Origin of the sequence: Verticiella alkaliphila (genome assembly GCF_018904615.1) — a bacterium.
GTDB classification, from domain to species: domain Bacteria; phylum Pseudomonadota; class Gammaproteobacteria; order Burkholderiales; family Burkholderiaceae_B; genus Verticiella; species Verticiella alkaliphila.
In genome coordinates, this window is record NZ_JADCNH010000020.1 from 1 (window position 1) to 56,473 (window position 56,473).

The following is a 56,473-nucleotide window of genomic DNA, read 5'->3' on the forward strand; positions in this document are numbered from 1 at the left end:
CACGCCCCCGCACGCCCGCTGCGTTGAGTGCGGTGGCGCGCTGGGCCCGGGCGCTGGCCTTTGCCGGAGCCCTGGGGGCATCGGCCGCGCACGCCGCTTCCGCCCCTTCCACTGGTCGCGCTGCCCCTGCACCGGCCCAGCCTGACGCACAGAGTCTGATCCTGCAGCCAGCGCAGATCTCGCCACGCAGCGGACCGGCACCATCGCCCGCGGCTGAGCCGGCTGCACCGCCCAGCCCGGAGGCTGCCGAGAAGGGGGCGGCGAGCGAACCTGCCGCAGTTGCCGCCCCACAGCCAGCGCCCATGCCGTCGTCGCCGACGCCAGCGCCGCCGTCCGCGCCTTCTGCGCCTGCTGCGTCGTCCGGGGGAGCTCTTGCCGTCAGCATCACACCGCAGGTGCTGTCTTCCCGGGCCGACATGGTGAGCGGCGGCGACGTGCTCATCCGTGTGCCTGTGCCGTCGCCCTACGCACCGCAGGACATCACCGTCCATCTGGGCACCACTGACATCACACGTCACTTCGTCGTATCGCGCGATCGCCAGCTCATCGGCCGCCTGACCGGCCTGCAGGTCGGGTCCGCGGTACTGCAGGTGCGGGTGCGAGGGGAGGAGGCAGGCTCGCTCACCCTGGTCAACCACCCGGTGAGCGGTCCGCTCTTCGCCGGTCCCCAGGAGCAACCCTTCATCTGTCAGACGACGGAGTTCAGCCTGCCGGGCGGCACGCGCCTGGGCGCGCCGCTGGATGCGAACTGCACGATCGCCACGCGGGTGGATTATTACTACCGGCCCGAGGGCGTGACGGGCGGGGTGCTACGCCCGTTGCCCGAAGGGGAGACGCCCCCGGCGGACGTCGCCACCGTCACGCGGGAGGGCCAGGCGGTGCGCTATATCGTGCGCCTGCAGACGGGCACGGTGAACCGGGCCATCTATCAGATCGCCGTGCTCCATGATCCCTACGAGGATCCAGACGTGACGCCGTGGCGCGGCTGGACGGGCTGGAACAACCGTCTCGTCTTCGCCTTCGGGGGCGGTTGCAATGGCGGCTGGTACCGGCAGGGCGCCTCGGTGGGCGACGTGCTCAATGCGCACATGATCGAGCAGGGGTATGCGGTGGCCTCATCCTCGCTCAACGTCTTCGGCAACAACTGCAATGAACTGCTCGCGGCCGAGACGATGGCCATGGTGAAGGCGCGCTTCATCACGACCTTCGGCGTGCCACGCTTCACGATCGGCTGGGGCTGCTCGGGTGGCTCCTACCAGCAGCACTACATCGCCGACGCCTACCCCGGGTTGCTCGACGGCATCATCCCGGGCTGCAGCTTTCCCGATCTGCTCGCCACCATCACCATGCTGGCCGACGTGACGCTGATGCGGCACTACTTCCAGAGCGATGAGAGCCTGCCCTTCAGCGCAGACCAGCAACGCGTGGTGGCGGGGGTGGCAAGCCTGGCGACGCTGCAGAATCCGGACATCGAACGCGGGGTCAAGCGCATTGCCGCCACCGGCATCGTGCCCGACGGGCTGCCGCGCACCTTGCTCTTCGACCCGGCGAGCAATCCATCAGGCGTGCGCGTGGACGTGTTCTCCCACGGCATCAATGTCTTCGGCCGGGATCCGGATAGCGGCAGTGCCCTGCGCCCGCTGGACAACGTGGGCGTGCAGTACGGGCTGCAGGCCTTGAAGGGTGGGCAGATCTCCATGGCCCAGTTCCTTGATCTGAACGAGAAGATCGGCGGCTTCGATCGCTATGGGACGCACTCGACGGAACGCTCGCAGGGCGCGCCCGGCGCCCTGCAGGCGGCCTATGCGGCGGGGCTCGTCACCGGCAAGGGCGGGCTCGCGAACATCCCGATCATCGATTACCGGGCCTACACGGACGATCTGCCCGCGGGCGACATGCACCTGCGCTATCACTCGTTCTCGCTGCGCTCGCGCCTGGCGGGCACTTCCAGCGCAGCGGCCAATCACGTCATGTTCGTCGAGGACGCGCGCCATGGGCTGTACTCGACGGCAAGCCCCTTGCTGCGCCGTGCCCTGGCCGCGATGGATGCATGGCTCACCGCCATCGATCAGGATATGGCGCCCGGCTCGCCGGTAGAGAAGGTGGCGCGCAATCGGCCCGAGCACCTCGTGGACACCTGCATGACGCGCGATGCCACGCCCACGGCCGTCGAGGAGCCCATGAATGCCCTGGGTGGACGCTGCGCCACGCTGTACCCGGCGCCCGCCGGGGCCCACGTGGCAGCGGGTGCACCGATCGCGGGGGATGCACTCAAGTGCCGATTGCAGCCGCTGGATCCGGCCGCGTACCCGGTGGCGCCGACGCCGGCGCAATGGGAGCAGTTGCAGCGTATCTTTCCGCAAGGCGTGTGCGACTGGAGCCGGCCGGGCGTGGGGCAGGATCAACGCGGCACGGCCTGGGCGCGGTATCCGTCCCGGCCCGTCATTCCTGCCGCGGCGGGCAGTGCGGCCACGGGTGCCGGCTTGGCGAGTGCGCCTGCGGCCGTGCCCGCCGCAGCCGATACCGCACGCGGGGTCGAGTCCACGGCCGCCATGGCCGCAAGCGCTGCGCGCTGACGGGGTCGGCCTCAGCCCAGGGCGTCGAGGGCCTGCACGATACCCCGGGCGTTGACCACGCCCTGGTCGTCGCGATTGGTGTTCACGACGACATGCAGGCGCTTCGCTTGGGCCGCGAGCAGGCGCGCCGATTCGGCAAGCTCCGCCAGCTCCTGCGGCGTATACACGTAGTCGAAGCGGCCGCCCGAATGGCCGCCGGCGTGATCCCAGGCGCGGGTGTTGCGGCCATGCAGACGCACCATGGCGATGTCAGGGTGTGTCGCGGCCCAGATGGCCGGCACTGTGCGCTCACCTACCTGGGGCGCGTCGACCACCACGTGTACCGCCCCCACATCCCGCAGCAGGCCCAGTGTGTCGGCGGTGGCGCGCTCATCCGCGAACCAGCTGCGGTGCCGGAATTCGAAGGCCGGGATGAGGCCTTCCAGACCGCGAGCACACGACAGCACCTGCTGGCGACCGGCCACATTGGCACGGACCCAGCCCGGCAGCTGACAGAGCACTGTGCCGAGCCGGTCAGCCTGGCGCAGGGGCTCGATGCCCAGCGTGAAGCGATGCCACAACTCGCGCAACGCCGTCGCGGGCAAGGCATTCGGCAGGATCGTCGCGTCCGGCGGCCCGTCGAACGCCTCGCGGACCTCGGCGGGCAGGGCGCGCAGGGGCGTCGGGTGGCCCGTCAGCGCACGAAACGCCTTGACGTTGATCGTGAATCCCTCAGGGCTGCGCTGTGCCCAGCCGTGGGTCATGACCGGGTCCGGCATCCCGTAGTAGGTGGCGTCGATCTCCACCAGGGGGAACTGGCTGGCGTAATAAGGCAGGCGCTGCGCCGGGCGGGTGACCTCGGGCGGGTAGAAGCGCCCGGTGGCGAGCAGGCCGCGATCCGCGAACGAGGCCGTACCGACGAGGATGGTCGAAGATGGCATGATGTCTGTACGAATATCCAGTATCGTATCCATTTTGCCGTGTGCCGTGGTGCCCTGATGTCCGACCCTGTTTCTCCTGATCCGCTGGACAGCCTCAACCCCGAGCAGCGTCGTGCAGCCACCTTCGGCGCCGAAGGGCCCGGGCTGCCGCCGCCGCTCCTCGTGATCGCGGGGGCGGGCTCCGGCAAGACCACGACGCTCGCCCACCGGGTGGCGCATCTGCTGCGTCAGGGGGCGGATCCGCATCGTCTGCTGCTCCTCACCTTCTCCCGGCGCGCGGCACAGGAGATGGAGCGTCGCGTGGGCGCCGTGCTGCAGCAGTCCCTTGGGCGCGAAGGCACCCCGCCAGCCCTGCCGTGGGCCGGCACCTTCCACGCCGTGGGTGCAAGGCTGCTGCGGCAGTACGCCGGCCGCATTGGCTTGTCCGAGGATTTCAGCATCCACGACCGGGGCGACGCCGAGGACCTGATGGGTATGGTGCGTCAGGCCCGAGGCCTCGATGCGCAGGCGCAGCGCTTTCCCTTGAAGGGCACGTGTCTCGCGATCTACTCGCGGGTCGTGAACAGCCAGCAGCCGCTGGGCGACGTGCTGCATCAGGCGTTCCCCTGGTGTAGCGCCTGGGCAGGCGAGCTGCATGCGCTCTTCGGTGCCTACGTCGAGGCCAAGCAGGCCCAGCAGGTGCTCGATTACGACGACTTGTTGCTCTACTGGGCGGGCATGATGGCCGAGCCTGCCATCGCGGCCGAACTCGACGCGGCCTTCGATCACGTGCTGGTGGACGAGTATCAGGACACCAATCGCCTGCAGTCTGCGATCCTCCTGGGCATGAAGCCGCACGGGCGCGGCGTCACGGTGGTGGGCGACGATGCGCAGTCGATCTACGGCTTTCGCGCGGCGACCGTGCGCAACATCCTGGACTTCCCGGGGCACTTCACGCCGCCTGCGGACATCATCGCACTGGAGCGCAACTACCGCTCGACCCAGCCCATTCTCGCGGCGTCCAACGCCGTGATCGCGCGCGCGGCCGAGCGTCATGCCAAGACGCTCTGGACGGACCGCGAGGCGAGCCAGCGGCCGGAGCTGGTCAACGTGTCGGACGAAGCGGGCCAGGCCCGCTGGGTTGCCGATCAGGTGCTCGAGCGGCGCGAGGAGGGCGTGCGTCTGACCTCGCAAGCCGTGCTATTCCGTACGGCCACGCACAGCGCGATGCTCGAGCTGGAGCTCGTGCGGCGCAATATTCCGTTCAAGAAATTCGGCGGCCTGCGCTTTCTCGAGGCCGGCCACATCAAGGACGTCCTGTCGCTGTTGCGCTGGGCGCAGAATCCGCGTAACCGGCTGGCCGGGTTCCGGGCGGCTCAACTCGTCCCGGGCATCGGGCCCGCGCGCTCGGCCCGGCTGCTGGACGCCATGGCAGCGCACGCCGAGCCAGTCAGCGCGCTGGCCGAATTCGATCCCGGTGCCGGTGCGGCACAGCCTTGGGCCGCCTTCGCCGGCGTGATCCAAGCCTTGGCCCGCACGCCGGCCTGGCCGGCCGATCTGGAGCGGGCGGTGGCCTGGTACGACGAGCAGATCGAGCGCCTGCACGACGAGGTGCCCGTGCGGCGCAAGGATCTGGAGCAGCTCGTGCGCATCGCCGCGACGTATCCCACGCGCGAGCGCTTTCTCACGGATCTCGCCCTCGATCCGCCCGATGCCACGAGCGGGGAATCCGGCGTGCCCTCGCGCGACGAGGATTACCTCATTCTCTCCACCATCCATTCGGCCAAAGGGCAGGAGTGGCACAGCGTGTATCTGCTGAATGCGGTCGATGGCTGCATCCCGTCGGATCTGGCCACGGGCGAGACCGAGGAGATCGAGGAGGAACGCCGCCTGCTATACGTAGCTCTGACGCGAGCCAAGACCCGGTTGCAGCTGGTGGTGCCGCAACGCTTCTACATCCGCCAGCAGGGTCCGGGCGGCGACCGCCACGTGTATGCGGCCCGCACGCGTTTCATCGAAGACGGCATGCTTGCACTGTTCGAACGCAAACCCACCGCGCCCTTGCCGCCCGGCATGGCACAGGCGCCGCCGGAGCCCGGACGAGGCCCGGCGATCGATCTGGCGGCCCGCATGCGGGCTCACTGGCGCTAGGGGGTGACAGTTCGGTATCATCGGTGCAGTAATGCCGAATTGCTACTCATTTTCATTTGGAGAAGGTCATGGCTTACACGCTGCCGAAGTTGCCTTATGCCTACGATGCGCTGGAACCCAACGTCGATGCTCAGACGATGGAGATCCACTACACCAAGCATCACCAGACCTACATCAACAACCTGAACGCCGCGCTCGAGAGCGCCAAGGTCGCCGAGCAGCCCGTCGAGAAGCTCATCGCGAACATCGACGCGCTGCCCGAATCCATCCGCACGGCGGTGCGCAACAATGGGGGCGGCCATGCCAACCATTCGCTCTTCTGGACGGTGATGTCGCCCAACGGTGGCGGTGCGCCCTCGGGCGCCCTGGCCGCGGCGATCGACAAGGATCTCGGCGGTCTCGACGCGTTCAAGGAGGCCTTCACCAAGGCGGCCACGAGCCGGTTCGGCAGCGGCTGGGCCTGGCTTTCGGTCGACAAGAGCAAGAAGCTCGTCGTGGAGAGCACCGGCAACCAGGACAGCCCCCTCATGACCGGCAATACGCCGATCCTCGGCCTGGACGTGTGGGAGCATGCCTACTACCTGAAGTACCAGAACCGTCGCCCGGAATACATCGCCGCGTTCTACAACGTGGTCGATTGGGACGAGGTGGCCCGCCGCTACGAGGCCGCCATCGCCTGACAGGTGACGCATGCACCCGCTGGAATCCGCCCGTCCCTCCTCGCGCACCCACTGGGTGCGCCGCAGTCTTGGCCTGTGCATCGTCGGTGCCGGCATGCTGATCCTGATGTACCAGGTGTGGCAGGCCCTGTGGCAACCTGACAGTGTGGTGATGGACGCGTTGCTGGGTGGGTTGGTGGCTGCGGGTGCGACCGCATTGGGCGCTGTCCCGGTGCTGTTCTCGCAGCGGTTGTCCGAGCGCACGCAGGATTCGCTGTTCGGATTCGGGGCCGGCGTCATGCTGGCCGCCTGTGCGTTCTCGCTCGTCATTCCCGGTATCGCGGCTGCCCAGGCGCAGGGTGCGGGGCAATGGGGGGCGCCGGGCATCATGGCCGCTGCCGTGCTGCTCGGGGCAGCCTTGCTGCTGCTGCTCGATCGGGCGTTGCCTCACGAGCATTTCATCAAGGGCCTCGAAGGGCGCGAGGCTGCGCGCCTGCGCCGGGCGTGGCTCTTCGTCTTTGCCATCGCCTTGCACAATCTGCCGGAGGGGCTCGCCATTGGCGTCGCCTTCGCCGGCACGACGGGGCCTCAGGCCAGCGCGCTCACCACCGGTATTGCGATCCAGGACGTGCCGGAAGGACTCGTGGTCGCGCTCGCGCTGGTCTCGGCCGGCTATTCCCGTGTGTTTTCGGTCGTGCTCGCAGCCGCGACAGGGCTGGTCGAGCCCCTCGGTGCGGTGCTCGGCGCCACCATCATCGGTGTCTCCGAAGCCCTGCTTCCCTGGGGGTTGGGCATCGCCGCCGGCGCCATGCTGTTCGTCATCAGCCACGAGATCATCCCGGAGTCCCATCGCAAGGGGCACGAGGTGAGCGCCACGGTCGGGCTGATGATAGGCTTTGTCCTCATGATGATGCTGGACACCGCGCTGGGGTAGGTCATGGTGGATGCGGGCGAGCAGGGGGGCGACGCCGGGCTGGCGGCCCGGGAAGGCGAGGTGGTCGCGTGCGTCGCCTACGTGGACGGGCGGCGCGTGGCCGATGTGCCGCTCGAGGACATCGAGACGCATGTGAGCGACAAGCGCGGCCTGCTCTGGATCGGACTCTTCGAGCCGCGCCCCGAGCTCGTCGTGGACGTGGCAAGGCGCCTGGGGGCGACCGACCAGGCCATCGACGAGCTCTGTGAAGGACACCGCCGCCCGCGCCTCATCGACTTCGGCCATGAGCTCCTCGTCGTGGCCACGACCGTGGGCACGATCGAGAACCGCTTCGTCTTCGGCACCACGCTGTTCCTCATCGGCAAGGGCTTTCTGCTCACTGTGCGCCGAGGGCCGTCGAGCCCCTTCAGCGGCGTGCGCCGCAGGCTCGAGGCCGCGCCCGAGCTTCTGTCGCACGGCAGCGGCTATGTCGCGGCCGAACTGCTTGATCTGCTCGTCGATGGCTACTTCCAGACCGCCAACGATCAGGAAGCCCGCATCGAGAATCTCGAGCAGAAGCTCTTCATCCGGGGCATGACGGACGCGGACATTCGCAAGCTCTACCGCCTGCGCCGCGACCTGCTGCGGTTTCGCATCTCCATTTCGCCGCTGGCCGACGTCTGCCGCAAGCTCTCGCGCGTGGACACGCCCGAGATCGACCCCATCGGGCGGCCATACTTCACGGAAGTCGCCGAGCGCGTGCAACGCGTCACCGAGCTCGTCGATGCCTTGCGCGAAGCGCTGGCCTTCGCCTTCGAAGCGAGCCTGATGCTCGGGCAGAGCCAGCAGAACGACGTCGTGCGCCGGCTTGCCGCCTGGGCAGCCATCCTGGCGGTGCCCACGGCCATCGCGGGCATCTACGGCATGAATTTCCAGAACATGCCTGAACTCAGCTGGCGTTATGGCTATCCGCTGGTGATGAGCGGGATGGCCGCGGTGTGCGGCGCGCTGTACGTCGGGTTCAAGCGCGCCAAGTGGCTGTGACGCCAGGCAGGCCGGCGCGCCGCGCGCGGGGCCAGCGGGCGCGACGTCGGTCTATCCGACAGCCTTGACCGTCGTCACGCGGGTGTAGTGCACGCCTTCCTGCTGGCCCCGCCGCAGCGGATTGCGCGTGGCGTAAGGCGCAAAGCCCGCATCGACGAAGCGGTACGGCAAGTGCTCGTCGCGTCCCGTAGGAATGCCCAGGCGCGTCGTCTGGATCACGGCGCCAGGCTCGGCCCCGACGTCCTCCAGGAAGAAATCCTCCGTGAACCATCGACCGTTCCACTCGGGTACCCGCAAGCCGAGGGCGCGGCAGAGCAGTGTCTGCCCCGCGCACAGCGCCGAGGGCGGGCGCGGGCTGCCGTCGAACCGCGGATTGAGCGCCTGCATGCGCGCGAGCGACGCCGGGCCGCTGCGCTCGTCCTGCCAGGGATGGCCGGATTTGATGAGGACGGCGTTGCCGGCGCCATGCGCACCGATATTGAGGGAATCGCCGCCGCGGGCATAGTAGAGGTACAGCATGCCGCCCGTCTCCTCGAAGAGCGGCGCGCGCTTGGCCGTGAAGCCCAGCGAGGCATGGCTGCCCCGTTCGTCCAGGCAATAGGCCTCGGTCTCGATGATGCGCGCGGACAGCCACAGACCGTCCAGGCGTCGGCGCAATACCTTGCCGAGGAGCGCCTGGGCGAGCGCGAGCGGCGGCTGGTCGAAGAAGGCGTGGGGCAGGGCAGGCGGGCCTGGCCAGGGCGGGTGTTGTATCGCGGAAACGGTGGTGCGCGCAGTCATGGCAAACAGTGTAAGCTCGCCCAGCACCCCCTCCTGTCGAGTTCCCCCCATGCTCCGTTTTGCCCCGCTCGCCCTGGCCCTGGCCGGTGCGGCAGCCCTGCCCGTGGCTCACGCGGGCACCACGTTCCAGCTCGATCGCCCCCAGGCCGCCCCGGGCGAGACGGTCGAGATCCGTGCCGTGTTCTTCAACGACACGCCCAGCGCGGCCAACTGGACGCCGGCCCGCCAGCTCGTGCTGCAGTGGCGTGCGCCGAGCGGGCAAAGCCTGCGCACGCTCGCCTACCTGGCGGGCGAGCCCGTCACCTCCAGTGTCCCCGTGAACAACTTCGCGCGCATGAGCTGGCGCGCTGTGGTGCCGCACGGCGTGGATGGACTGCAGGCGGTCTCGATCGAGGGCGAGCCAGCACTGCTCGCGCTGGACGTGAGCACGCGCGAGCGCAGCCCCGTGGCAGGCACGCCGGCCTTGGGGCCCATCGTGGACGTTGGCCGCCCGGATGGCACGCCGGGCACCGGCGCACCGCTGCCGCCCGCGGCCACGGCAGGCCTGGGCGAGAACGCCACCGTGGGCCCGGCGCCCGTGGCGGCCGGATCGGCGGGTCAGCAGCCATATTCCACCGCCGCGTGGGAGCATTTCCGCAATGCCTTGTCGCCCTACGAGCCGGTGTACTTCGTCGTGGGCACGCGCGGCGGCACCAATGCACGCTTTCAGATCAGCCTGAAGTACCGGCTCTTCCAGCCGCCTGTCGATCGCCCGGCGACCTTTCACGAGAATCTCTATCTCGGCTATACGCAGACCTCGCTCTGGGATCTGGACAGCCCCTCCAAGCCCTTCTACGACACGACGTACAACCCCAGCCTCTTCTGGATGAAGGACAACGTCTGGCAATCGGCCTCGCAGCGCTGGTTCGTCGGCATGAATGCGGGCGTCGAGCACCAGTCCAACGGGCGCGACGGCGAGGAGTCCCGCTCGTTCAACGCGTTCTACGCCCAGCCCTCGCTGAATTACCGCTTCGATGGCGGCAGCACCCTGAGCTTCGCGCCGCGCCTGCGCAAGTACTTCGCTGTCGCGAGCGAGAATGCGGACGTGGCCGACGTGCGCGGCCGCGTGGCCTGGCACCTGGCCTGGGCGCAGGACGACGGGGCCATGATCTCGGGCCTGTGGCGTGACGGCAAGGGCGGACGCGATTCCTACCAGGTGGATGTCGCCTGGCCGCTGCGCGACACCTGGCTCTCGAACATGAACGGCTACTTGCATCTGCAGTACGTGAACGGTTATGGGCAGAGTCTGCTCGACTACAACGTGCGCCAGCCCGATCAGTTCCGGGTCGGGCTGATGCTGGTGCGCTGATGACACGTGGGCCGAGCCCTCGCGCACGCACGTTGGGGCAGGGCAGCCTGCTTGCCCTGCTGGCGTTCGCCACCACGCTGGCCGCGCCGCCGGCCGGGGCAGCCAGCGTCGGCGCGTTCGCGGCACCCGGGTCGCGGGTCGCGCCTGCGGTGGCGCCCACCCACCGGCTCGCAGGCCGCATCGTTCGGGTGATCGATGGCGACACGGTGCGCATGGTGCTTGCCGATGGGAGCCAGCGCACGATCCGCCTCGCGAGCATCGACGCGCCCGAGACGGGCGGCGGCCAACGTCCGGGCCAGCCCTACGGGCAGGCCGCGCGGCGCGAGCTCACCCGGCTCGTCGAGGGCAAGACGCTGACGGCCGTCTGCCACGACGTCGATCCGCACCGGCGCGACGTCTGCGATCTGCCGCTGCCCGAGGGGGTCACCGCCAATCAGGTGATGGCAGGCGCAGGGCTCGCCTGGGCCAACCGCGAGCGCAGGGGCGCCTTTCTGCGCGATCCGGCCGTGGCGGTGGCCGAGGATGCCGCCCGCCGCCAGCGACGCGGGCTGTGGGCCGATTCCGATCCGGTCGCCCCCTGGCGCTGGCGCCACGTCTGCTGGCGCGAAGGCCGTTGCAACGGCTCGTAGCATGCAGGGAAGTCCCCGCGTGCGGCCCAGCCCGGTAAGCAGGTAGAATCCCCGTTTCCGCCATTCTGTTCTCAGCCGTCGCCGGCTCCTGTGCCCGGCGTCTGCCAAGGGAGTTTTCACCATGAACGCTGTTGCCGCGCAGCCCCTCCAGGGCAGCATCGTGGCAATCGTCACACCCATGCTGCCGGACGGCAGCCTGGATTACGATGCATACCGTCGCCTGCTCGACTGGCACGCGGCCGAGGGCACCTCGGCCATCGTCGCCGTGGGCACCACGGGCGAATCCCCCACCGTCTCCATGGAGGAGCACGCCGAGATGATCCGCGTGACCGTGGAGCACGTGGCCAAACGGATGCCGGTGATCGCGGGTGTGGGTGGCAACTCCACGGCGGAAGCCATCGAGCTCGCGGGCTACGCCAAGAAGGCAGGGGCCGATTACGGTCTGCAGGTCGTGCCTTACTACAACCGTCCCACGCAGGAAGGCATGTACCGCCATTTCCGCGCGGTGGCCGAAGCGGTGGATCTGCCCACCATCCTGTACAACGTGCCGGGCCGCACCGTGGCCGATCTGGCCACGGACACCACGCTGCGTCTGGCTGAGGTGCCCGGTATCGTCGGCATCAAGGACGCCACGGGCGATATCGTGCGCGGCACGGATCTGTTGCGCCGCCGTCCGAAGGGCTTTGCGGTCTACAGCGGGGATGATCCGACCGCAGCCGCCCTGATGCTGCTGGGCGGCGATGGCAACATCTCCGTCACGGCCAACGTCGCCCCGCGCGAGATGGCCGATCTGTGTGCCGCCGCCATCGCTGGCGACGTGCCGCGCACCCGCGAACTGAACGAGCGCCTGTTCCTGCTGAACCGCGCGCTCTTCCTCGAGGCCAACCCGATCCCCGTCAAATGGGCGCTCGCCCAGATGAGCAAGACGGAATTGGGTTATCGTTTGCCGCTGTGCGAGCTGGATGCGCGGCATCATGAGGCCGTTCGCCAGGCCCTCGTCTCGGCCGGCGTGCTCTAGGCACCGCCCGCCGCGCGACACCGGTGCGGGCAGACGCCAGGTCTGCCCCGCCCGTCGCACTTTCCGTCGTTCCACATGAGAGCTTCGTTAATGACCAGAGAATTGCGCATCGCCGGCGCCGTTGTGGTGGCGGTGGCGTTGACCGGCTGCAACGCGTTCAATCAGTTCCTCGGCAGAGAAGACGCCATCGACTACCAGAGCGCCACGCCCACGCGCGGCTCTTTGTCGGTGCCGCCCGATCTCACGCAGGTGCCGGCCAACACGCGCTACCAGGTGCCGCAAGGCCCGGGTGGCACGTCGTTCTCGCAGTACGCCACGGATCAGGCGCAGCGTCGCGCCGACGCCGGTACGGCGCAAGGCTCCGCGGTCCTGCCGCAACGCTCCGACATCACGGTCGAACGGGATGGCACGACGCGCTGGCTGAGCGTCAACATGCCGGCCAATCAGGTCTTCGAACGTGCCCTCGAGTTCTGGCGCAGCCAGGGCTTCGCCATCCGTTCGCAGAACGGCCAGGCCGGCCTCATCGAAACGGACTGGGCCGAGAACCGCGCGAACATCCCGCAGGACATCATTCGCCGCACGGTGGGCCGGGTCTTCGACCAGGTCTGGGACAGCGGCCAGCGCGAGCTCTTCCGCACGCGCCTGGAGCGCGCGCCGGACGGCCGCATCGAGGTCTACTTCTCGCACCAGCACATGGTCGAGGAAGTGATCAACGAATCGCAGACCAAGTGGGTGCCGCGCCCTTCCAACCCGGAACTGGATGCGGCCATGCTGAGCCGCTTCATGGTGTTCCTGGGCGCCGAGGAAGAGCGCGCGAAGGCCGAGATGCAGGTGGCGGCCGCTGCTGGCCAGCCGCAAGGCATGGCACAGAGCGCACAGGCCGTGCGCAGTGGCAGCACGCTCGACATCCCCGAGGGCTTCGACCGCGCTTGGCGCCGTGTCGGCCTGGCCCTGGACCGTGGCAATTTCACGGTCGAGGATCGCGATCGCGCCGCAGGCCAGTACTACGTGCGTTATGTGGACGTCGACGCGCAACAGACCGAAAAGCCGGGCTTCTTCAGCCGGATGTTCGGTTCGCGCCAGCCGGCCCAACAGCCGCAGTACCGCGTCCAACTGTCCGACGTGGGTGGCACCACCCGTGTCACCGTCCTGAACGCGGATGGCCAGCCCGATTCCAGCGCGACCGCCGGTCGCATCCTGGAAGTCCTGCAGCAGCAGCTGCGCGACTGATCGGCACGGCAGGACGGCGGCGTCTGCTTCCGTCCTGCCTGGAATGAAGAAGGGCCGTCAGCGGTAACGCTGACGGCCCTTCTTGCATGCGGTGTCCCGGTGTGGGATCAGCCCTTGGCGTCCTGCACGCGATAGACCAGCACCGCGACCGTCGAGAGCGACAACACCTTGGCCGTGACGCTGCCCAGGAGCAGACGCGACAGGCCACTGCGGCCGTGGCTACCGATGAAGATCAGATCGCAGTGGTTTTCCTGCGCGGCCTGGACCACGCCATCGGCCACGTTGAAATTCGACACCGAGCACGATTCGGCGATCACGCCTTCGGCAGCGGCTTTGTCGAGCACGGTGCGCAAGTACTCTGCGGCCTGTTCCGCAGCCGCCTTCTCATACGATTCATCGGTGATGGCATAGGCCGCGGCCATGCCGTCAAAGCCGATGGTGGCGGCGAACGGCTGGGTGACGTGCAGGGCGACGACTTGCGCGCCGACAGACTTGGCGAAAGCAATGCCAGCCGTCGCGGACTGGACTGCCAGTGGAGAACCGTCCGTCGGGATCAGGACTTTCTTGAACATGGTGGCACTCCTCAAGGCTTGCAAAAGGTAGCGTAAGTTAACACCCAACCGTTCAGTTATGCGAGCACTTGGCGCAAGAAGGCAGCGATATCCGCGATTTCCTGTGGATGCACCGAATGCGGCATCGGATACTCGTGCCAGCTGACAGGGTGGCCCAGTGCCTGCAGCGCATCCAGCGAGGCCTTGGCCCGCGCATACTGCACCACCGGATCCTGGGTGCCGTGGGCCAGGAAGATCGGCGTCTGACGATTGGCCTCGTGACGCTCGGCCTCCAGGAGATCTGCCAGAGGCAGATACCCGGACAGGCCCACCAGGCCGGCGAGTGCCTTGCCGTAGCGCAGCCCGGTGTGCAGTGTCATGGCGCACCCCTGCGAGAAGCCGGCGAGCACGATGTGGCGTGCTTCGATGCCGCGCGCCAGCTCGCGTTCGATCAGGGCGACCACCTGCCGTTCGGAGGCGCGGATGCCATCGGCATCCTCACGCCGCGTGAGATCGGTGCCGATGATGTCGTACCACGCGCGCATGGCCATGCCGCCATTGATCGTGACCGGCATGATGGCCGCGTGCGGGAACACGAAGCGCACGTCCGGCAGGCCTGTGAGATCGAGCTCGGGCACGATGGGCGCGAAATCGCGGCCGTCGGCGCCCAGGCCGTGCAGCCAGATGATGGCGCGTTGCGGATTGGGGCCGGTTTGCAGTTCGATGGCTTCGAGCAGGGGGGCAGAGGCGGTCATGGCGATTCCGGCGAGGGCGCGGTGGCGTCGTCGCGCTGTTGTTTGATGGCCTGGAAGAGGGCGCGATAGTGCTTGCGCTGGGCCTCGCGGCCGTCGGGCAGTGCCGCGTTGGTGGCGGCTTCCTTGCGGGCCGCGCGGATCAGCGAGCGCAGTTGCTGGACGTCGGCGTTCGGATAGGCGGCGATGAAGGGTGTGAGCGCCTCGTCGTCGTCCATCAGGCGATCGCGCCAGCGCTCCAGTTCATGAAAGTACCTGGCCTGCTCGCGCGTGCCATTCTCCCAGATGTCGAGCTGCGCTTCGATGGCCGGGCCATCGGCATCGCGCATGAGCTTGCCCACGAATTGCAGCTGCCGCCGCCGCCCCTCGTGCGCCGTGATGCGCTGGGCTTCGTGGATGGCCTCGAGCAGCCGCTCGGACAGCGGCAGTTGCGCGAGCTTGTCGCGCGACAGATCGACCAGACGCACACCCAGCGCCTGCAAGGCGGTCATGTCGCGCTTGCGCTGGGATTTGCTCGGGCCGCTGTAGCGGGGTTCGTCGTCCTCGGAAATCCGAGGTTCGTCAGGCGGCGCGGTGCGGGAACGGGGCATGGAAGGAAAACGACTGGCACACAATTGGCTATGATAACTGTCCAACCCCCATTCAGCAGAGCCCATGTCCGCTTCGTTCATCGCCGACAACGCCCCGCAGTTCCGCGAACTGGTGCAGCAGGTGCTGCAGCAGGCGCGTGAGGTCGGTGCCACCGACGCCGCCGCCGAGGTGTCCGAGAGCCAGGGGCTGTCGGTCTCCGTGCGGCAGGGCGACGTGGAGACGGTGGAGCAGACACGCGATCGTTCCCTGGACGTCACCGTCTACGTCGGCCAGCGTCGCGGGTCGGCCTCCACCTCGGACTTCTCGCCGGCCGCGCTGGCCGATACCGTGCGGGCCGCCTGGCACATCGCCAGCCACACGGCTGAGGATCCGGCGGCGGGGCTGCCGGATGCTGATGACCTCTTTCTTGGCGACGCCCCGGATCCCGCGCTCTATCATCCGTGGGACATCGATGCGGATGACGCGGCGAAGCTCGCGCTGCGCGCCGAGCGCGCGGCCCTGGACACGGACCGGCGCATCGCCAACTCCGATGGCGCGTCGGTGAACACCTACGTCGGCCACTTCGTGATGGGCAATACCCGTGGCTTCCTGGGCGGCTATCCCTATTCGCGGCACAGCCTGTCCGTGGCGCCCATCGCCGGTCGCGGCGAGAACATGCAACGCGACGACTGGTATTCGAGCCAGCGTGATCCGGCGCTGCTCGCGAACCCCGAAGCCGTGGGGCGCTACGCCGCCGAACGCGCGCTCTCGCGCCTGTCGGCGCGCCGCATCCGCACGGGCCGCTATCCGGTCCTCTTCGAGGCGCCGCTCGCCTGTGGTCTCTTGGGCGCCTTCACGCAAGCCATCAGCGGCGGCGCGTTGTATCGCCGCTCGAGCTTCCTGCTCGACGCCCTGGGCAAGCCTGTGTTCGGCGAGCACATCGACGTGAAGGAAGATCCGCACATGCCGGGCGCGCTCGGCACGGCGTTCTTCGACGACGAGGGTGTGCGGACCGCGCCGCGCGACCTGGTCGTGGCGGGTGAGCTCCAGGGCTATCTGCTCTCGACCTACACCGCGCGCAAGCTCGGCATGCACACCACGGGCAATGCCGGCGGTTCGCACAATCTCTTTCTCACCTCGCGCCTGACGAGCCCGCAGGACGACTTCGCCGCCATGCTGCGCAAGCTGGGCACGGGCCTGCTCGTCACCGAGCTCATCGGCCAGGGCGTGAACTACGTCACCGGTGACTACTCGCGCGGCGCGTTCGGCTACTGGGTGGAGAATGGCGTGATCCAGCACGCGGTGCAGGAGATCACCATCGCCGGCAACCTGCGCGACATGTTCGCGACCCTCGCTGCCATCGGCGCGGACGTGATCGTGCGTGGCACCAAGAGCACGGGGTCCATCCTGATCCCGGAAATGGCCGTCGCGGGCGCCTGAGCCCCGCGCCATGGCCGCCGCCGTGCATCCCGGGTCCCGACAGCCATGTGCCTGATTGCCTTCTCCTGGAATCCCGGCGCCGACATGCCTTTGCTGCTGCTGGCCAATCGCGACGAGTTCTATGCACGCGCGTCCAGCCCGGCAGAGTGGTGGCAACACGTCCCCGGCGTGTGGGGCGGACGCGATCTGGAGGCCGGCGGCACCTGGATGGGCATCACCCAGAAGGGGCGCTTCGCGGCGCTGACCAACTTTCGCAGCGGCGTCCCGCACCCGACCCACGCCCGGTCGCGCGGCATGCTGGTGGCGGAGTTCCTCGATAGCGATACCACGCCCGCCGATTACGCGCAGGCCGTCATGGCCGACGCTGACGCCTACAACGGCTTCAATCTCATCGTCGGCGACATCTACGGTGTGGACGGTGCCGCGCCGTCGCTCTGGTACTGTGGCAACCAGGCAGGCGCGCAGGCGCGCGCGCTGCCCGCGGGCCTGTACGGCCTGTCCAACGCGGTGCTGGATACGCCCTGGCCCAAGCTCACGCGTCTGAAGGCGCGACTCTCGGGCGTGGGCGGGTCACGCGACGATCTCGTCGACGTGTGCATGGCTTTCCTGAGCGATCCGACCCCCGCTGACGACAGTGATCTGCCCGTCACCGGCATCTCGCGCGAGCGCGAGCGTGCGCTCTCGCCGGTGTTCATCGTCAGCCCCACCTATGGCACGCGCGCGCAGACGGTGGTGCGCGCCGATCGCAGCGGCATGATCGAAGCCACCGAGCGCAGCTACGAATCGGCAGCGCAGGCGAGTGCCCTGCAGCCGGCTGCCGTGCGCCGCATGCGCTTCATGGTGCCGGCGGGCTGAGCGCCCGCGCGGCACGATGCGTCATTCGCCCGCGCGCAGACTCTGCACGAGGCTGATGTACTGGCGCTTGGCGTCATCCTGCGAGACGCCTGCCAGTGCGGCCCAGGCATCGTACTTGGCACGGCCGATCGGGTCTGTGAAGCCCGGGCGATCGCCGCCCGCGTCGCCTTCGCTGCCCTGCTTGAAAAGTCCATACAGTTGCAGCAGGGTCTGGTTGCCCGGCCGGTTGGCCAGGCCCTTCACGTCCTGTGTGGCCTGGGTGAAGGCGTTCGGCAATTCGGCTGCGGGCAGGGCAGCGGCTTCGGGGCTGATCGGGTGAGTCTGCATGCGTTTTCCTCCTGGAGATGACGCCACGCCCTGCGTCCAGAGCGCATCGTCGTGGGCGGGGTCGTCCGGCGTGTAGATGACGTGCACGATGCGCCCGTTGCGCACCCGGATGGATTGCATCCCGCTCGCCTCGCGTGCCGCCGCGCCTGTACCGACGCGAAACGTCATGCTCACGCGAGCCGTCTGCGTGACGGCGTCATACGCGGGGGCGCCAAAGGCACTCACCGCAAACGTGCCGCCCGAGTGCTCCATCAAGCGCGAGAAGAGGTCGATGAGCTGGCTGCGCTCCACGTAGTCACCCGCCACGGGGTGATTCCCGGGTTGCTCCCACCGCGCGTTCGACGCAAAAAGCGGGAACAGCGTCTCGTAGGCCTGGTCCTTCATGGCCGCGAGGAACGTGCCGATGAGCGCCTCGCCGTCGGCGGCGCTCATCGGCACATCGGGCTCTTCCACCGTCTGGCGCTGGATGCTTGCCGGATCGATGACGAAGAAGGTCAGCACGCGCTGGGCCACGGCCTCGCGGTCGTTGTCCACGCAGATCATGTGGTAGCTGTTCTCCAGCACCTCGAGCTCGGCGCGCTGAAAGCGCTGCTTGAGGAACTGCGCCGAGCGCAGACTGGTGAGTTCATCCTCACGGGCGTGCACGATGAGCGCGGGGCAGGCGATCTCGTTCGCGCCGCGCATCACCCAGCGGCGCAGACGGTCTACCTGGCGCACGCAGGCAAGCGGCACCCAGCGATAGTGAAAGGCTTCGCCGCGTTCGAACTTTGCCTTGACGATGGCGCGCACGAGTTCGTTCTTGATGCCGAAGGGGTCTTCCTCCTCGACCTTCATGCGCGCGGGCACACCCGGGACGTAGTACAGCAGGTGGCGCAGCATCGTGTACCAGGGCGTGCTCCAGCCATCGATGTAGATGGGCGGAGCGAGCGTGACCAGATGCCCCTTGGTGTGCTTTTCGCGCCGGCACAGCTCGATCGCGAGCAGCGAACCCATGCACATGCCCATGACGTGCAGGGTCTCGTGCTGGTCCACCACCTCGCGATACTTGGCCGTGACGGCGGCGATCCAGTCCTCGGCCTTGATCGAGACAAGATCCTCGGGTTGGCCGCCGTGTCCGGGCAGGGTGAGCGAGTGGGTCTCGATGCCAGCCCGTTTCAGGATCTTGTGCATCGAGCCGAGGTCGTACTGGGTGCCCCCCAGTCCGTGAATGAGCAATGCGCCGGTGGCGGATGCCATGATCAGACCTGACGCTCGTGGCTGCCGATGCGGTAGAGACCGGCCACCACGGCCAGCTCGCCATCGGCGTCGGCGAGTGGCGATCCGATATCCGTCACGCTGCGCCAGCCCCCTTCGGCATGGGCGATGCGGTACTGGATGGAGCCCTGGTCAGCGGGCAGCGCGCTGGCGCGTGCCGTCCAGAAGACCTTCACGCGTTGACGATCCGCCGGATGCACGTGCGAGAGCAGGGCTTCCACGCTGTCGATCTGTTCGGGATTCATCCCGAACGCCGACTCGAGATCCCCGCCCCATTCCAGCAGGTTGCGGTAGGGATCGTAGCGGTACATGAGCTGGTTGCTGCCGGCCAGTGCGAGTTCGAAGCGGGCGCGCCACGCGGCGGCCTGCTCCAGGGCCAGCTCCCGCGTGCTGCGCAACGTGTTCAGCAGCATCATCAGTACCGCGATCGCGGCCAGATAGACCTGGGCCTCCAGGATCGATTCACCGCGTTGGCCGTCGAGCGAGGCGAAGGGGCCGTCGCCTTGCGAAGTCTGCAGCAGCACCTGCAGCGCGAGCGCGAGCACGGCCAGCGAGCCGCCACGCGGCCCCCAGATGAGCCCGACGACCACCACGAGCAGCATGGGCAGCCAGGTGAGGGCAAAGCCCACGCTGCCCGAGAAGCGGGTGGCCGTGTTCCCGTCGAACAGATAGAAGGAGCTCGCGAGCAAGGCGATGAAGGCCAGCAGCCCGACCTGGAAATCCCGGCGCGAGGGGCCGCCGCTGCGGCGTGGCCGAAACTGCGCCCAGCCCAGCACGAGCGGCGCGACGACGTGGATGCCGACGAAATCCGCGATGGCCCAGTGCAGGGCAGTCGCAGCGAAAGCCACCTGCTCCGCATAGGAGATCCAGGCGACGTCGACCACGGCATTGAGCACTGCGCCCGCCGCTGAGCCGGCCAGCAGCGCACCGACGAAGCCGATGCCACGCCGAGCCGGCGACAGCCGCTGCACGAGCCAGGCCGTGAGCACGGTGGTGCCGGTGGCCACGAGGGCCAGTACGAGCAGGGTCAGCCACATCTCGCCGCGCAATCCCCGCAGCAGCAGCTCCGCGATCAGGATGGCTGCGATGGTGTCCGGCCAGCGCTCACTGCGCACCAGGAGCAGCGCGGCCACGCCCAGGCCGGTCGGCAGCCACACATAGGACACACTGCTCAGCGGGTCATCCAGATGCCAGGAGACGAGCCCGAGCAGGAAGTACGGCACCAGCCACGCGGCGGCGGCGATGAGGCGCGAGGAGGGAGCAGAAGCCATGGGTGTGTCCGTGAAAGCGCGGACGCCGCCCGGGTCGGGGGCGCATCGCCGGACTATACACTGCGTATCCAGTTGCTACGCCACCCTGTCAGGATGTCACTGTCCTAGCCTGAAGTGGTCGCCCCGGGCTCACCGAGCGACGCGATCAGGTCCGCGTAGACCGTCCCGCCCACGGTGATGTGCTCGCGCATGGCCTGGTGGGCCGCGTCTTCATCGCCCGCCAGCACGGCCTGCAGCACGCGGGCATGCTCGGCGCACGAGACGGCGATGCGGCCCGGGTGGTCGAACGTGTTGCTGCGCAGGCTGCCCATGCGTCGGCGCATCGTCCGGATCTGCTCGGTCAGGATGTCGTTGCGGCTGCCCGCGTAGAGCACCGCATGGAAATGCGCATTGGCTTCCGCATAGTCCGTGCGCGAATCCGCGCGCACAGCGGCCTCGCCTTCGGCATAGGCGGCCGACAGCGCCTCGCGTTCCGCGATGCTCATGCGACGCGTGGCCAGCCGCGTGGCCAGCGCTTCCAGCTCGACCAGGATCTCGGCCATCGCCACGTACTCCCGGGCCGAGGGCACGCGCACGACCGCCCCCTGGCGGGGGGCACGACGCACCAGCCCCGCATGGTCGAGCAGACGCAGCGCCTCTCGGGCGGGCGTGCGCGACACTGCGAAGCGTTCAGCGATCAATGCCTCATCCAGACGGCTGCCCGCCTTCAGACGCCCCTTGAGGATGTCCTGTTCGAGTTCGGCGAAGACTTTGTCGGCCAGGCTGCGGCGCGGAGAGCTCATGAGTGGGAAAGACGCGGCAATGAATGCATTCAAGGGCTTAGCAGTATACGCAGCCGTCCGCCAGGCGGGCCGCGCCGGTTTGCGTATGACCTGGGCGGAGGAATGTACGCATTGACAGTCAATTTGAGCACAGATAGAGTTTATAAAAATACATAAAGTTGATTTGGGAATTCCTTATCGCTGGATTTGAATTCAGGAGGTGCGCGTGGAGACGACGACACAGGCAGGTCCGCAGGCTGACACCGACGCCGGAACGAACCCGGTACTCACGATCGACGGCGCATGCGCCACCATCCGGTTGAACCGGCCGCGACATCTGAATCGCATCGATCCCACCGACGTGCCGGTCCTGACGGAGCAGCTCGCCCGCATCGCGGACGATCCGGCGATCCGCGTTCTGGTGCTCACTGGCACGGGGCGGGTCTTCAGTTCCGGGTACCACCTGGGCGATCTGGCCCGGCAGCGCAGCGAAGTCGATGACACTGCGCCGCCCCCACCGCCGTCGAACGAACCCAGCCCCTTCGATGCGCTGCTCGCAGCCCTCGAGAACGTGCGCGTGCCCACCATCTGCCGCCTGAATGGTCCGGTGTATGGCGGCGCCACCGATCTGGCCCTGTGCTGCGACTTTCGCATTGGCGAGGAAAGCTGCGAGATGTTCATGCCGGCCGCACGCCTGGGGCTGCACTACTACCGCAGCGGCATCGTGCGCTACACCTCGCGCCTGGGCGTGAACGCGGCCAAGAAGCTGTTTCTCACCGCGCAGACGATCAAGGCGCCCGAGATGTTGCGTGTGGGCTATCTCACGGAAGTGGTGCCCGTTGGCGGCCTGGACGCCGAAGTCTCTCGCCTGACGGAGGTGCTCGCCGCGCAGGCGCCGCTGGCCGTGGCCGGCATGAAGACGGCCATCAACGAGCTCGCCCGGGGCGAGTTCGATGCGGCCGGCTGCGATGCGCGGCATGTCGCCAGCACGCGCTCCGAAGACATCCGAGAAGGCGTCACCGCCTGGCACGAGAAGCGCAAGCCCGTATTCCAGGGCCGTTGAGCCTACCCGGCAAAGACGGCCGTCAGATGCCGTCGCCACACCAACGAGAGTGGAGACAACCATGGGAATTTCCCGTCGGCATTTCAATGCGGCGCTCGGTGCGTCGATCGCGCTGCCTGCCTTTTTTGCCCGGGCGGCTACGGACGAGGCGCACCTGAAGACCCTGCACGCGGCCGCGCAAAAGGAGGGCGAGCTCACCTGGTACGTGGCCCACACCACGTCCGAGGTGGCCGAGCGCATGAGCCAGCGCTTCACGCAGCGCTACCCGGGGGTGCGCGTGAACGTGGTGCGCACCACGGCCCAGGTGGCCTACCAGCGGCTGAACCAGGACATGAAGGCCGGCGTGGCGAACTGTGACGTGTTCGCCTCGACCGATCTCGGTCACTTCGTCGACCTCAAGCAGCGCAAGGCGCTGATGCCGTACCGGCCGCAATCGGCCGACCTGCTGGACAAGCGCTTTCAGAACATCGATCCCGATGCCGCCTACAACGTCACGGGCTCCAACCTCATCAGCATGCTCTACAACACGGCCCGTGTCCCGGCCGAGAAGGCGCCGCGCAGCTGGAAGGCGCTGACTGACCCTGCCTGGAAGGGGCAGCTCTCGGTAGGGCACCCGGGCTTCAGTGGCTTTGTGGGCACATGGCTGGTGCAGATGGTGGAACTCTATGGCGAGGACTTCATCGAGGCCCTGGCCGCGAACCAGCCCCAAGTTGGCCGTTCCATCATCGACACGGTCACCACGGTGATCTCCGGCGAGCGCGTGGCGTCGGCCGGGCCCGTGTCGCTCGCCCTCATGCAGAAATCCCGGGGCAACCCGATCGATGTGTCCTATGTGGACGAGGGCTGCGTGCTGATGGTCCTGCCCTCGGCCATCATGGCCAACACCCAGCGGCCCAATGCGGCCAAGCTCTGGATGGAGTGGGCCGTGAGCGAGGACACCGCGCGGATCTCCGCGGAGGAGTTCAACTCACCCGTGCTGGCGGGCTTCCCGCCCCGCGAGGGCGTGCGTCCGCTCGCTGAGATCAAGACGATCCAGCCGACGGTCAAGCAGATTATCGAGGGCGTGCCCGAGCTCACCGAGGTCTGGCGCGACGCCTTCGGCGTCTGAGCAGGACGGCCGGCGCGGCGCGCCGGCCGCGTCCCCGGGGCATTGCCCCTCCTCCCGGAACCCTCATCATGGCCCTTGCTTCGCAGGGTCCTGGCGCGCGACGCCTGGACCCGACGCTCGTCGTCTTCTCGCTGCTCATCCTGGTGCTGGTGTTCCTGGTCGCCAATCCCGTGCTGCGCCTCGTCTACGAGAGCCTGCGCGGTGACGAGGGCGGCCTCACCCTGTCGAACTACGCCAGCGCCTTCGGCCGCTCGCGCTACGTCACGGCGCTCTGGAACACGCTCTATCTTGGCATCACGGCCACGGCCTTCAGCCTGATCCTGGCGCTGCCCCTGGCCTGGGGCGTCTCGCGCACCAATCTGCCCGGAAAGGGCTGGTTCCACCTGGGCGTACTCGCTGCTTTCATCACGCCGCCGTTCCTGGGCGCCATCGCCTGGATCCTGCTGGCCGGCCCCAACGCGGGCTGGCTCAATCGCGGGTGGGTAGCGATCTTCGGTGGCGATGGCCCCTTCAATATCTTCAGCTTCTGGGGCGTGGCCGTGGTGGTGGCGCTGTATGCCTTTCCGCTCGTCTACATCTTTGCCAAGTCCGCCCTGGATCTCATCTCCACGGAGCTGGAGGATGCAGCTTCCATCCATGGCGCGGGCAAACTCGCCACGTTGCGCCGCGTCACCTTGCCGCTCATCCTGCCGGCCGTGTGCGGGGCGGCCATCCTCGTGTTCCTGGAGGCCATCGCGCTGTATGGCACGCCGGTGCTGCTGGCGATTCCGGCTGGCCTGAACCTGGCCACTACGCAGATGGCGGCATTCTTCGAATACCCCGTGCGCGTGGACGTGGCCGCGGCCTACGCCATGCCCATGCTCGCCACCACGGTGGTGCTGCTGGCCGTGCAGAAGCTGTTGCTCTCGCGCAAGGGGTACGTGTCGGTCTCTGGCAAGGGCGGCGAGCGCCGGCCGCAGGATATCGGCGGCTGGAAGTGGGTGCTCTTCGCCTACGCGTTCTTCGTGATGCTGCTCACCGTGATCATGCCGCTGGTGATGCTGCTCGGCGCCTCCTTCAGCCGCGCCTGGGGGCGCGGTATCGCGGCCGACAACTTCACGCTCGCCAACTTTCGCCACATCTTTCTGGAGCAGGCCACGGTACGCGACACCATCGTCAACACGCTGATGTACTCGGCGGCTGCGGCGGCGATCTGCGTGGTCATCGGGCTGGCCGTGGCCTACGTCACGCAACGGCGTGTGCTGCCGTTCCCCGGCGTGATCCAGTTCCTCGCGCTCGCGCCCTTCGCGGTGCCTGGCATCGTGCTGGCCGTGGCCTTCTACGCCGCGTATGGCGGGCCGCCCCTGTCGCTCTATGGCACTGGGCTCATCATCGTCATCGCCTTCGTCACGCGCTTTCTGCCGATCAGCGCCACGGCGGCCACGGCGGCGGTGAAGTCGCTCAATCCCGAGCTGGAGGAGGCCGTGCGCATCCTGGGCGGCTCGCGCCGCATGGCCATCACGCGGGTCGTCGTGCCGCTGTTGCGCAAGACGCTCCTCGGTGCCTTCATCCTCGTCTTCGTCATCGCCACGCGCGAGCTGTCCACCGCGGTGTTCCTGACCGGTCCCAACACCCGCGTCATGTCCGTGCTCATCCTGGATCTGTCCGAACAAGGCAGTTACGAGGTGCTGGCTGCCGTGGGCATCGTCGTGCTGGCCGTCACCACGTTCGTGGTCGCCGTGGGCGCCAAGTTCGTCGGCCGCGACTTCATGCTGCGTCGTCACTAGGAGTTCCCATGTCCACACTTGTCCTGCAGGACCTGAGCAAGCACTACGGCAAGACGCCCGTGGTGAACCAGCTGAGCCTGGATCTTCGCGAGGGAGAGTTCGTCTCGCTGCTGGGCCCGTCGGGCTGCGGCAAGACCACGACGCTGCGCATGATCGCCGGCTTCATCGAGCCCACGGGCGGGCGGATCCTGATGAATGGCGCCGAGCTGTCCTCGCCGGCGGGCAGCGTGCCGCCCGAGCGGCGCGGGATGTCGATGATCTTCCAGAGCTATGCGATCTGGCCCAACATGACCGTGGGCGAGAACGTGGCCTTCGGGCTCACGGTGCGCAAGCTGCCCACGGCCGAGGTGCGCGAGCGTACGCGGCACATCCTGAAGGTGGTGCATCTGGACCACCTGATCGACCGGTATCCGGCCGAGCTCTCGGGCGGGCAGCAGCAGCGCGTGGCGCTCGCGCGCGCCATCGTGATCCGTCCGCAGGTGCTGCTGCTCGACGAACCCCTGTCGAATCTGGATGCCAATCTGCGCGAGGAGATGCGCAATGAGATCCGGCGGCTGCACGACGAGTTCGGCATGACCACCGTGTACGTGACGCATGACCAGTCCGAGGCGATGGCCATCTCGGATCGCATCGCCGTGATGAGCGCGGGCAACCTGGAGCAGGTCGATTCCCCGTGGGCGCTGTACAACCGGCCGCGCACGCGCTTCGTGGCGTCCTTCATCGGCCGCACGAATCTGGTGGACGGCGTGGTGCGCGGCGAGCACATCGAGTGCGAAGGCTTCTCGCTCGCCAACGGCGCGGGCGGCCCGGCCCATGCCGCGGGCGCGCCGGTGCAGGTGTCCATCCGCCCACAGGCGCTCGCCCTGCACGCGCAGCCGCCGGCGGGGGCGCGTGCCACTGAGGTCACCATCCAGCAGCGGATCTACCTCGGTGAACACTGGGATTACCTCATCCAGCCGGCCGCCGGTGGCACGCCGCTGCGCGTGGCTGCACCCCCCGCCACGGCATTCGAGCGCGGCAGCACCGCGTGGATGACGCTGAACCCGGATGGCGTGGCCGTGCTGCCCGCCTGATCTGTCTGGTGATGACACGACGCCACAGGCGTCACAGCAAGGAGACGTCATGAAGCATGGCCCGTTGGCAGGCATGAAGGTGTTGGAACTCGCTCAGATCATGGCGGGGCCCACGTGCGGGGTGATGCTCGCCGACCTGGGCGCCGATGTGATCAAGGTCGAGAAGCTACCGGGCGGCGATGACACCCGCGGCTATCGCGAGGACACGGCACACCGCATCCCGCCGTCGTTCGCGATGCTCAACCGCAACAAGCGTGGCATCGCGCTGAACCTGAAGAAGCCCGAGGGCGTGGCCGTGTTGAAGCGCATGGCCGCCCAGGCCGACGTGCTGATCGAGAACTACCGCGCGGGCACCATGGACAAGCTCGGCGTGGGCTACGAGGCACTCAGGGCGATCAATCCTGCGCTCATCTACTGCTCGATCTCGGGCTACGGCCGCACCGGACCGATGGCCGACAAGGGCGGGTTCGATCTCATCGCCCAGGCCTTCGGCGGCATCATGAGCGTGACGGGCGAGCCCGGCGGCGCGCCCATGAAACCCGGGAACTCGGTGGCCGACATCAATGCCGGCCTGCTGGCGGTGATCGGCATCCAGGCCGCCTACGTCGAGCGGCTGCGCACGGGGCAAGGGCAGTACGTGGATACGTCGCTCTTCGAAGCCTCCCTGCAGCAGATGTACTGGTTCGCGGCGATCTACTTCGCCACGGGCCGCTCGCTGGGCGGCGCGGGTTCCGGCCATCCCCTCATCGCCCCCTACCAGGCGTTTCGCACGGCCGATCAATGGATCACCATTGGCGGGGCCAACCAGGCCAACTGGCATCGCATCGCGGATCTGCTCGGGCACCCGGAGTGGAGGGAAGACCCGCGCTTCCTGGCTGGCGAGAACCGCAAGGCCAATGAGAAGGTGCTGGCCGATCTGATCGGCGAGATCCTGGTGACCCAGCCGGCAGCCTATTGGCTGGACAAACTCGACGCGGTCGGCGTGCCGGCAGGCCCCGTCAACACCATCGGCCAGGCCCTGGCGCATCCGCAGGCCGCCGCGCGCGATATGGTCGTCACCGTGGATCACCCGAGCGCCGGCCCGATGCGCGCGCTCGGTCTGCCCGTGAAGCTGTCCAACCTGCCCCCGGGCCAGCCGACGCCACCGCCGCTGCTGGGCGAACACACACGCGCCGTCCTCGCCGATTATGGCTTCACCACCGACGAGGTCGACGACCTGCTCGCCTGCGGCGCCGTGACAGAAACCTCGGCCACTTGATAGCGGAGATTGCGATGTCGGATACCCACGGCGTTCTCGTTCATCACCACGGCGGCCCGGAGGTCCTCGAGTACGGGCCGCTGCCTGTGCGCGATCCTGCACCCGGCGAGGTGCGCGTGCGCCAGCAGGCCATCGGCCTGAACTACGCCGACATCTACCAGCGGCAGGGCGAAGCCGGGCCGCACGCGACGGGGCAGTTTCCGTTCATCCCGGGTTCACAGGGAGCCGGGGTGGTCGAGGCCGTTGGCCCTGGCGTGCAGCGCCTGCGCGTGGGGGATTCGGTGGGCTATATCCATGGCGCCACCTACGCGGACGCGGTTTGCGTGCCGGAGGATCGGGCGGTGTTACTGCCGCCCAGCCTGCCGGTGGAGCTCGCCGCCGCCTTCCTGCTGCGCGGCCTCACCGCCGAGTACCTGCTGCACCGACTGCATGCCGTGCAGCCGGGCGAAGCCATCCTGGTCCACGCCGCGGCGGGCGGGATGGGCGAGGTGCTGGGACAGTGGGGGCGGGCACTGGGCGCTACCGTCATCGGTACGGTCGGTGGCACTGCCAAGTTCGACACGGCTCGCGCACATGGGTGTCATCACGTCGTCGACTACCGCAAGCCCGGCTGGGCCGACGAGGTCAACGCCCTGACGAACGGCGAGGGCGTGGCCGTGGTGTACGACGCGGTGGGCAAGGATGTCTTCGTGGATTCGCTCGCGTGCTTGCGCACGCGCGGCTTGGCGATCAACTATGGCACGGCGTCCGGCAACGTCGAAGGCTTTGCGCTGCAACGCCTGCATGCCAAATCGCTGTCGGTGTGCCGGCCGACGCTGCGCAGTTTCATTGCCAAGCCAGACGAACTCGCCGCTGCGGCCGCGCGCTTTGTCCAGGCCATCGAGAACGGATGGCTGCGCCTGGCGGTGAGCCGCCGCTATGCCTTGCGCGACGTGCAACAAGCCCACGCGGACCTGGCAGCACGCGTCACCACGGGCGCGGCCATCCTGGTCCCGTGAGGCCGCACTTAATCGGTTAGCGGATAGTCCGCGGCAATGTGAGGATGCCGGAACGGCAGCAACGAGAGATCCAAGCATGCCGGGCCTGGGGCATCACAGTCGATGATGCGAGTGCAAACCTCGGCGAATGCGGCACGGAAGTGGTTCTTCGCCTTCACGCACAGCAGGCGCAATTCCGCCAGCTCCACACCGTGCAAGGCATAGAACGCAGGATCATCGGCTGCCGCGACGCGCTCGGTCACGATGATGCGAATGGACGGCTTGGCGACCAACCGCAGCACCGCGCTCGGGCCGCAGAAGCGTGCGACGCCTGTCTGCATCGGCCCGATGTTGCGGAAGTGACCGTCGGTCAGATGTTCGACCGTGGCGTGCACGGGCACGCCTGCACCGAAGCGATCGCCGTGTCGCGCGCCGAGCGTCAGACGAAGTTCCGCGCCGACGCCTGCGCGATGGGCGGCCCCCGCGGATTGCGGGCTGGCGATGCTGGCAAACACGGTGGGTCCTTGTGGATCCGCCGCCAGCAATGCCCGAAGCAGGCCGGTGGTGTCGCCACCACCACCCGACAGGGGGTTGTCGGCCGAGTCGGTGACCGCGATCAGCCCAGCCTGCGTGACCGCGAGCGCGGTGGCCAAAGCCTCGTCTGGGCTCGGCAGGCGCACGCGAAACTGCGGCGCGAGTTCGTGGATCCGTTGCGAGACCTCGCGCGCGGCCGCGTCGGCCTGACGTCCGTCGGGATCCCGGGCAGCATCGCTCACCACGAAGACCGAGGCGCCTGTGGCAGCGGTATCGGAATAGGGGAACCCGCCGAACACAGAAACGTCGAGCACGGGATCCGCCGTGGCGGCCCTCGCCGCCTGCTCGAGTTCGTGCATGGGACCTGCGATTGTGCGCATGTTCATGCTGGGCAGGATCACGCCGTGATTGTGCAGGGCCAGACGGGTGCGCAGGCCATGTTCGGCGCAACGCACAAGCCCCGCGATGACGCGCTCGGCGGTCTCGTGCATGTCTACATGGGGGTGGGTGCGATAGGCGCTTGCGATGTCGAGCACATCCGCCCAGTCGGGGGGCATGTTGGCATGCAGATCAAAACTCGCGCCCAGCGGCACTTTTGGCAGCATGCTGCGCACGAGACGGGCGACGTCGAGTTCCGGTGTGTCGTTGTCGGCAGTGATGGCCGCGCCGTGTAGCGACAGGTAGACGGCATCCCAGGTGCCGACGCGCAACCCCGCCTCGATGTCGGCCGTGAAGCGAGCAAAGACATCCGGTGCCACGGGGCCGGCGGGCAACGCGGAGGCGCAGCGCAGGACCACGACCTCCCAGTCTGGGCGGGCGTCGGCGAAGCTTGCCACCGCGCCGAGTTCGGTGGCAGTGCCCCGCATGGCATTCAGCACCTCGGGACCGGCCTGCCATTCATACGCGTCGAATTTCTCCTGCGTGGCCGGCTCTGGGCCGAAGGCGTTGCCCTCGAACCAGAACCGCGCCACCGCCATGCGCTTTCTGCGTGTCATTGCACGGTCGCCTTGAGGTCTTTCAGCACCTCGCCATAGCGTGCTTGCTCGGACGTGAGATGTTCGGCGAGCCGGGACGGTGGGCCACCGACGTGCACCGCCCCCAAGGCGCGAAACTTCTCGATTGCCTGGGGCTGCTTGGCGAACGCGTCGATGGCGGCGGCGATGCGTTCGGTGATGGCCCCTGGCGTTTCGGCCGGTGCCACGATCACGAACCAGGAAGGCAGTACGTACCCCGGGACGGTGGCGCCAACCGGTTGCACGCCGGGAAGAACTTCGAGCTCCTTCTCGCTTGCCACGCCCAGGGCGAGCAGGCGTTCAGAGCGGATATGGGGCAGCGCAGTGGGCACGTTGTCGCCCGCCAGATCGATGTGGCCGGCCATCAGGTCGGCCGACGCCTGTGCCGCACCCTTGTACGGCACGTGCGAGATGTCCACGCCGGTGAGCTGCTTGAGCAACTCCAGCTGGATGTGGCCCGTGCTGCCCACGCCGGGCGAGCCCCAGTTGAGCTTGCCAGGCTCGGCCCGGGCCCGGTCCAGGAGATCCTGGATGGTCTTCAGCCCGGACGCCGGATTGGTGACGATGACGTTCGGCACGTCCGCCACATAGGAAACGGCCGTGAAATCCTTCGCCGGGTCGAACGACATCTGCTTGTAGATGTAGGGGTTGATCGCAAGCGGGCCTGGCGTACCCATCAGCAGCGTGTAGCCATCCGGCTTGGCGCGAGCGACTTCGCTCGCGCCGATGTTGGCGCCGGCGCCTGGCTTGTTGTCGACGATCACTTGCTGCCCGAGCTCCTTGCCCAGCCCTTCGGCCACCAGGCGCGCGAGCACATCGGTGGTGCCGCCGGCGCCGAAGGGAACGATCAGCGTGAGAGGCCGGGTCGGCCATTCGGCGGCCAAGGCAGGCGCCGCGCCGATGCCTGTAGCGAGCGCTGCCGTGGCGGCGAATGCGACGAGCGCGACACGGCGCGCGCGATGATGTTGCGTTGCGAAGCAATGTGCCATGGGATTCTCTAATCGTGGTGGAGGGCCTTGGGTGCAGATTGTTCAAGGCGTGAGTCGGGCGTCCGCTTCCTCGGTCAGGCAGCGGTAGAGATCAGGGCGACGGTCACGTCGAACGGGATACGCCACACGCGCTCGCTCGACGGCGTCGCGTGAGACATCAGCCACGAGCAAGGCATCGCTCTGCGTGTCGGCACTGGCGAGCACTTCGCCATCGGGAGCGATGATGGCGCTTGCGCCACCCATCTGCCAGTCGCCCTCGCGGCCAACCTTGTTCGCTGCAGCGAGAAAGCAGCCGTTCTCGAACGCACGGGTACGTAGCACTTCCTGGAACATGTTCACGCGCGAGGTGGCGTAAGGCGCGATGAGCAACTCGGCGCCGTTCGCCATCAGGGCTCGCGCTGTTTCGGGAAATCCCATGTCGTAGCAGATCCCGATTCCCACGCGCCATTCACCCAGTGTGTAGGTGTCAAAGCGAGTGCCGTAGCGAAAGTACAGCTTCTCCAGACTCAGCACGCCGGCCGGATGCACCTTGCGGTACTTGAATGTGATGGCCCCGTCCGGACCGATGTGCATCGCCGTGTCGAAATAGAGTCCCGCTTCGACTTTCTCATAAATCGTGGCCACCACGGCCACGCCGTTGCGGGCGGCGGCCTCACGCACGGCGCTGAGGGTCGGGCCCTCATCCGTTTCGGCGAGTTGGCAATAGGAGGGGTCCTTGTATTGGGCGAAGAAGATCGTGTTGAAGAACTCGGGCAGCACGACCAGCTCCGCGCCGCGACCCGCCGCCTCGTCGATGTAATCACAAGACCGCGTGATGTTGCGCGCTACGTCCTCGGTGCTGCGCATCTGCACACAGGCAATTCTCATCAGGTCTCCTCGAAGGCGAATCCACTCGGCATCGGGACCGAAGTGATCAATTGATCTAAAAATGATAGGATGAATCATATGATCCATCCTTCGTGCCGTCACGTCAATACGTCATCGACAGTCGGCGCGGGCACACTAGGGCAGTAGGGCATGACACACATCCTCCATCGCGTACCCCGCACGCCGCCTTCGCTCGCCGTGCAAGGCGAAGGCAGTTTCCTCATCGACCAGGCGGGCACGCGCTATTACGATGGCTCCGGCGGCGCTGCTGTGTCCTGCCTCGGACACGGTCATCCGGAGGTGATAGAGGCCATGATTGCTCAGTTGCGCAAGCTCGAGTACGCGCATACCGGTTTCTTCTCATCGGAGCCCGCCGAGCAGCTTGCGGACCTGCTCGCACGCCGTTCGCCTGCCGGCCTGGACCACGTCTACTTCCTGTCGAGCGGCTCCGAGGCCGTGGAAACTGCGTTGAAGCTGGCGCGGCAATACCATGTCGAACGGGGGCAACCCCAACGCCGACACAACATCGCCCGTTTGCAGAGCTATCACGGCAACACGCTAGGAGCGCTTGGCATTGGCGGACATCTGGGACGGCGCGCGCTCTATCAACCCCTGCTTGCGGAAAGCCACCACGTATCGCCGTGCTTTGCACGGCACTATCGGCGCAACGACGAAACGGACGACGCTTACGGGCGGCGTCTGGCTGCCGAGCTGGAGACGAAAATCTTGGCACTGGGTGCCGACACGGTCAGCGCCTTCATTGCTGAGACCGTCGGTGGCGCCACGGCGGGCGCGGTGTGCGCTGTGCCTGGTTACTTTCAACGCGTACGCGAGGTGTGTGACCGGTACGGCGTGCTGCTGATCCTCGACGAGGTGATGAGCGGTATGGGACGCACAGGCTTCTATCACGCATTCGAGGCGGAAGGTGTCGTGCCGGACATCCTTTGTCTTGCCAAAGGGCTTGGCGGTGGGTACCAGCCCATCGGCGCGATGCTTGCGCAGGCACACGTCGTCGAAGCGGTAGTCGCTGGCTCGGGGGCGTTCCAGCATGGCCACACTTATGTGGGACATCCCGTCGCCTGCGCTGCGGCACTTGCCGTACAGACCATCATCGAGCGCGACGATCTCGTTGCCCGCTCTGCGCAACTCGGAGCCTACCTCGAGCGAGGATTGCAGCAGCGATTCGTCAACCATTCACACGTTGGCGACATCCGTGGTCGAGGCCTGTTCATGGCAATCGAACTCATGCAGGACCGCGTCAATGAAAGGCCGTTTGCGCCGCCACTCCAGTTGCACGCGCGCATCAAGCGCCATGCACAGCGACTCGGCCTGCTCTGCTATCCGGGCGGCGGCACCATCGATGGCGAACGCGGAGACCATGTGTTGCTCGCGCCGCCGTACCTGACGACGGAAACCGAACTCGACATGGCACTCGATCTTCTCGTCAGCGCGGTCGACGCCGGCATCCAGGAGGCTGTCACCGTAGAATAAGGCCCCCGCAGAAGGAGTCAGCATGGATAAGCAAACGGTGGACAAGCTGATCGAGGCCCAGTATCCAGGCCTGTCCCCGACGTTGCAGCGCGCCGCACGCTATGCCATCGACAACCCGCGGTCCATCGCGCTGAACTCGATGCGCGCTTCAGCCGCCGAAGCCGGGCTGCAGTCCAGCGCTATGCACCGACTTGCAAGGCAACTGGGTTTCGAAGGCTACGATGATTTGCGGACGGTCTATCGGGAGTGGCTCGGGCAGGAGGGTGCGTCGTTCTCGGCCCGCGCCACGGCATTGCAGCGACGCGGCGCGCACGGCCAGGCCGGCACGCTGGTTGCGGACATGGTGGCGGCCGATACTCGCAGTCTGGAGCGCATGACGACGCCAGAGACCATGGCCGCGATTGCCGCCGCCCATGACATTTTGAGAGAGGCACGTCATATCTACGTGGTCGGATTGCGGAGCCTGATGCCGGCTGCGTTCTACTTCAACTATGCCTGTGGCATGTTCCGGCACAACACCACGTTGCTCACGGGTGTGGGTGGCACCTTTGCCGACGAGCTGCGTCGTGCTGGCCCAGACGACGCGCTGTTGGTATTCAGCTACGAGCCGTACGCTCGCGACACGGTCCGCGCCGTGCGATTCGCAAACCTGAAAGGCGTGCGTGTCGTGGGCGTCACCGACAGTGTGGTCGCGCCAATAGCCGCTCAGGCGGCAGCCCTCATCGTGGTGGGCAATGCGTCGCCGTCCTTGTTTCCCTCTGTCGCTCCGGCGCTTGCGGTAGCGCAAGCGCTTGCGGCGCTGCTGCTGGCGAGTGGCGGCGCGGCGAGCCTGCGCGAAGTCGAAAAGAGCGAAGCGCAACTGCGCGACTTCGCGGTGTACCTCGACGAAAAGGGCTGACCTGCTCGACGCTTACTTCGTCCAGGAATCGCGCAGCGTCACGGCGCGGTTGATCACGGGCTTGTCGACGGTGGACAGCTTCAGGTCGGCCGTGAAGTAGCCCAGCCGCTCGAATTGCCAGGTCATGCCGGGTTTGGCTTGGATGCCGGGCTCCAGCCAGCCTTGCACGGTCTGGATGGAATCGGGATTCAGGTGATCGAGGAAATCCTTGTCGCCGCTGTCCGGATGCGCATCGGCGAACAGGCGGTCGTACAGGCGGATCTCGGCGGACACTGCGTGCGCGGCACTCACCCAGGTGATGTTGCCCTTGACCTTGACGCTATCCGCGCCCGGCGTGCCGCTCTTGGTGTCGGGCAGGTATTCGGCGTGGACTTCCGTCACGTTGCCGGCGTCGTCCTTCACGAAGCCCGTGCAGCGCACCACATAGGCGTACTTCAGGCGCACGGTGTTGCCCGGGAAGAGGCGGAAGTATTTCTTTGGCGCTTCTTCGCGGAAATCATCGCGCTCGATCCAGAGTTCGCGCGAGAACGGAAATTCACGCACGCCGGCGTCCGCGTCGTGCGGATTGCGCGGCGCCGTGCAGGCTTCGCTCTGGCCTTCCGGGTAATTCGTGATGACGAGCTTGATCGGATCCAGCACGGCGACGCGGCGCTCGGCCTTGGGATCGAGGTCGTCGCGCAGGGCCTGCTCGAGCAGGCTGTAGTCGAGCCGCGAATCGGATTTGGACACACCGCTGCGTTCGCACAGGAGACGGATCGCTTCAGGCGTGTAGCCGCGTCGGCGCAGGCCGACCAGCGTGGGCATGCGCGGATCGTCCCAACCATCCACGCGCTCCTCGCGCACGAGCTGCAGCAGCTTGCGCTTGCTGGTGACGATGTACGAGAGATTCATGCGCGCAAATTCGTACTGGTGCGGCAAAGGCTTGGCGAGCTTGCCCAGCTCGGCCAGGCGCGCGAGCAGCCAGTCGTAGAACGGGCGCTGATCCTCGAATTCGAGCGTGCAGATGCTGTGTGTGATGCCTTCGAGCGCGTCCTCGATGGGATGCGCGAAGGTGTACATCGGGTAGATCGACCAGGCGCTGCCCGTGCGATGGTGCTCGGCGTGGCGGATGCGGTAGAGCACCGGGTCGCGCAGGTTGATGTTGGGCGAACCCATGTCGATGCGCGCGCGCAGCGCCATGCTGCCATTCGGGTGCTTGCCGTCGCGCATCTCGCGCAGCAGCGCGAGCGATTCTGCGGCCGGCCGATTGCGCCAGGGCGAATCCTTGCCACGCTCGGTGAGCGTGCCGCGCATGGCGCGCATCTCGTCGGCGCTTTGCTCGTCCACGTAAGCGTGGCCAGCTTCGATCAGCGCCTCGGCGCACTCGTACATGAAGCCGAAGTAGTCGCTCGCGAAGTACAGGTGCTCGGTGCCGTTGGCCTGCCAGTCGAACCCGAGCCAGCGCACCATGTCGATGATGGCGTCGACGTACTCCTGATCTTCCTTTTCGGGATTCGTGTCGTCAAAGCGCAGGTGACAGACGCCGCCGTAGTCGCGCGCCAGACCGAAATTCAGGCAGATGCTCTTGGCGTGGCCGATGTGCAGATAGCCATTGGGCTCCGGCGGAAAGCGCGTGCGGATCCGGGCCGGGTCGGGCTGGCCCTCGCTCTGCAGCCGTGCGGCGTCCGCTGGCCCGCCCGCCCACTGCTTGCCAGCGAAGCGTTGGGCGTCGAGATCGGACTCGATCTGATTGCGCAGGAAGTTGGCGGCGGGGACGGCGGCAGGTGCGTTCATTACGGCGAGATGGCGGGCAGGAGGGATGCAGCGCAAAGGGGGATTTTGCCATGCTTAGCGCCCGGCGACGTTTTGGCGTGCACCTGGATGGTGCGTTGACATGTTGCGCCGCAGCAATCTCACTGTCAAGGCCGTCCGACGGCCTCTGTCCGCGTTTCGCACGCACCGATAAGCAAATCCTGCGCCAAGTCTTAAAATAGTCGGGATGTCCACGATTCCTGACACCCCCATCGACCCCCGCGCCTTGAGCGTCCTGCAGCAGGTCTTCGGCTACGAACAGTTCCGAGGCCAGCAGGGCGCTGCCGTCTCGCAGCTGATCGCCGGCGGCGATGCCCTGGTGCTCATGCCCACCGGTGGCGGCAAATCGCTGTGCTACCAGGTGCCGGCGCTGGTGCGCGAGGGCACGGGCATCGTGGTGTCGCCGCTGATCGCCCTCATGCAGGATCAGGTCGACGCGCTCACCGAGCTCGGCGTGCGTGCGGCCTACCTCAATTCCAGCCAGACGCTGGACGAGGCCCGGGCTGTCGAGCGCGCCTACGTCACCGGGCAGCTCGATCTGCTCTACGTGGCGCCCGAGCGGCTGCTCACGGAGCGCTGCCTGGCCCTGCTCGACCGTGGCCGCATTGCGCTCTTCGCGATCGACGAGGCACATTGCGTGTCCCAATGGGGCCATGATTTCCGTCCGGAGTACATGGGGTTGTCGCTGCTGCACGAGCGCTGGCCGCACGTGCCGCGCATCGCGCTCACCGCCACCGCCACCGCGGCCACGCGCCAGGAGATCGTCGAGCGGCTGGATCTCTACGAGGCCGCACAGTTCGTCGCGAGCTTCGATCGGCCGAACATCCGCTACCGCATCGTCGAGAAGGACGACGTGCGGCGCCAGTTGCTGGCCTTCATCAAGAACGAGCATGCGGGCGAGGCGGGCATCGTGTATTGCCTGTCGCGATCGCGCGTGGAGGAAACGGCGGCCTACCTGGCGGCGCAAGGCATCAATGCGTTGCCCTACCACGCCGGCTTGCCGGCGCCGGTGCGTGCGGCCAACCAGTCGCGCTTCCTGCGTGAGGACGGCTTGGTGATGTGCGCCACGATCGCCTTCGGCATGGGCATCGACAAGCCTGACGTGCGCTTCGTCGCACACATCGATCTGCCCAAGTCCGTGGAGGGCTACTACCAGGAGACGGGGCGGGCCGGGCGCGATGGGCTGCCGTCACAGGCCTGGCTGGCGTATGGCCTGCAGGACGTCGTCCAGCTGCGCCGCATGATCGACGAATCCGATGGCGACGACGTCCACAAGCGTCGCATGGGCGCGCAGCTCGATGCCATGCTCGGGTTGTGCGAGACGGTGGAGTGCCGGCGCACGCGGCTCCTCGCCTACTTCGGGCAGCAGATCGGACCGTGCGGCAATTGCGACACCTGCCTCACGCCGCCCGAGGCGTGGGACGGCACGGTCCCTGCCCAGAAGGTGCTGTCGGCCGTGTATCGCCTCTGGAAGGAGCGCGGGCAGCGCTTCGGCGCCGGTCACATCATCGACGTGCTGCGCGGCAAGAAGACTCCGCGTGTGGATCAGCACCAGCACGAGACCCTGTCCGTCTTCGGCGTGGGGGCGGATCTGTCCGAACGCGAGTGGCGCAGCGTGTTGCGCCAGCTGATCGCGCAGGGCCTGCTGGCCGTGGATCACGACGGCTTCGGAACGCTCGCGCTCACCGAGGCAAGCCGTGCGGTGCTCAAGGGCGAGCACACGCTGATGCTGCGCCGGGAATCCCCCAAGGCGGCCGCGCGCGCCTCGCGCAGCGAAGGTCGCGCCAAGCCCGCCGCGATCGCCCTGGATCCGGCCGACGAGGCCGTGTTCCTCGCGTTGCGTGCCTGGCGCGCGTCCGTGGCGAAGGATCACGGCGTACCCGCGTATGTCATTTTCCACGACGCCACGCTGCGGGAGATCGCCCGTGCGCGGCCCGGCTCGCTGGACGACCTGGCTCACGTCAATGGCGTGGGCGATCGCAAGCTCCAGGCGTACGGCGAGGCGATCCTCGAACAAGTGGAGGCCCATTGAAGCCGGCATTGCAACTGCGCGCGTCGCAGCATCTGGCCCTGACCCCGCAACTGCAGCAATCGATCCGGCTGCTGCAGATGTCCACGCTCGAGCTCGAGACCGAGATCGAACAGGCTTTGCAGGACAACCCGCTGCTCGAACGCGAGGAGCCCGCCGATGGTGGCGACGAACCGCGCGAGACCATGCGGGTGCAGCGCGCCGAGCGTCGCGCAGACGGTGAGCTCGACGACGAAGCGCTGCAGCAGGAGGCCCCGCCGGCCTCGCTGACGGCGCACCTGCTGGCTCAGCTCGCGCTCACCAAGGTGTCGCGCCGTGATGCCGCCCTGGTGGAGATCCTGGTGGGCGAGCTGGACGACAACGGCTATCTGCCGGTGACGCTCGACGAGGTGGCGAGCATGTTGCCCGAAGAGCTGGAGATCGACGAGAGCGAGATCCGCATGGCGCTCAACCTGCTCCAGTCCTTCGAGCCCGCGGGCATCGGCGCGCGCGACATGGCCGAGTGCCTCGTCCTGCAGTTGCGGCAGCCGGATCTGGCCGTGTTTCCCGAGCTGGCCAAGCCACGCGTACTCGAGGCCGCACGCCGCGTGTGCCGCGAGCACCTTGGCCTGCTGGCCTCCCGGGACTACATCCACCTGCGCCGCGCCCTGCAGTGCGACGACGATTGTCTGCGTGCCGTGCAATCCGTGATTCGCCGGCTCGATCCCCGTCCAGGGGCCCAGTACACAGGCCGCGAAGCGCAATACGTGCTGCCGGATGTGATCGTGCGCAATGTGCGCGGGCGCTGGCGCGCGGAGCTCAATCCCGAGACCCGGCCGCGCCTGTCGGTCAATCAGCTTTACGCCAGCATCGTCAAGAGCGAGCGTGGCAGCGGCCTCGCGGACCAGTTGCGCGAGGCACGTTGGCTGATCCGCAACATCCAGCAGCGCTGCGACACCATCACCCGGGTCGCCCAGGAGATCGTGGATCGTCAGCAGGGCTTCTTCGAGCATGGCGCCATCGCCATGCGTCCGCTGGTGCTGCGCGAGGTGGCCGAGGCGCTGGAGCTGCACGAGTCCACCATCTCGCGGGTCACGACGCAGAAGTACATGCTCACGCCGCTCGGCACCTTCGAGTTCAAGTACTTCTTCGGCAGCCAGGTATCGACGCAGGCGGGCGGCGTGGCCTCAGCCACCGCCGTGCAGACCCTCATCAAGCAGATGGTGGCCTCCGAGAATGCCTTGAAGCCGCTGTCGGACAACAAGATCGCGCAGATGCTGGAAGAGCAGGGCATGGTGGTGGCCCGGCGCACGGTGGCGAAGTATCGCGAGGCCTTGCGCATTCCTCCGGCCTCGCAGCGCAAGACCTTGTAGGGCCAGGGGCGGGCTTCGCCATCGCGAAACCGCGGTTTCGGCGATCGCGAATGGCCGCGGGCCGAGAAGGGCGGCCATACTCGGGCTGGACGCGCCACGCAGAGCGCGGTCAACCTGAGGAGGAGACCCCATGCCCACGTACTCGATGCGGCTCATCGCGGCCAGCCTGGCCGCATTCGCCCTGGCCCCCGCGATGGCGGCAGATGCTGCCTGGCCCACGCGTCCCATCACGCTGATGATCCCGTACCCGCCGGGCGGCAGCGCCGATCTGCTCGCGCGGCCGATCGCTGCCAAGCTGGAAAGCCGGCTGGGCCAGCCCGTGGTGCTCGACTACCGGCCGGGCGCCGGTGGCTCGATCGCCACGGCCAGTCTGGCGCGCGCCGAGCCAGATGGCCATACGATGCTCATGGTGCTCGCGGCGCATGCGATCAACGTGAGTCTGTACCCCAAGCTGCCCTACGACACGCGCAAGGATTTCGCGCCCGTGTCGCTGGTGGCCACGCTGCCGCTACTCGTGGCCGCGCCGCTCGCCACGCCGGCCGATTCGATGCCGGCCGTGGTCCAGTACGCCAAGGCCAACCCAGGCAAGCTCACCTATGCGTCTGCCGGGCCGGGCAACACCAGCCATCTGGCAGCGGCGATGTTCGCACAGACGGCGGGTGTGGACATGGTGCACATTCCCTACAAGGGCAGCGGCCCGGCGGTCGTCGCCCTGCTGTCCGGCGAGGTGTCGTTGATGTTCGACAGCATCTCCACCTCGCTGCCGCACGTCAAAAGCGGTAAGTTGAAGGCGCTCGCCGTCACGGGCGAGGCGCGCTCGCCATTGCTGCCAGACGTGCCGACCGTGCGGGAATCGGGTGCCGCCGATTTCGCCGTGGACGGCTGGTACGGCATCATCGCGCCAGCAGGCACGCCAGCATCGGCCATCGACCGGTTCAACAGTGCGATCCGTGAGGTCATTGCCGAAGCGCCGGTACGCGAGCAGCTGGAAAGCTATGGGTATGCCATGGTGGGCTCCACACCACAGGCCTTTGGCGATCACATCACGGCCGAGATCGATCGTTGGGGCGAGGTGGTCCAGGCGTCGGGCGCCAAAGTGGAGTAGGGCGTGGCGTGCGGGTGCGCGTCAGTCGGCGCCCGGCCCGGTCGCCCCCGCCACGGGCACCGGCCGCCACATCCCGCTGCGCGCCATGCTGGCCACGATGGCCTGGATCTGCCCCGCCACGGCCGACACGGCCCGCGCTGGCCCCTTGGACTTGGACAAGGCCATCGAGATGGTGCGTTGAAAGGGCGGATCGATGATGCGTGCGGCCTGCAGTCGGCCTTCGGCCACTTCTGTCCAGACGGCATGGATGGGCAGCACGGTGTAGAGCCGGGCCTCGGCCACCAGGGATTTCTGTAGCGGCAGCGAATCCGCTTCGATGGCCGGTGACAGCGTGATGTGCGCCTGGCGCGCCATGGCGTCCAGCGCGGTGCGCAGGCCATTGGGTGCGCTGGGCAGGATGAACGGCAGGCCATCGAGCGTGGCGAAGGGCACTTCCGCGGGCGCAGTGAGCCGATCCCCAGGTGCACCGATCAGGTAGCTGTCCACCGTGGCCAGCGATTGCTCGTGTTCGGGCAGGCTCGCCCCGTAGCGGTACAGGATCGCGATGTCTACGCGCGCGTCGGCGAGCCACTCTTCTACCTGGCCGCTGGAGCCCTCCAGGATCTTGAGCGTGACGCCGGGATGGCGGCTGCGGGTCTCCGTGAAGAGACGTCCCACCAGCGGATGACCGATGGAAGGCAGCGAGCCCACGGTGACGCGTCCGCCGGGCTCACGCGCCTGGCCGCGGATCTCGGCTTCGAGTTGCTCGGCATCGGCGAGCAGGGCCTTGACCTGGGGAAAGATGCGCTGGCCGACCTCGGAGAGTTCCACGCCGCGGCCGGTGCGGTTGAAGAGTCGGGCACCACACTCGCGCTCGAGCGCATTCAGCTGGCGGCTGAGCAGCGATTGATTGCTGTCGAGAAAGAGGGCGGCCCGGGTGAGGCTGCCCAGCTCGCCGATCGCGACGAAGGCACGCCACTTGTGCAGGCCGGCCGTGACGTCGAGGTGGAAGGCAGTGGCCTTGGGAGCTTGCATGTCGGCTCGCGGCTCGGTACGACGGGGGATGCAGTGTACTGCGCGAGGTGCAGTCGACGGGCCCGAGAGCCTAGAGGTTAACCCTCAGACGCGGCGCGCAGGCGCGGTCCGAGCGCGAGCAGCGACTGCACCGCCTGGGTGCGACGCTCGGGCTGCGAATGCCAGCCGTTCGCCGCATACCGCGCGCACGCCTGCAGGGCGGCAGCCCGACCGGCCTCGGCATCCGGGGGGAGAGGCTTCACGCTGCCCGCGAGCCGCGCCGTCACTGCGGCGAAGCGCTCGGTCGGCATGGCAGGGGCGTCGAGTGCATGGATGCTCGGTGCGAAGGCCTGGGTGAGCGTCAGGGCCAGCATGTAGTCCGAGGGCGCCTGCAACTGCACCGAGCCATCGGAATAGAAGGCCAGCAGCGGGAAGTAGGGCGCGAGCGCAGGGAAGACGTGATTCGGCGTGGTGACGACGTCCCAGTAACTGTGGGCGATGCGGGCGAAGTGGGCGTAGTCCGTGATCGGCGCGAGATTGGCCTCGGCGAACGGCAGGATTTCCACCGGCGGCTTGGCCGGATTGACCGTGTCGTTGGCGACGTCCACATACAGCGTGCCCACGAGGAACGCGTTCTGGAAGTAGGTCTCGCGCAGGGCGCCCCAGACCTGGCGCACCGTGCCGCCCGCACGCGCGAACGCCATGAGCGCGGCGAACCCGCGGGCAGGCGCGCCCCCCACGTCCTGCGGCAGCAGCCGGCCCAGCGCCTGCTGCGCGGCCTGGGAAATCTCCAGACATTGGCCCTTGGGGTAGGGCTTGCCCTCCTTCATGGGCAGCCGACGACGCAAGGCGTCGTCCAGCCTGGCACGCAGGGCGCGAAAGAACGCGTCCAGATCGTCCAGGACGGGCAGCAGATGAGTGGCGGTCAGGGCGGCCTCGCGCGCCGGGTCGGCGATGCGGGGCTCGTTGGGCAGGAGCGGCCCCTCACGAGGGGCGGCAGGCAAGGTCGACATGGGTATCCCGGCAAGGAGAACGGGGCGCCGGGCTACGCCGCGCCAGACCGGGATTCTACGGCGTCGCTCAGCGGCCCGTGAACACCGGGGTGCGTTTCTCGCGGAAAGCGGCCTGCGCCTCGCGTGCGTCGTCGGTGTTGGCGATGACGGCGGTCATGTCCTGCTCGTAGCGATAGCCATCGCGCAGGCTCATGTCCTCGATGACGTTCATGGTGTGCTTGCCCATGCGGGTGGACACTGGGCTCTTGCTCGCGATGGTTTGTGCGAGCGCCAGCGCCGTCGGCATCAGTTCCTCGGGCGACGTGCAGGCCTCGACGATGCCCAGGCGATACATCTCGGCGCCCGGCATGCGCTCACCGGTGAGCGCCATGCGACGCAGGCGCGAGTGCGGAAAGAGCCGCATGGCATGGCGGCAGCCACCCAGGAGGCCGACGTCGACTTCCGGCAGGCCGAGGGTGGCCTTCTCCGAGGCGACGAGCACGTCCGCGGAGGCCACCATCGCGAGGCCCGCGCCCAGGGCCGCGCCATTGATCGCCACGATGACGGGCTTGGCGCACTCGCGGATGGCATGGAAGCACTCGCGCGTGCGGCGTGAGTGGGCCGGCAGGTCGCCTGGACCCTTGATGACGTCCGCCCGGCCCTTCAAGTCGGCGCCGGCGCAGAAGACCTTGCCCTGGCCCGTGAGCACCACGACGCGGATCTCGGGCATTTCGCTGATGCGATCCAGGGCGAGGGTGAGCTCGTCGTTGAGGGTGCGCGTGAGGGCGTTGACGGGCGGCGCATCCAGCGTGAGCACGGCGATGTGGTCGCGCATCTCGACGCGCAGCTGGGTCAGGTCGTTCATGAGGCAAGTCTCCGAGAGGCAAAGAGGGCCCGGCGAGCGCGCGGGCATGCTGGCTGCCAGTCTAGCGGCGCGCGCCCGCGTGTCGCGTCGGCCCTGCCGCAAGACAGGTATGTCGTGTGCGCCATAACTGCCACGCGAGTGGCAGCGGATAATCCGCGCAGACGTACAGGAGAATCGACGCATGCCCAGAATTCCGCTGCCCACCCCCGAGACCCTCACCCCAGAGCAACGCCCGGTATACGACAAAGTCGTCGCCGGGCGCCGTGGCCGCCTGCGCGGTCCGCTGCGCGCCGCGCTCTACAACCCGGAGCTGGCCGACCGTTGGCAGGCCCTGGGTGAGCTGCTGCGCTACAACACGACGCTGTCGCCGCGCCAGTCCGAGCTGGCCATTCTCGTCACCGGCCGCGCCTGCCAGTCGCCATTCGAATGGGATGCGCACCGCACCGAGGCCGAGAATGCCGGCGTCGAGACGCCGGTGATCGAGGCCTTGCTGGCCCGTCAGGTGCCGGAAGGGTTGGCCGAGGACGAGGCGGCGATCGTGCAGTTCGCGATCGAACTCAATCGGGACAATTCGGTGTCGGATGCGACCTACGCGCGTGCCCTCGCGCTGCTGGGCGCGCGCACCGTGGTCGAGCTCACGGCGCTCGTGGGCTACTACACGATGGTGGCGATGACGCTGAACACCCACGAGATCCCGCTGCCCGAAGGTGTCGAGCCCGCGTTCCCGTTGCCGCAGCACGGGGGTGACCGTGGTTGAGGTGACCGGCTGGGACTGCCACGCGCACCTCTTCGGGCCCTACGCGCAATTTCCGCTGGCGGCCGATCGCAGCTACACCCCACCGGAGGCCACCGAGGCCGCCTATCAGGCGCTGCTGGCCGATCTGGGCCTCTCTCACGGCGTGCTCGTGCATCCGAGCGCCTACGGCGAGGATTACACGCTGTTGTTCCATGCCTTGCAGGCCCATGCCAATCTGCGCGGCGTGATCGTTGCACAGGCCGACACGCGGCTGGATCTGGGCAGCCTGCGGGGGCGCGGCGTGCGGGCCCTTCGCTTCAGCCACCGCAGCGGGGCGGGCGGCAACTTCGCCGGCAGCGCCAGCCTTGCGGATCTGCAGACGCTCGCACCGCGCCTCGCCGATGCCGGCCTGCATGCCGAGATCTGGACGGACACGCAGGTGCTGCCCGAGATCGCAGACGCGCTGGCGTCACTGCCTTGCCCCGTGGTGATCGACCACATGGCGATGTTCAGCGTGGATGACGGCGTGGATAGCCCGGGCATGCAGACGGTGCTACGGCTGCTGGGCACGGGCAGGATCTGGATGAAGCTGTGCGCCTACCGCAACCTGCAGGGCCGGGATCTGGAGGCGGGGCGTCCCTTTCACGAGGCCATGGTGGCCGCCAACCCGGACCGCGTGGTGTGGGGCACGGACTGGCCGCATCTGCGCATCTCGCCAGCGCCACGCACGGCCGATCTGCTCGCGTGCCTGCGCGCGTGGACGCCGGATGCAGCCCTGCAGCGCCGCATCCTGCTCGACAATCCGCGGGCGCTTTACGACTGATCTGCGCCTCGGTGTCGTGCGGGCAGCCGCCCGCGCGACACCGGGCTCATTTGAGATCGAGGTCGGGCGAGGTCGCCTGAAACGACGGACGTGCCGCCAGGGTGGCGTACCAGTCTGCCAATGCCGGCGCGCGCGTGCGCCACGCTTCGGCGTCGAAGCGGAAATCCGCATAGCCGAGCATGCAGCCCACGGTGATGGTGCCGATGGACAGCGGGGCGGCGGCGAGCGCGGGCGCCTCGGCTTCCAGCACGGCCAGCGTGTTCGCGAACTTGAGCGAGAACGCGTCGACAAGGGCCTCAAGCCGCTGCGCATCCGTGCGCTCGCGCTCGTTGCGCCAGAGGATGAGGGCATCGAGCATGCCGTCGCCCAGCGCGTGCCAGCGCAAGGCGTCCCACTTGGCTTGGCCGCGGGTCGGGAAGAGCGAGCCTTCGGCCAGATCGTTCAGGTACTCGCAGATCACGACCGAATCGAAGAGCCGCATGCCATCGTCGAGCACCAATGTGGGTATCTTGCTGAGCGGGTTGTCGCGCATGATGTCCGGATTCGGCCGCAGCATGGCGGCGACGGACCGCACGCGCGTGAGACGATCGGCCACGCCCAGCTCCAGGGCGCAGACCATCACTTTGCGGACGTAGGGGGACTTCGGGGACCAGTGCAGTTGCATGCGTGACTCCAGGTTCAGGTCAGAGGGTACCGGATGCGCGCAGGGCGGCGATCGTGGCATCGTCATACCCGATCTCGCGCAGGATCTCGTCCGTGTGCTGGCCGAGCAGCGGCGGTGCGGCCAGCGGACGCACCGTGGCATCGGCAAAGCGCATCGGGCTGGCCACCTGGGGCGCCGTGCCGCCGCTCGGGTGAGGAACGTGTGAGAGGACGCCACGTGCAATGGCCTGCGGATCCTCGAAGACTTCCGGCACGGTGTTGATCGCGCCGCAGGGCACGCCGGCGGCATCGAGCCGCGCGATGAGCTCGGCGCGTGGCCACGTCACGAAGGTCTCGCGCAGCAGCGGGTTGAGCGTGTCGATGTGTCGCACACGCGCCGCATTGGTCGCGAAACGCGGGTCCTCGGCCCACGACGGCTGGCCCACCGCCTGGCACAGCTTGGCGAACTGTCCATCGTTGCCCACCACCAGGATCATGTCGCCATCGGCGCACGCGAAGACGTCCTGAGGCTGGATGTTCGGGTGCGCGTTGCCATTGCGACGGGGCGCCTTGCCCGAGACGAGGAAGTTCATCGCTTGGTTGGCGAGAGTCGCGATCTGCACGTCGAACATGCCGATATCGATCGTGTCGCCCACCCCCGTCTCGTTGCGGCGAGCCAGGGCGGCCAGTACTGCCACGGCCGTGTACATGCCCGTCATGAGATCCACGATGGGTACGCCCACCTTCTGCGGACCGCCGCCAGGACGGCCATCCCGTTCGCCCGTCACACTCATCATGCCGCCCATCGCCTGGATGAGAAAGTCGTAGGCGGGCTGCTCGCGGCGCGGACCGGTCTGGCCAAAACCGGTGACCGAGCAGTAGATCAGCCTGGGGTTGATGGCGCGCAGGCTGTCCGCATCCAGGCCGTAGCGCGCGAGCGTGCCGACCTTGTAGTTCTCAAGCACGATGTCAGCATGCTTGGCAAGCTCGCGCACGATGCGCTGGCCCTCGGGCTGGTCCAGGCTGATGGTGATCGAACGCTTGCCGCGATTGACGGCGAGGTAGTAGCCCGCCTCGCGCGTGTCGTTGCCCTCGCCGTCCTTCAGGAAAGGCGGGCCCCAGGCGCGCGTGTCGTCGCCGACGCCAGGCCGCTCGACCTTGATGACGTCGGCACCGAGATCGGCCAGGGTCTGGCTGGCCCACGGGGCGGCGAGGATGCGGCTCAAGTCCAGGACGCGCACGTGCGACAGGGGGCCGGTGGAAGACTGCATGGGGTTCTCCGCGTCAAGCGTGCCGGCGGGGAAATGGCAGGTTCGCCGGCAGACAGTGGCGACTCTACGGACCGGCCCAGGCCTTGCCTATCCCTCGTGTCCGCAATGCTGCCATGCGCGGCGGCGCATATCGCCGCCCTGCCATGTCGTCTGGCACAAGTCAGCTATGAGCCGAGGCAGGCTGGCACACCCGCGGATGAGGGCATAGAGTGCGCAGCATGAAGACGATTCCCAACGCGCCTGCCTTTGCCGTCGAGCGCTTTGCCGTGACCGACGGCGATGTCCGTATCGCGGTGCTCGCGTGCGGCCGCGGACCGAAGCTTGTCCTGCTGCCCTCCCTGGGCCGGGACGGCGACGATTTCGTGCCGGTGGCTCAGGCACTGGCCGCCGCGGGAGTGCGCGTGCTCATGCCCAGCCCACGCGGGATCGGGGCGAGCACGGGCCTCCTGGACGGCATATCGCTGCACACGCTCGCGGGCGACGTGGCTGCCGTGCTGCGTGCAGACGGTGGCGAGCCTGCGCTCATCGCGGGGCACGCCTTCGGCAATTGGGTCGCCCGCGTGACGGCCATCGATCATCCCGGGCTCGTGCTGGGCGTGGCGGTGGTGGCCGCTGCGCACAAGAACATCGCCCCTGAGTTGCGCGCGAGCATCGATGCCTGCATGGACACGACCCTGCCCCGCGAGGAACGCCTGCGTCACCTGCAGGCCACGTTCTTCGCCCCTGGGCATGATGCCCAGGCCTGGCTGGACGGCTGGCATCCCGAGGTGGCCCGCGCCCAGCGCCGGGCGAGTGCGGCGACACCCGCGGGCTGGTGGAGTGCCGGGCGGGTGCCCGTGCTCGATCTGCAAGCCGAGGACGACGTGTTCGCCCCGGCGAGCGGCGCCCATCTGCTGCGCGAGGAGCTCGGCGCCGAGCGGGTGACGGTGGTGCGCATCGCCCGCGCCGGTCATGCCCTCATTCCCGAGCAGCCTGCCGCCGTGGCGCAGGCGCTGACCCAGTATCTGCACACGCTCAGACCCACGCCGCCCTGACGGCGGTCGACACCATAACGACAAGGAGACAACCATGACTGACTATCTGCTCACCGCGCGGCGCTTCATCGCAAGCGCCACGTGTGCCTTGACGATGGCCGCGCCTGCCCTGGCCGCGTACCCCGAACGCCCCATCCGGCTCATCGTGCCGTTCCCCGCAGGCGGGGCAGGCGATGTGATGGCGCGCGGACTCGCTCAAGAGATGAGTCGAGACCTTGGCCAGCAGATCGTGGTGGAGAACCGGGGTGGCGCTGGCGGATCGATCGCGGCAGAAACCGTGGCCAAGGCTGCACCGGATGGCTACGTGCTGCTCTTTGGCACCATGGGCACCCATGCCATCAATCCTGCCCTCTACACAAGCCTGGGCTACGACCCGGTGGCCGATTTCACGCCGATCAGCATGACGCACCTGAACCCCCGGGTGCTGGTGGTGCACAGCAACGTGCCGGCCACCTCAATCGATGCGCTCATCGCGCTTGCCAAGAGCAAGCCGGGCAGCATCACCTATGGGTCGGCCGGCAGCGGCAGTTCCGGGCATCTGTCCGGCGCGCTCTTCGCGAGCCAGGCGGGCGTCGACATGCTGCACGTGCCGTATCGCGGCAGCGCCCAGTTGCTCACGGATCTGCTGGCCGGGCGCGTGGACGCTACCTTCGATTCCTATGCCGTCTACGAAGAGCACATCCGCAATGGCACCGTGCGCGCCCTGGGTGTGACCTCGGCCGAGCGCATGGCCGTGCTGCCGGACGTGCCGACCATCGCCGAGGCCGGCCTGAGGGGCTACGACGTCTCTAACTGGCTGGGCCTCTTCGCGCCGGCCGGCATCCCCGATGCCGTGCGCGAGCGCCTGTCCACCTCGGCGCGCCAGGCCATGGCCGTGCCCGAGCTGCAGGCACAGCTGCAGCGCGTGGGGATTGTGCCCACATCCACGTCGCCCGCCGAATTCGCTGCCCTGATCCGTAGCGATCTGCCCCGTTGGGCCGAGATCGTGAAAGCCTCGGGCGCATCCGCACAATGACCGGGGCGGGCGGCGCCATCCCGGTGCCGCCGCCCCAGGTCGAATCACAGGAGATCTGCATGTCCCGTCGTTTCGTTCCCGTCGGCCTCGCCGCGGCGCTGGCCTTGGCGTTCGCTGCCCCGGCCGCTCAGGCCGCCTGGCCGGATCGCCCCCTGCGCCTGGTCGTGCCCTACGCAGCCGGTGGTCCGACCGACGTCGTGGCGCGCCAGATCGCCAATCAACTTGGCGACAAGCTCGGCCAATCCGTGATCGTGGAGAACAAGCCCGGCGCAGGCGGCACGATCGGTGTGGATTACGTGGTGCGTGCCGCCGCCGATGGCTACACCTTCGGCCTCGTGGCCCCTGGCCCGTTGGCTGGCATGCCCCAGCTCATGCAGGTGCCGTACGCACTGGAAGACATCAACTACCTGACCGTGGTTGGGCGCATTCCGTCGGTGGTCGTGGTCAATGCCGGTGGGCCGGTCAAGGACCTGAAAGGCCTGGTGGACGCGGCCAAGGCCAAGCCCGGCACGCTGAACTACGGCTCGGCTGGTGATGGCACGACGCCGCACATCGGCATGGAGCTCTTCAAGAAGGCTGCCGGCGCGGACATCCTGCACATCCCGTACAAGGGCGCGGCGCCCGCCGTGATCGCGCTCCTGAGTGGCGAGGTCGACGTCACCATGGTCGATCTGCTGCCCGTGCTGCCGCACGTGCGTGCCGGCAAGCTCACGGCGGTGGCCGTGGCGAGCAAGGAGCGCGCGCCGCAACTGCCGGACGTGCCGACGATGGGCGAGCTCGGCTATCCCAACGTGCTGATGGATACGCTGTATGGCGTGATCTCGCCCAAGGGGCTGCCCGATGACGTCCAGAAGGCCGTGACCGAGGCCATCCATGAGGCCGTCAACTCAGATGCCGTGCGCAAGCAATACGACTCCCTGGGCGTGCTGCCCATGGTCTCGAGCGGCCAGGAGTACCAGGCGCTCACGCAGGCCGAGTTCGAGAAGTGGCGCGGCGTGATCGCCGACGCCAATATCAAGCTGCAGTGAGGCTGGCATGAAGATCGTCGACGTCGCCGTGCGCCCATGCGTGCAACCGCTGCGGGATCCAACCTGGAAGTTCGCCCGGGCACGGTGCCGCAGCTGGAAGGGCACGTGCTCGTGCTCACGGATGAGGACGGCCATCAGGGGCTGGGCTATGTACACGCCATCCCGGCCATCACCACCGACGGTGCAGGCGCCCGGGCCGGCCTGGATTTCCTTGCCCCGTTCTTGCAGGGCCGGCGCGTCGACGATCTGGCGGGCATCGCCGACGAGTGCGATGCCGTGCTGGCCTTCGCGCCCAGCGTCAAAGCCGGGGTGGACATGGCGCTGCACGACCTGCTGGCCCGCCGGCTGGGCGTGCCCGTGCACGTGCTGCTGGGCGGCAAGCGTCGCGACACGATCGCCCAGGGCCGCATCCTCGCCATCAAGAGCCCGGCCGAGATGGGGGCACAGGCCGAGCGCCTGGTGGCAGAAGGTTATGGGCAACTCAAGCTCAAGCTGTCCGGTGACGTGGACCTGGATGTGGCGCGGGTGGCTGCCGTGCGCGACGCGGCGGGTGCCACCACGGCCATCACGCTGGACCCGAACCAGTCCTACCACGCCAAGCAGATGATGCGGGCGTTCGCGCGCATGGAGACGTACGACATCGCCCTCATCGAGCAGCCGGTGCCGGCAGCCGACGAGGCAGGGCTGGCGCTGCTCACGCGCACGCTGCCCGTCATGGTCGAAGCCGACGAGAGCGCGCAGACGGTGCGCGACGTGTTCCGTCTCGTGAGTGAGCGCAAGGTGGACGTCATCAACCTCAAGGTGACCAAGCTCGGCGGCCTGCAGCGCTTCCTGCAGGCGGTGCGGATCTGCGAGGCGGGTGAGGTGGGCGTGCGGGTCGGCGCCGCTTTCGGCCCGGCTCTCATGCAGGCGATGAGCGTGCAGGCGGCGAGTGTCGTGCGTCATCTGCCGGCGGCCTGCGAGCTCGCCGAGCACCTCCACCTGCTGGACGATCCGTTCACGCCGTTGCCGGTCACACAGGGCACCATTGCGGTGCCGGATACGCCCGGGTGCGGCGTCGCTTTCGCCCCGTCCGCATAGCGGACAGACACGCGCCCCCAGGCCGTCGCCGGCCGGGGCGAATCGCTGAAGATCCTCGTTGGCGCGCCGGCTCCGCAGTGGGGCCTGCAGCAGGCAGTCCTGGCGCGCGCTCCGGAGGGTGTCATGAAGCACAGGGCAGCGCGCGGCAGCAGCCTCGTACGGCGCATCCATGCGCCGCGCCTGGCGGGGTTGGCGCTCGGGATCGTCGATGACGGCTCGGTCGCAAAGGTCTCGCCCTGACGACGGGATGGCATGTTTCATTAAGTTTCAATTAAAGTGGTCGTTCCGCGTCAACGACGTTATCAGCACGTTGGAGACGCCAGGTCGTCTTCACGCTTCGATCTGTCATCAACGTCTCCCAACATCGTCTTATATGGTGGCAAGATGCAGGCATTGATCTTCAGGGTCGGTGTGCCTACCATCGCCGTCCAGTGATTTCTGGAAGCCGCCCATGTCGATCTGCCCACCACCCTCCGCCAAGCCGACCGCCGAGCAGCGGGTCATTGCACCGAGCTCACGCGCCGGGCACCTCTGGTCCGTGCAGGCCGTCATGGATCTGTACGATTTGCCGCTCGCCGATCTGCTGGACCAGGCTCGTTCCGCTCACCAGCAGCACTTCCAGGCCAATGCGGTTCAACTGTCGAGTTTGCTGTCCATCAAGACCGGCGGCTGCCCCGAGGATTGCGGGTATTGCCCGCAATCGGCCCGCTTTGACACCGGCGTGGCCACGGAGGCCATGCTGCCACTGGCTACCGTCGTGCAGGCAGCGCAAGCTGCGAAGGATGCTGGCGCGAGCCGATTCTGCATGGGCGCGGCCTGGCGCAGCCCCAAGCCACACCAGCTAGAGGCCGTGGCCGACTGCGTGCGCGCGGTCAAGGCCTTGGGTCTGGAGACCTGTGTCACGCTGGGCATGCTGCGCGACGGACAGGCCGAACAGCTGCGCGAGGCGGGGCTGGACTACTACAACCACAACCTGGATACCTCGCCCGAATACTATGGCGAGGTCATTACGACCCGCACCTACGACGACCGTCTCGATACCCTCGGCCGCGTGCGTGACGCCGGCATCCACGTCTGCTGCGGCGGCATCGTCGGCATGGGCGAGACCCGGCGGGACCGAGCTGGCCTCATCGCCCAGCTCGCGAATCTCGCGCCACCGCCGGATTCGGTGCCGATCAATCATCTGATCGCCGTGCCGGGAACGCCGCTGGCCGACGTGCCCACCCTCGATCCGCTGGAGTTCGTGCGCACGATCGCCATTGCGCGCATCACGATGCCGCGCGCGGTGGTGCGGCTCTCGGCCGGGCGTGAGGCCATGGATGACGCTACGCAGGCACTGTGCTTCTATGCCGGGGCGAATTCCATCTTCTATGGCGACACGCTGCTCACGCGTGGTAATCCGCAACTCGAAGCCGACCGCGCCCTGTTCTCCCGCCTGGGCCTGCACGCCAGCGCCGGCGATCCTCACCTGGCTTCGGCCCCGACCGCAATCTGACTCGCCCACCGTCATGTTCTATCTCGTCGCCAGCATCACCTGCAGCGTCGCCGTCTCGGTGCTGCTCAAGCTCTTTCGTCGCCACGGCATCGACCCGGGGCAGGCCATCTGCGTGAATTACGCCGTGGCACTCACGATGACGCTGCTCCTGCTGCAACCCTCGATGGCCTCGTTGCAGGCACCCGCCACGCCATGGGCCGTGCTGATCGTGCTCGGGGTGCTGCTGCCCTCTGTATTTCTCGCCATGGCGGCCTCTGTGCGCCATGCTGGCATCGTGCGCAGTGACGCGGCGCAGCGACTGTCGCTGTTCATTCCGCTGCTGGCCGCCTTTTTCCTCTTCGGGCAGGAGCCTACGCTGCGCACCGTAGGTGGCATCGCGCTCGCGCTTGCCGCGCTTTTCTGCCTGTTGAAGCGCCATGTCGATACCCCTGCCGAGGGCGGAACTTACGCCTGGCTTTGGCCGCTTGCCGTCTGGCTCGGTTATGGCGTGATCGACATCCTCTTCAAGCAGATGTCCAAGGCCGGGACGGCATTCCCGGCCGGTCTGGCCGCGTCGTTCACATTGGCTGGCGTCATGATGCTTGCCTATCTCCTGTTGCGCCGCACCGTGTGGGCGCGGCGCAATCTGGTCGCAGGCATGCTGCTCGGCCTGCTCAACTTCGGCAACATCCTGTTCTATATCCGCGCCCACCAGCAGTTTCCGCAGGATCCCGCATTGGTCTTCTCGGCCATGAACATCGGGGTGGTGGGGCTGGGAGCGCTGATCGGTGCCTGGGCGTTCCGCGAGCCGTTGAGCAAGATCAACCTGCTGGGTCTGGCGCTCACCTTCGTGGCCATCGCCGTGATGATCCCGCGGGGCTGAGCCGAGCCCCCCGGGGGGGGCATGCGCCTTGCTGAGCTGTGGAGCTATCCGAGAAGCCGGAGGTCCTTCGGGACTGCCCGGCTTCTTTCACGCCGACACAGACTCCAGGAGAGCGCGCGACATGGCGAAAGCAAAGACGAAAGTGGGGAAGCCGAGTGGACCGGTGAACGCGGACACGGCCTTCGGCACGACCGACAGCGGCCCGGCCGGTGCGCCCCCCGCTGGCTCCGGCAACCCGCTGGTGCAGAAGGCCGCAGATACGGGCCAGGCCGTGGGTGCCATGCCGCACAACGCCCACAAGGCCGGCGAATTCGGCCTGGACAACGGCCATGCGCCGCCGCGGGGCGAATCGGTGGAGGTTTCGCGCCGCGTGTCAGCCAGTACGCTCTCGGAAGAGAACCTCAATGCCAAGACGGAAAACGCCGCTGAGTCCGGCGTCAATGCTGCGCACGGCGGCCTGTCGCGCGTACGCGCTGATGCCTCCGGCCAGGCGCTGACGACCAACCAGGGCGTCCCGGTCGCGGACAACCAAAATTCGCTCAAGGCCGGCCTGCGCGGCCCCGCGCTGCTGAAGGACTTCATCCTTCGCGAGAAGATCACCCACTTCGATCACGAGCGCATCCCTGAGCGCATCGTGCACGCCCGGGGTTCTGGTGCCCATGGCTTCTTTGAAGCGTACGAGGCGCTGACGGATCTCACCTGTGCCGCACCCTTTGCCGAAGCCGGCAAGACGACGCCCGTGTTCGTGCGCTTTTCCACGGTGGCTGGCGAGCGCGGCTCCAAGGACACGGCGCGCGACGTGCGCGGTTTCGCGATCAAGTTCTACACCGACCAGGGCAACTGGGACTTGGTGGGCAACAACATCCCTGTGTTCTTCATCCAGGATGCGATGAAGTTCCCGGACTTGGTGCATGCAGTCAAGCCCGAGCCGCACCACGGCATGCCGCAGGCGGCGTCCGCCCACGACACGTTCTGGGACTTCATCTCGCTGAGCCCGGAATCCACCCACATGATGATGTGGGCCATGTCGGATCGTGCCATTCCGCGCAGCTATCGGATGATGCAGGGCTTCGGTGTGCACACCTTCCGCTTTGTCAACGCCGAGGGCGAATCGCACTTCGTGAAGTTCCACTTCTCGCCCAAGCTCGGCACGCACTCTCAGGTGTGGGACGAAGCCGTGAAGGTCTCGGGGGCGGATCCGGATTTCCACCGCCGCGATCTCTGGGAGGCCATCGAGGCCGGTGAATACCCCGAATGGGAAATGGGCGTGCAGGTCTTCTCGGAGGCCGAGGCCGATGCGTTCAGCTTCGACGTGCTGGATCCGACCAAGATCGTGCCCGAGGAGCTCGTGCCGGTGCGACCGATCGGTCGCCTGGTGCTGAACCGCAACCCCGACAACTTCTTTGCCGAGACGGAGCAGGTGGCCTTCTGCGCCGCGCACGTCGTGCCCGGCATCGATTTCACGAACGATCCGCTGCTGGCCGGGCGCATCCACTCCTATGTGGACACGCAGATCTCCCGCCTGGGCGGGCCGAACTTCCACGAGCTGCCCATCAATGCGCCGCTCGCGCCGGTGCACAACAACCAGCGCGATGGCATGCATCGCCAGACGATCAACCGGGGACGCGTGGCCTACGAGCCGAATTCCCTGGGTGGCGGCTGCCCCTTCCAGACGGGCAAGATGGCCGGCTTCGTGCCGTTCCCCGAGCCGGTGCAGCAGGACGAGGTGCGCGGCAAGCCGGAGAAGTTCGCCGAGCACTACAACCAGGCCACGCTCTTCTTCGAGAGCCAGTCCGAGCCTGAAAAGCAGCACATCATCAACGCCTTCGTCTTTGAACTGACCAAGGTGACGGTGCCGGAGATCCGCCATCGCATGGTGGCAGGGCTGCGCAACGTGTCCGAGCCGCTGGCGCAAGCCGTGGCCGAGGGGCTGGGCATGGCCACGCTGCCGGACCCGCTGCCGCGCGCACACCCGAACCCGCCCAAGGCCGAGGTGACGCAATCGCCCGCGTTGTCCCTGCTGGCGCGCCCGGGTGAACTCGGCGTGCGTTCGCGCCGGGTGGCGGTCCTGGTCGCGCCCGGCGTTCGCGCCGCCGAGGTCAAGGCGCTGGCAGACGCCCTGACTGGCCAAGGCGCCATGGTGCGGCTGGTGGGTCCGCGCATTGGTCTCATGAGCGGTGACAGCGGCAGCGTCGATGCGGACACCAGCGTGGAGGCCCAGCCGTCGCCCACGTTCGATGCCGTGATCATCCCGGACGGCGAGGGCGCCGCGGATGCGCTGGCGCTGGACGGCCGTGCCCTGGAGTTCGTGCGCGACGCCTACCGTCACTGCAAGACGCTGCTCGCCATCGGAGCGGGTCAGGGCGTGCTCGAGGCTGCCGGCATCACGGAGGACGACGAAGACTCCGGGCTCATCGTGGCCGAATCCGCCGATGAAGGCGTGCCGGCCTTCGTGAGTGCACTCGAAATGCACCGTCATTTCGCGCGGGAGACCGATCCGCCGATGGTGTGAGTCCCGCACGACGGTAGCGGGTCTTGCCCGCTGCCGCGATGCTGCACCGCGGGTTGCCAGCGAACGCACAGGCCACGCCCCCGCCCGGGGCCATGGCCTGTGCGACTGGCGGTGCTCAGCCGCGAAGCCGGGCGAGTTCCTGTTTTGCGATGTCGACCCGGACGGTGCCTTGTGCCACCAGCGCCGCGGCCACCTGGGCAATTTCATTACCCTGAGCGCCCGCCATCATCGCGATGTTCTGCGCATGCAGTGACATGTGACCCTTCTGGATGCCTGTCGTGGCCAGTGCCTTGAGCGCAGAAAAATTCTGCGCGAGGCCGACGGCCGCGATCACGCGTGCGAGCGCTTCGGCCGAGTCCACCCCGAGAATCTTCAGGCAGGCGCGCGCCGTGGGATGCAGGCGCGTGGCGCCGCCGATGAGGCCCACGGCCAACGGCAGCTCGATGCTGCCGGCCAGATCACCGTCGGCCGTTACTTCCCAGGTCGTGAGGCTGGAGTACCAGCCCTGGCGGGCGGCGTAAGCGTGCGCACCGGCCTCGACGGCCCGGGTGTCGTTGCCGGTGGCAAGCACCACCGCTGACACGCCGTTCATGATGCCTTTGTTGTGCGTGGCCGCACGGTACGGATCGGCCGCGGCGAAGCGGTAGGCGCTCACGATGCCATCGCGAACGTCGGCACCCCCGATGGCCTCGCAGGTCCACGTCGCCCGGGCACGCGCCAGTCGGCGATCCGCGAGATTGGACAGGATGCGCAGATAGACGCGGCCGCCCGTCCAGCCTTCCA

Annotated in this window: 49 protein-coding genes (1 of these 49 cut by a window edge); 31 read left to right on the top strand and 18 right to left on the bottom strand. The window is 67.7% G+C overall.

Translation table 11 applies throughout. The features are described from left to right. Window positions 1–395: 395 nt before the first annotated feature. A complete protein-coding gene (locus tag IMZ29_RS13535) occupies window positions 396–2,576 on the top strand; it encodes a DUF6351 family protein (protein WP_216184814.1) in 2,181 nt (726 codons plus the stop codon). Between the two features lie 11 nt (window positions 2,577–2,587). On the opposite strand, the gene IMZ29_RS13540 is transcribed toward IMZ29_RS13535, so the two are convergent. Then, on the bottom strand, window positions 2,588–3,496 hold the full coding sequence (locus tag IMZ29_RS13540) for a DUF72 domain-containing protein (protein WP_216184818.1): 909 nt from the start codon (window positions 3,494–3,496) through the stop codon (window positions 2,588–2,590). 57 nt (window positions 3,497–3,553) lie between these two features. Here IMZ29_RS13540 and IMZ29_RS13545 point away from each other — a divergent pair, with 57 nt between their 5' ends. From IMZ29_RS13545 to IMZ29_RS13560, 4 genes are all read left to right on the top strand, one after another. Then, window positions 3,554–5,626, top strand: coding sequence for an ATP-dependent helicase (locus IMZ29_RS13545; protein ID WP_216184821.1), 2,073 nt, complete (start codon window positions 3,554–3,556; stop codon window positions 5,624–5,626). Window positions 5,627–5,694: 68 nt separating this feature from the next. Further along, window positions 5,695–6,306 (top strand): superoxide dismutase, encoded by a 612-nt coding sequence (locus IMZ29_RS13550; RefSeq protein WP_216184824.1) that lies wholly within the window; start codon window positions 5,695–5,697, stop codon window positions 6,304–6,306. A 94-nt stretch (window positions 6,307–6,400) separates the two neighbouring features. Next, window positions 6,401–7,219 carry a ZIP family metal transporter gene (locus IMZ29_RS13555; protein WP_371820265.1) on the top strand — a complete coding sequence of 273 codons (819 nt, stop codon included), beginning with the start codon at window positions 6,401–6,403 and terminating at the stop codon, window positions 7,217–7,219. A 3-nt stretch (window positions 7,220–7,222) separates the two neighbouring features. Continuing rightward, entirely contained in the window at window positions 7,223–8,242 is a 1,020-nt protein-coding gene (locus IMZ29_RS13560) for a magnesium and cobalt transport protein CorA (RefSeq protein WP_216184829.1), read from the top strand. 51 nt (window positions 8,243–8,293) lie between these two features. Here IMZ29_RS13560 and IMZ29_RS13565 read toward each other — a convergent pair whose 3' ends face one another. Then, entirely contained in the window at window positions 8,294–9,022 is a 729-nt protein-coding gene (locus IMZ29_RS13565) for a DNA-3-methyladenine glycosylase (protein WP_216184831.1), read from the bottom strand. Window positions 9,023–9,071: 49 nt separating this feature from the next. Between IMZ29_RS13565 and IMZ29_RS13570 the strand changes: the two genes are divergently transcribed. From IMZ29_RS13570 to bamC, 4 genes are all read left to right on the top strand, one after another. Continuing rightward, window positions 9,072–10,370, top strand: a complete 1,299-nt coding sequence (locus IMZ29_RS13570; protein ID WP_216184833.1) for a phospholipase A — start codon at window positions 9,072–9,074, stop codon at window positions 10,368–10,370. Further along, complete coding sequence (locus IMZ29_RS13575; protein WP_216184834.1) at window positions 10,370–10,999, top strand: thermonuclease family protein; 630 nt, start codon at window positions 10,370–10,372, stop codon at window positions 10,997–10,999. Before IMZ29_RS13570 ends, IMZ29_RS13575 begins: the two co-directional genes overlap by 1 nt. A 121-nt stretch (window positions 11,000–11,120) precedes the next feature. Continuing rightward, window positions 11,121–12,017 (top strand): 4-hydroxy-tetrahydrodipicolinate synthase, encoded by an 897-nt coding sequence (gene dapA, locus IMZ29_RS13580; RefSeq protein WP_216184836.1) that lies wholly within the window; start codon window positions 11,121–11,123, stop codon window positions 12,015–12,017. Between the two features lie 90 nt (window positions 12,018–12,107). Then, entirely contained in the window at window positions 12,108–13,247 is a 1,140-nt protein-coding gene (gene bamC / locus IMZ29_RS13585) for an NlpB/DapX family lipoprotein (protein ID WP_216184839.1), read from the top strand. Window positions 13,248–13,354: 107 nt separating this feature from the next. Here bamC and IMZ29_RS13590 read toward each other — a convergent pair whose 3' ends face one another. From IMZ29_RS13590 to yjgA, 3 genes are read right to left on the bottom strand one after another with little or no spacing between them, the layout of a single operon-like run. Then, window positions 13,355–13,819: a universal stress protein gene (locus IMZ29_RS13590; RefSeq protein WP_216184842.1), complete on the bottom strand. Its 465-nt coding sequence runs from the start codon at window positions 13,817–13,819 to the stop codon at window positions 13,355–13,357. Window positions 13,820–13,875: 56 nt separating this feature from the next. Next, on the bottom strand, window positions 13,876–14,553 hold the full coding sequence (locus IMZ29_RS13595; protein WP_216184844.1) for an alpha/beta hydrolase: 678 nt from the start codon (window positions 14,551–14,553) through the stop codon (window positions 13,876–13,878). Next, on the bottom strand, window positions 14,550–15,140 hold the full coding sequence (gene yjgA / locus IMZ29_RS13600; RefSeq protein WP_216184847.1) for a ribosome biogenesis factor YjgA: 591 nt from the start codon (window positions 15,138–15,140) through the stop codon (window positions 14,550–14,552). The genes IMZ29_RS13595 and yjgA overlap by 4 nt, the downstream gene beginning before the upstream one ends. 64 nt (window positions 15,141–15,204) lie before the next feature. Here yjgA and pmbA point away from each other — a divergent pair, with 64 nt between their 5' ends. After that, window positions 15,205–16,560 carry a metalloprotease PmbA gene (gene pmbA / locus IMZ29_RS13605; RefSeq protein WP_216184850.1) on the top strand — a complete coding sequence of 452 codons (1,356 nt, stop codon included), beginning with the start codon at window positions 15,205–15,207 and terminating at the stop codon, window positions 16,558–16,560. Window positions 16,561–16,605: 45 nt separating this feature from the next. Next, window positions 16,606–17,415 (top strand): NRDE family protein, encoded by an 810-nt coding sequence (locus IMZ29_RS13610; RefSeq protein ID WP_216184853.1) that lies wholly within the window; start codon window positions 16,606–16,608, stop codon window positions 17,413–17,415. 21 nt (window positions 17,416–17,436) lie between these two features. On the opposite strand, the gene IMZ29_RS13615 is transcribed toward IMZ29_RS13610, so the two are convergent. The 3 genes from IMZ29_RS13615 to IMZ29_RS13625 form a co-directional block, all read right to left on the bottom strand. Continuing rightward, a complete protein-coding gene (locus IMZ29_RS13615; protein ID WP_216184856.1) occupies window positions 17,437–18,978 on the bottom strand; it encodes an acyl-CoA-binding protein in 1,542 nt (513 codons plus the stop codon). 2 nt (window positions 18,979–18,980) lie between these two features. Beyond that, window positions 18,981–20,267 carry an MASE1 domain-containing protein gene (locus IMZ29_RS13620; RefSeq protein ID WP_216184859.1) on the bottom strand — a complete coding sequence of 429 codons (1,287 nt, stop codon included), beginning with the start codon at window positions 20,265–20,267 and terminating at the stop codon, window positions 18,981–18,983. A gap of 104 nt (window positions 20,268–20,371) precedes the next feature. After that, entirely contained in the window at window positions 20,372–21,049 is a 678-nt protein-coding gene (locus tag IMZ29_RS13625; RefSeq protein WP_216184862.1) for a GntR family transcriptional regulator, read from the bottom strand. A gap of 205 nt (window positions 21,050–21,254) precedes the next feature. On the opposite strand from IMZ29_RS13625, the gene IMZ29_RS13630 reads away from it, so the two are divergent. The 6 genes from IMZ29_RS13630 (at window position 21,255) to IMZ29_RS13655 (ending at window position 28,294) form a co-directional block, all read left to right on the top strand. Continuing rightward, a complete protein-coding gene (locus IMZ29_RS13630; RefSeq protein ID WP_216184865.1) occupies window positions 21,255–22,091 on the top strand; it encodes an enoyl-CoA hydratase/isomerase family protein in 837 nt (278 codons plus the stop codon). Between the two features lie 61 nt (window positions 22,092–22,152). After that, window positions 22,153–23,199 (top strand): ABC transporter substrate-binding protein, encoded by a 1,047-nt coding sequence (locus IMZ29_RS13635; protein ID WP_216184868.1) that lies wholly within the window; start codon window positions 22,153–22,155, stop codon window positions 23,197–23,199. 68 nt (window positions 23,200–23,267) lie between these two features. Next, window positions 23,268–24,965, top strand: a complete 1,698-nt coding sequence (locus tag IMZ29_RS13640; RefSeq protein WP_216184871.1) for an ABC transporter permease — start codon at window positions 23,268–23,270, stop codon at window positions 24,963–24,965. A gap of 8 nt (window positions 24,966–24,973) precedes the next feature. Next, entirely contained in the window at window positions 24,974–26,038 is a 1,065-nt protein-coding gene (locus tag IMZ29_RS13645) for an ABC transporter ATP-binding protein (RefSeq protein ID WP_216184874.1), read from the top strand. 49 nt (window positions 26,039–26,087) lie between these two features. Further along, window positions 26,088–27,296, top strand: coding sequence for a CaiB/BaiF CoA transferase family protein (locus IMZ29_RS13650; RefSeq protein WP_253207121.1), 1,209 nt, complete (start codon window positions 26,088–26,090; stop codon window positions 27,294–27,296). 14 nt (window positions 27,297–27,310) lie between these two features. Further along, window positions 27,311–28,294: a quinone oxidoreductase family protein gene (locus tag IMZ29_RS13655; protein ID WP_216184876.1), complete on the top strand. Its 984-nt coding sequence runs from the start codon at window positions 27,311–27,313 to the stop codon at window positions 28,292–28,294. An 8-nt stretch (window positions 28,295–28,302) separates the two neighbouring features. Here IMZ29_RS13655 and IMZ29_RS13660 read toward each other — a convergent pair whose 3' ends face one another. Genes IMZ29_RS13660 through IMZ29_RS13670 form a run of 3 tightly spaced genes read right to left on the bottom strand, consistent with a single transcriptional unit; the run spans window position 28,303 to window position 31,676 of the window. Then, window positions 28,303–29,802, bottom strand: coding sequence for a M81 family metallopeptidase (locus IMZ29_RS13660; protein ID WP_216184878.1), 1,500 nt, complete (start codon window positions 29,800–29,802; stop codon window positions 28,303–28,305). Further along, window positions 29,799–30,809 (bottom strand): Bug family tripartite tricarboxylate transporter substrate binding protein, encoded by a 1,011-nt coding sequence (locus IMZ29_RS13665; protein WP_216184880.1) that lies wholly within the window; start codon window positions 30,807–30,809, stop codon window positions 29,799–29,801. Before IMZ29_RS13665 ends, IMZ29_RS13660 begins: the two co-directional genes overlap by 4 nt. A gap of 42 nt (window positions 30,810–30,851) precedes the next feature. Further along, on the bottom strand, window positions 30,852–31,676 hold the full coding sequence (locus IMZ29_RS13670; protein WP_216184882.1) for a carbon-nitrogen hydrolase family protein: 825 nt from the start codon (window positions 31,674–31,676) through the stop codon (window positions 30,852–30,854). A 150-nt stretch (window positions 31,677–31,826) separates the two neighbouring features. On the opposite strand from IMZ29_RS13670, the gene IMZ29_RS13675 reads away from it, so the two are divergent. Both IMZ29_RS13675 and IMZ29_RS13680 read left to right on the top strand, forming a co-directional pair. Next, on the top strand, window positions 31,827–33,167 hold the full coding sequence (locus IMZ29_RS13675; RefSeq protein ID WP_216184884.1) for an aspartate aminotransferase family protein: 1,341 nt from the start codon (window positions 31,827–31,829) through the stop codon (window positions 33,165–33,167). 37 nt (window positions 33,168–33,204) lie between these two features. Beyond that, window positions 33,205–34,065 carry a MurR/RpiR family transcriptional regulator gene (locus IMZ29_RS13680; RefSeq protein WP_371820262.1) on the top strand — a complete coding sequence of 287 codons (861 nt, stop codon included), beginning with the start codon at window positions 33,205–33,207 and terminating at the stop codon, window positions 34,063–34,065. 12 nt (window positions 34,066–34,077) lie between these two features. Here the strand turns inward: IMZ29_RS13680 and IMZ29_RS13685 are convergent, their stop codons facing one another. Continuing rightward, window positions 34,078–35,838 carry a glutamine--tRNA ligase/YqeY domain fusion protein gene (locus IMZ29_RS13685; RefSeq protein WP_216184888.1) on the bottom strand — a complete coding sequence of 587 codons (1,761 nt, stop codon included), beginning with the start codon at window positions 35,836–35,838 and terminating at the stop codon, window positions 34,078–34,080. Window positions 35,839–36,043: 205 nt separating this feature from the next. Here IMZ29_RS13685 and recQ point away from each other — a divergent pair, with 205 nt between their 5' ends. From recQ to IMZ29_RS13700, 3 genes are all read left to right on the top strand, one after another. Beyond that, window positions 36,044–37,888, top strand: coding sequence for a DNA helicase RecQ (gene recQ, locus IMZ29_RS13690; RefSeq protein ID WP_216184890.1), 1,845 nt, complete (start codon window positions 36,044–36,046; stop codon window positions 37,886–37,888). Beyond that, entirely contained in the window at window positions 37,885–39,237 is a 1,353-nt protein-coding gene (rpoN, locus tag IMZ29_RS13695) for an RNA polymerase factor sigma-54 (RefSeq protein WP_216184895.1), read from the top strand. Before recQ ends, rpoN begins: the two co-directional genes overlap by 4 nt. A gap of 130 nt (window positions 39,238–39,367) precedes the next feature. Continuing rightward, entirely contained in the window at window positions 39,368–40,342 is a 975-nt protein-coding gene (locus IMZ29_RS13700) for a tripartite tricarboxylate transporter substrate binding protein (protein ID WP_216184898.1), read from the top strand. Between the two features lie 21 nt (window positions 40,343–40,363). Here the strand turns inward: IMZ29_RS13700 and IMZ29_RS13705 are convergent, their stop codons facing one another. From IMZ29_RS13705 to IMZ29_RS13715, 3 genes are all read right to left on the bottom strand, one after another. Beyond that, complete coding sequence (locus IMZ29_RS13705) at window positions 40,364–41,356, bottom strand: LysR substrate-binding domain-containing protein (RefSeq protein WP_216184901.1); 993 nt, start codon at window positions 41,354–41,356, stop codon at window positions 40,364–40,366. Window positions 41,357–41,433: 77 nt separating this feature from the next. After that, complete coding sequence (locus IMZ29_RS13710) at window positions 41,434–42,348, bottom strand: hypothetical protein (protein WP_216184904.1); 915 nt, start codon at window positions 42,346–42,348, stop codon at window positions 41,434–41,436. Window positions 42,349–42,415: 67 nt separating this feature from the next. After that, window positions 42,416–43,192 (bottom strand): enoyl-CoA hydratase/isomerase family protein, encoded by a 777-nt coding sequence (locus tag IMZ29_RS13715; protein ID WP_216184907.1) that lies wholly within the window; start codon window positions 43,190–43,192, stop codon window positions 42,416–42,418. Between the two features lie 181 nt (window positions 43,193–43,373). Between IMZ29_RS13715 and IMZ29_RS13720 the strand changes: the two genes are divergently transcribed. Next, window positions 43,374–43,949 carry a carboxymuconolactone decarboxylase family protein gene (locus tag IMZ29_RS13720; protein WP_216184910.1) on the top strand — a complete coding sequence of 192 codons (576 nt, stop codon included), beginning with the start codon at window positions 43,374–43,376 and terminating at the stop codon, window positions 43,947–43,949. Next, window positions 43,936–44,751, top strand: coding sequence for an amidohydrolase family protein (locus IMZ29_RS13725; protein ID WP_216184913.1), 816 nt, complete (start codon window positions 43,936–43,938; stop codon window positions 44,749–44,751). Before IMZ29_RS13720 ends, IMZ29_RS13725 begins: the two co-directional genes overlap by 14 nt. A gap of 46 nt (window positions 44,752–44,797) precedes the next feature. On the opposite strand, the gene IMZ29_RS13730 is transcribed toward IMZ29_RS13725, so the two are convergent. Both IMZ29_RS13730 and IMZ29_RS13735 read right to left on the bottom strand, forming a co-directional pair. Further along, complete coding sequence (locus IMZ29_RS13730; protein WP_216184916.1) at window positions 44,798–45,415, bottom strand: glutathione S-transferase family protein; 618 nt, start codon at window positions 45,413–45,415, stop codon at window positions 44,798–44,800. A gap of 19 nt (window positions 45,416–45,434) precedes the next feature. After that, the gene (locus IMZ29_RS13735) at window positions 45,435–46,664 is read right to left on the bottom strand and encodes a CaiB/BaiF CoA transferase family protein (RefSeq protein WP_216184919.1); all 1,230 of its coding nucleotides are present in this window, start codon (window positions 46,662–46,664) and stop codon (window positions 45,435–45,437) included. Window positions 46,665–46,882: 218 nt separating this feature from the next. On the opposite strand from IMZ29_RS13735, the gene IMZ29_RS13740 reads away from it, so the two are divergent. From IMZ29_RS13740 to IMZ29_RS13770, 7 genes are all read left to right on the top strand, one after another. Next, window positions 46,883–47,698, top strand: a complete 816-nt coding sequence (locus IMZ29_RS13740) for an alpha/beta fold hydrolase (protein WP_216184921.1) — start codon at window positions 46,883–46,885, stop codon at window positions 47,696–47,698. A 34-nt stretch (window positions 47,699–47,732) separates the two neighbouring features. After that, complete coding sequence (locus IMZ29_RS13745) at window positions 47,733–48,713, top strand: Bug family tripartite tricarboxylate transporter substrate binding protein (RefSeq protein WP_216184924.1); 981 nt, start codon at window positions 47,733–47,735, stop codon at window positions 48,711–48,713. A gap of 59 nt (window positions 48,714–48,772) precedes the next feature. Continuing rightward, entirely contained in the window at window positions 48,773–49,741 is a 969-nt protein-coding gene (locus IMZ29_RS13750) for a Bug family tripartite tricarboxylate transporter substrate binding protein (protein ID WP_216184927.1), read from the top strand. 36 nt (window positions 49,742–49,777) lie between these two features. After that, window positions 49,778–50,821, top strand: coding sequence for a mandelate racemase/muconate lactonizing enzyme family protein (locus IMZ29_RS13755; protein ID WP_216184930.1), 1,044 nt, complete (start codon window positions 49,778–49,780; stop codon window positions 50,819–50,821). Window positions 50,822–51,272: 451 nt separating this feature from the next. Continuing rightward, window positions 51,273–52,316, top strand: a complete 1,044-nt coding sequence (gene bioB / locus IMZ29_RS13760) for a biotin synthase BioB (protein ID WP_216184933.1) — start codon at window positions 51,273–51,275, stop codon at window positions 52,314–52,316. A gap of 13 nt (window positions 52,317–52,329) precedes the next feature. Further along, window positions 52,330–53,178, top strand: a complete 849-nt coding sequence (locus IMZ29_RS13765; RefSeq protein WP_216184937.1) for an EamA/RhaT family transporter — start codon at window positions 52,330–52,332, stop codon at window positions 53,176–53,178. Window positions 53,179–53,299: 121 nt separating this feature from the next. Further along, on the top strand, window positions 53,300–55,690 hold the full coding sequence (locus tag IMZ29_RS13770) for a catalase (RefSeq protein WP_216184940.1): 2,391 nt from the start codon (window positions 53,300–53,302) through the stop codon (window positions 55,688–55,690). A gap of 115 nt (window positions 55,691–55,805) precedes the next feature. On the opposite strand, the gene IMZ29_RS13775 is transcribed toward IMZ29_RS13770, so the two are convergent. Further along, window positions 55,806–56,473: the 3' portion of a hydroxymethylglutaryl-CoA reductase, degradative gene (locus tag IMZ29_RS13775; RefSeq protein WP_216184943.1), read on the bottom strand. 607 nt of this gene lie beyond the right edge of the window; the window shows 668 of its 1,275 coding nt (coding positions 608–1,275); the start codon falls outside the window, past its right edge; the stop codon is at window positions 55,806–55,808.

Bases quoted from the DNA above. Each gene is read 5' to 3' on its own strand.
- IMZ29_RS13570 (WP_216184833.1), top strand. From the start codon at position 9,072: ATGCTCCGTTTTGCCCCGCTCGCCCTGGCCCTGGCCGGTGCGGCAGCC.
- IMZ29_RS13590 (WP_216184842.1), bottom strand. From the start codon at position 13,819: ATGTTCAAGAAAGTCCTGATCCCGACGGACGGTTCTCCACTGGCAGTC.
- IMZ29_RS13720 (WP_216184910.1), top strand. From the start codon at position 43,374: ATGCCCAGAATTCCGCTGCCCACCCCCGAGACCCTCACCCCAGAGCAA.
- IMZ29_RS13540 (WP_216184818.1), bottom strand. From the start codon at position 3,496: ATGCCATCTTCGACCATCCTCGTCGGTACGGCCTCGTTCGCGGATCGC.
- IMZ29_RS13565 (WP_216184831.1), bottom strand. From the start codon at position 9,022: ATGACTGCGCGCACCACCGTTTCCGCGATACAACACCCGCCCTGGCCA.
- IMZ29_RS13615 (WP_216184856.1), bottom strand. From the start codon at position 18,978: ATGGCATCCGCCACCGGCGCATTGCTCATTCACGGACTGGGGGGCACC.
- IMZ29_RS13705 (WP_216184901.1), bottom strand. From the start codon at position 41,356: ATGCAAGCTCCCAAGGCCACTGCCTTCCACCTCGACGTCACGGCCGGC.
- IMZ29_RS13730 (WP_216184916.1), bottom strand. From the start codon at position 45,415: ATGCAACTGCACTGGTCCCCGAAGTCCCCCTACGTCCGCAAAGTGATG.
- IMZ29_RS13735 (WP_216184919.1), bottom strand. From the start codon at position 46,664: ATGCAGTCTTCCACCGGCCCCCTGTCGCACGTGCGCGTCCTGGACTTG.
- IMZ29_RS13745 (WP_216184924.1), top strand. From the start codon at position 47,733: ATGACTGACTATCTGCTCACCGCGCGGCGCTTCATCGCAAGCGCCACG.
- IMZ29_RS13715 (WP_216184907.1), bottom strand. From the start codon at position 43,192: ATGAACGACCTGACCCAGCTGCGCGTCGAGATGCGCGACCACATCGCC.
- IMZ29_RS13645 (WP_216184874.1), top strand. From the start codon at position 24,974: ATGTCCACACTTGTCCTGCAGGACCTGAGCAAGCACTACGGCAAGACG.
- IMZ29_RS13765 (WP_216184937.1), top strand. From the start codon at position 52,330: ATGTTCTATCTCGTCGCCAGCATCACCTGCAGCGTCGCCGTCTCGGTG.
- IMZ29_RS13595 (WP_216184844.1), bottom strand. From the start codon at position 14,553: ATGACCGCCTCTGCCCCCCTGCTCGAAGCCATCGAACTGCAAACCGGC.
- IMZ29_RS13560 (WP_216184829.1), top strand. From the start codon at position 7,223: ATGGTGGATGCGGGCGAGCAGGGGGGCGACGCCGGGCTGGCGGCCCGG.
- IMZ29_RS13610 (WP_216184853.1), top strand. From the start codon at position 16,606: ATGTGCCTGATTGCCTTCTCCTGGAATCCCGGCGCCGACATGCCTTTG.
- pmbA (WP_216184850.1), top strand. From the start codon at position 15,205: ATGTCCGCTTCGTTCATCGCCGACAACGCCCCGCAGTTCCGCGAACTG.
- IMZ29_RS13575 (WP_216184834.1), top strand. From the start codon at position 10,370: ATGACACGTGGGCCGAGCCCTCGCGCACGCACGTTGGGGCAGGGCAGC.
- IMZ29_RS13550 (WP_216184824.1), top strand. From the start codon at position 5,695: ATGGCTTACACGCTGCCGAAGTTGCCTTATGCCTACGATGCGCTGGAA.
- IMZ29_RS13555 (WP_371820265.1), top strand. From the start codon at position 6,401: ATGCTGATCCTGATGTACCAGGTGTGGCAGGCCCTGTGGCAACCTGAC.
- bioB (WP_216184933.1), top strand. From the start codon at position 51,273: ATGTCGATCTGCCCACCACCCTCCGCCAAGCCGACCGCCGAGCAGCGG.
- yjgA (WP_216184847.1), bottom strand. From the start codon at position 15,140: ATGCCCCGTTCCCGCACCGCGCCGCCTGACGAACCTCGGATTTCCGAG.
- IMZ29_RS13740 (WP_216184921.1), top strand. From the start codon at position 46,883: ATGAAGACGATTCCCAACGCGCCTGCCTTTGCCGTCGAGCGCTTTGCC.
- IMZ29_RS13665 (WP_216184880.1), bottom strand. From the start codon at position 30,809: ATGGCACATTGCTTCGCAACGCAACATCATCGCGCGCGCCGTGTCGCG.
- IMZ29_RS13710 (WP_216184904.1), bottom strand. From the start codon at position 42,348: ATGTCGACCTTGCCTGCCGCCCCTCGTGAGGGGCCGCTCCTGCCCAAC.
- IMZ29_RS13755 (WP_216184930.1), top strand. From the start codon at position 49,778: ATGCGTGCAACCGCTGCGGGATCCAACCTGGAAGTTCGCCCGGGCACG.
- IMZ29_RS13650 (WP_253207121.1), top strand. From the start codon at position 26,088: ATGAAGCATGGCCCGTTGGCAGGCATGAAGGTGTTGGAACTCGCTCAG.
- IMZ29_RS13655 (WP_216184876.1), top strand. From the start codon at position 27,311: ATGTCGGATACCCACGGCGTTCTCGTTCATCACCACGGCGGCCCGGAG.
- IMZ29_RS13750 (WP_216184927.1), top strand. From the start codon at position 48,773: ATGTCCCGTCGTTTCGTTCCCGTCGGCCTCGCCGCGGCGCTGGCCTTG.
- bamC (WP_216184839.1), top strand. From the start codon at position 12,108: ATGACCAGAGAATTGCGCATCGCCGGCGCCGTTGTGGTGGCGGTGGCG.
- IMZ29_RS13660 (WP_216184878.1), bottom strand. From the start codon at position 29,802: ATGACACGCAGAAAGCGCATGGCGGTGGCGCGGTTCTGGTTCGAGGGC.
- IMZ29_RS13700 (WP_216184898.1), top strand. From the start codon at position 39,368: ATGCCCACGTACTCGATGCGGCTCATCGCGGCCAGCCTGGCCGCATTC.
- IMZ29_RS13675 (WP_216184884.1), top strand. From the start codon at position 31,827: ATGACACACATCCTCCATCGCGTACCCCGCACGCCGCCTTCGCTCGCC.
- IMZ29_RS13545 (WP_216184821.1), top strand. From the start codon at position 3,554: ATGTCCGACCCTGTTTCTCCTGATCCGCTGGACAGCCTCAACCCCGAG.
- IMZ29_RS13685 (WP_216184888.1), bottom strand. From the start codon at position 35,838: ATGAACGCACCTGCCGCCGTCCCCGCCGCCAACTTCCTGCGCAATCAG.
- recQ (WP_216184890.1), top strand. From the start codon at position 36,044: ATGTCCACGATTCCTGACACCCCCATCGACCCCCGCGCCTTGAGCGTC.
- IMZ29_RS13770 (WP_216184940.1), top strand. From the start codon at position 53,300: ATGGCGAAAGCAAAGACGAAAGTGGGGAAGCCGAGTGGACCGGTGAAC.
- dapA (WP_216184836.1), top strand. From the start codon at position 11,121: ATGAACGCTGTTGCCGCGCAGCCCCTCCAGGGCAGCATCGTGGCAATC.
- IMZ29_RS13640 (WP_216184871.1), top strand. From the start codon at position 23,268: ATGGCCCTTGCTTCGCAGGGTCCTGGCGCGCGACGCCTGGACCCGACG.
- IMZ29_RS13635 (WP_216184868.1), top strand. From the start codon at position 22,153: ATGGGAATTTCCCGTCGGCATTTCAATGCGGCGCTCGGTGCGTCGATC.
- IMZ29_RS13625 (WP_216184862.1), bottom strand. From the start codon at position 21,049: ATGAGCTCTCCGCGCCGCAGCCTGGCCGACAAAGTCTTCGCCGAACTC.
- IMZ29_RS13670 (WP_216184882.1), bottom strand. From the start codon at position 31,676: ATGAGAATTGCCTGTGTGCAGATGCGCAGCACCGAGGACGTAGCGCGC.
- IMZ29_RS13620 (WP_216184859.1), bottom strand. From the start codon at position 20,267: ATGGCTTCTGCTCCCTCCTCGCGCCTCATCGCCGCCGCCGCGTGGCTG.